This is a genomic window from Microvirga mediterraneensis (assembly GCF_013520865.1).
Taxonomy (GTDB): Bacteria; Pseudomonadota; Alphaproteobacteria; order Rhizobiales; family Beijerinckiaceae; genus Microvirga; species Microvirga mediterraneensis.
This window is the reverse complement of the sequence record NZ_JACDXJ010000003.1, coordinates 115,344-172,192: the sequence shown is the minus strand read 5'-3', so window position 1 is coordinate 172,192 and position 56,849 is coordinate 115,344. Positions and strand designations below refer to the sequence as shown.

General features: G+C 60.4%; 52 protein-coding genes and 1 pseudogene (2 of these 53 cut by a window edge). 23 read left to right on the top strand and 30 right to left on the bottom strand.

What is annotated here, in order from left to right:
* The 5 genes from H0S73_RS24555 to H0S73_RS24535 form a co-directional block, all read right to left on the bottom strand.
* On the bottom strand, positions 1-831 hold the 5' portion of the coding sequence (locus tag H0S73_RS24555; RefSeq protein WP_246389449.1) for an ABC transporter ATP-binding protein. Its footprint begins 231 nt before the window's first position; the window shows 831 of its 1,062 coding nt (coding positions 1-831); the start codon lies at positions 829-831; its stop codon lies beyond the left edge, outside the window.
* Entirely contained in the window at positions 828-1,838 is a 1,011-nt protein-coding gene (locus tag H0S73_RS24550) for a dipeptidase (protein WP_181054837.1), read from the bottom strand. Before H0S73_RS24550 ends, H0S73_RS24555 begins: the two co-directional genes overlap by 4 nt.
* Positions 1,839-1,911: 73 nt before the next feature.
* Positions 1,912-2,838, bottom strand: a complete 927-nt coding sequence (locus tag H0S73_RS24545) for an ABC transporter permease (protein WP_181054836.1) — start codon at positions 2,836-2,838, stop codon at positions 1,912-1,914.
* A gap of 6 nt (positions 2,839-2,844) precedes the next feature.
* The gene (locus H0S73_RS24540; protein ID WP_181054835.1) at positions 2,845-3,762 is read right to left on the bottom strand and encodes an ABC transporter permease; all 918 of its coding nucleotides are present in this window, start codon (positions 3,760-3,762) and stop codon (positions 2,845-2,847) included.
* Between the two features lie 140 nt (positions 3,763-3,902).
* Positions 3,903-5,450: an ABC transporter substrate-binding protein gene (locus H0S73_RS24535; protein WP_181054834.1), complete on the bottom strand. Its 1,548-nt coding sequence runs from the start codon at positions 5,448-5,450 to the stop codon at positions 3,903-3,905.
* Between the two features lie 146 nt (positions 5,451-5,596).
* Here H0S73_RS24535 and H0S73_RS24530 point away from each other — a divergent pair, with 146 nt between their 5' ends.
* Positions 5,597-6,211 (top strand): cupin domain-containing protein, encoded by a 615-nt coding sequence (locus tag H0S73_RS24530; protein ID WP_181054833.1) that lies wholly within the window; start codon positions 5,597-5,599, stop codon positions 6,209-6,211.
* A 62-nt stretch (positions 6,212-6,273) separates the two neighbouring features.
* Entirely contained in the window at positions 6,274-7,299 is a 1,026-nt protein-coding gene (locus H0S73_RS24525; RefSeq protein ID WP_181054832.1) for a dipeptidase, read from the top strand.
* 204 nt (positions 7,300-7,503) lie between these two features.
* Here the strand turns inward: H0S73_RS24525 and H0S73_RS24520 are convergent, their stop codons facing one another.
* From H0S73_RS24520 to istA (H0S73_RS24495), 6 genes are all read right to left on the bottom strand, one after another.
* Positions 7,504-8,280 (bottom strand): ABC transporter permease, encoded by a 777-nt coding sequence (locus H0S73_RS24520; RefSeq protein ID WP_181054831.1) that lies wholly within the window; start codon positions 8,278-8,280, stop codon positions 7,504-7,506.
* Between the two features lie 49 nt (positions 8,281-8,329).
* On the bottom strand, positions 8,330-9,331 hold the full coding sequence (locus tag H0S73_RS24515) for an ABC transporter substrate-binding protein (protein WP_181054830.1): 1,002 nt from the start codon (positions 9,329-9,331) through the stop codon (positions 8,330-8,332).
* A 24-nt stretch (positions 9,332-9,355) separates the two neighbouring features.
* Entirely contained in the window at positions 9,356-10,066 is a 711-nt protein-coding gene (locus H0S73_RS24510) for a nucleoside phosphorylase (protein WP_246389484.1), read from the bottom strand.
* A gap of 80 nt (positions 10,067-10,146) precedes the next feature.
* The gene (locus tag H0S73_RS24505) at positions 10,147-10,635 is read right to left on the bottom strand and encodes an ABC transporter permease (protein ID WP_246389447.1); all 489 of its coding nucleotides are present in this window, start codon (positions 10,633-10,635) and stop codon (positions 10,147-10,149) included.
* Positions 10,636-10,737: 102 nt separating this feature from the next.
* Complete coding sequence (istB, locus tag H0S73_RS24500) at positions 10,738-11,481, bottom strand: IS21-like element helper ATPase IstB (protein WP_181054828.1); 744 nt, start codon at positions 11,479-11,481, stop codon at positions 10,738-10,740.
* A 14-nt stretch (positions 11,482-11,495) separates the two neighbouring features.
* Positions 11,496-12,662, bottom strand: a complete 1,167-nt coding sequence (gene istA, locus H0S73_RS24495) for an IS21 family transposase (RefSeq protein ID WP_246389445.1) — start codon at positions 12,660-12,662, stop codon at positions 11,496-11,498.
* Between the two features lie 226 nt (positions 12,663-12,888).
* Between istA (H0S73_RS24495) and istA (H0S73_RS24490) the strand changes: the two genes are divergently transcribed.
* Positions 12,889-14,427 (top strand): IS21 family transposase, encoded by a 1,539-nt coding sequence (gene istA / locus H0S73_RS24490; RefSeq protein WP_425487143.1) that lies wholly within the window; start codon positions 12,889-12,891, stop codon positions 14,425-14,427.
* 13 nt (positions 14,428-14,440) lie between these two features.
* On the top strand, positions 14,441-15,166 hold the full coding sequence (gene istB / locus H0S73_RS24485) for an IS21-like element helper ATPase IstB (RefSeq protein WP_161726995.1): 726 nt from the start codon (positions 14,441-14,443) through the stop codon (positions 15,164-15,166).
* Between the two features lie 115 nt (positions 15,167-15,281).
* Here the strand turns inward: istB (H0S73_RS24485) and H0S73_RS24480 are convergent, their stop codons facing one another.
* The 4 genes from H0S73_RS24480 to H0S73_RS24465 form a co-directional block, all read right to left on the bottom strand.
* Positions 15,282-15,653: a transposase gene (locus H0S73_RS24480; RefSeq protein WP_181054827.1), complete on the bottom strand. Its 372-nt coding sequence runs from the start codon at positions 15,651-15,653 to the stop codon at positions 15,282-15,284.
* Positions 15,654-15,837: 184 nt separating this feature from the next.
* Positions 15,838-16,200 (bottom strand): ABC transporter permease, encoded by a 363-nt coding sequence (locus H0S73_RS24475; RefSeq protein ID WP_181054826.1) that lies wholly within the window; start codon positions 16,198-16,200, stop codon positions 15,838-15,840.
* A complete protein-coding gene (locus H0S73_RS24470) occupies positions 16,197-16,934 on the bottom strand; it encodes an ABC transporter ATP-binding protein (protein WP_181054825.1) in 738 nt (245 codons plus the stop codon). Before H0S73_RS24470 ends, H0S73_RS24475 begins: the two co-directional genes overlap by 4 nt.
* Positions 16,935-17,304: 370 nt before the next feature.
* Positions 17,305-18,440, bottom strand: a protein-coding gene (locus H0S73_RS24465; RefSeq protein WP_181054527.1) for an IS3 family transposase whose coding sequence is annotated in 2 segments (ribosomal slippage) — positions 17,305-18,176 and positions 18,176-18,440 — 1,137 coding nt in all. Because the reading frame shifts where the segments join, the coding sequence is not laid out codon by codon here.
* 1,761 nt (positions 18,441-20,201) lie between these two features.
* Between H0S73_RS24465 and H0S73_RS24460 the strand changes: the two genes are divergently transcribed.
* Entirely contained in the window at positions 20,202-21,032 is an 831-nt protein-coding gene (locus H0S73_RS24460) for an IS5 family transposase (protein ID WP_181054824.1), read from the top strand.
* Between the two features lie 278 nt (positions 21,033-21,310).
* The gene (locus tag H0S73_RS24455; protein WP_181054823.1) at positions 21,311-21,544 is read left to right on the top strand and encodes a hypothetical protein; all 234 of its coding nucleotides are present in this window, start codon (positions 21,311-21,313) and stop codon (positions 21,542-21,544) included.
* Positions 21,545-21,611: 67 nt separating this feature from the next.
* Here the strand turns inward: H0S73_RS24455 and H0S73_RS24450 are convergent, their stop codons facing one another.
* Positions 21,612-21,974 carry a hypothetical protein gene (locus H0S73_RS24450; protein WP_181054822.1) on the bottom strand — a complete coding sequence of 121 codons (363 nt, stop codon included), beginning with the start codon at positions 21,972-21,974 and terminating at the stop codon, positions 21,612-21,614.
* A 465-nt stretch (positions 21,975-22,439) separates the two neighbouring features.
* On the opposite strand from H0S73_RS24450, the gene H0S73_RS24445 reads away from it, so the two are divergent.
* Positions 22,440-23,054 (top strand): peptidoglycan-binding domain-containing protein, encoded by a 615-nt coding sequence (locus H0S73_RS24445; RefSeq protein WP_181054821.1) that lies wholly within the window; start codon positions 22,440-22,442, stop codon positions 23,052-23,054.
* Positions 23,055-23,286: 232 nt separating this feature from the next.
* On the opposite strand, the gene H0S73_RS24440 is transcribed toward H0S73_RS24445, so the two are convergent.
* Positions 23,287-23,652 (bottom strand): DUF3572 domain-containing protein, encoded by a 366-nt coding sequence (locus tag H0S73_RS24440; RefSeq protein WP_181054820.1) that lies wholly within the window; start codon positions 23,650-23,652, stop codon positions 23,287-23,289.
* Between the two features lie 250 nt (positions 23,653-23,902).
* Here H0S73_RS24440 and H0S73_RS24435 point away from each other — a divergent pair, with 250 nt between their 5' ends.
* Positions 23,903-25,054, top strand: a complete 1,152-nt coding sequence (locus tag H0S73_RS24435) for a hypothetical protein (protein ID WP_181054819.1) — start codon at positions 23,903-23,905, stop codon at positions 25,052-25,054.
* Positions 25,055-25,071: 17 nt separating this feature from the next.
* Here H0S73_RS24435 and H0S73_RS24430 read toward each other — a convergent pair whose 3' ends face one another.
* The gene (locus tag H0S73_RS24430) at positions 25,072-25,398 is read right to left on the bottom strand and encodes a hypothetical protein (RefSeq protein WP_181054818.1); all 327 of its coding nucleotides are present in this window, start codon (positions 25,396-25,398) and stop codon (positions 25,072-25,074) included.
* Positions 25,395-26,486: pseudogene (locus H0S73_RS24425) on the bottom strand (IS5 family transposase). The gene H0S73_RS24430 and the pseudogene H0S73_RS24425 overlap by 4 nt, the downstream one beginning before the upstream one ends.
* A 947-nt stretch (positions 26,487-27,433) precedes the next feature.
* Here H0S73_RS24425 and H0S73_RS24420 point away from each other — a divergent pair.
* Positions 27,434-28,009 (top strand): hypothetical protein, encoded by a 576-nt coding sequence (locus tag H0S73_RS24420; protein ID WP_181054817.1) that lies wholly within the window; start codon positions 27,434-27,436, stop codon positions 28,007-28,009.
* 83 nt (positions 28,010-28,092) lie between these two features.
* On the top strand, positions 28,093-29,658 hold the full coding sequence (locus tag H0S73_RS24415) for an AAA family ATPase (protein ID WP_181054816.1): 1,566 nt from the start codon (positions 28,093-28,095) through the stop codon (positions 29,656-29,658).
* Positions 29,659-29,929: 271 nt separating this feature from the next.
* Here H0S73_RS24415 and H0S73_RS24410 read toward each other — a convergent pair whose 3' ends face one another.
* Positions 29,930-30,748 carry an IS5 family transposase gene (locus H0S73_RS24410; protein ID WP_181053111.1) on the bottom strand — a complete coding sequence of 273 codons (819 nt, stop codon included), beginning with the start codon at positions 30,746-30,748 and terminating at the stop codon, positions 29,930-29,932.
* A 106-nt stretch (positions 30,749-30,854) separates the two neighbouring features.
* On the opposite strand from H0S73_RS24410, the gene H0S73_RS24405 reads away from it, so the two are divergent.
* On the top strand, positions 30,855-31,856 hold the full coding sequence (locus H0S73_RS24405; protein ID WP_181054815.1) for a 3'-5' exonuclease: 1,002 nt from the start codon (positions 30,855-30,857) through the stop codon (positions 31,854-31,856).
* A gap of 817 nt (positions 31,857-32,673) precedes the next feature.
* Here the strand turns inward: H0S73_RS24405 and H0S73_RS24400 are convergent.
* From H0S73_RS24400 to H0S73_RS24390, 3 genes are all read right to left on the bottom strand, one after another.
* Positions 32,674-33,462, bottom strand: coding sequence for a hypothetical protein (locus H0S73_RS24400; RefSeq protein ID WP_181054814.1), 789 nt, complete (start codon positions 33,460-33,462; stop codon positions 32,674-32,676).
* A gap of 1,084 nt (positions 33,463-34,546) precedes the next feature.
* Complete coding sequence (locus H0S73_RS24395) at positions 34,547-34,990, bottom strand: hypothetical protein (protein ID WP_181054813.1); 444 nt, start codon at positions 34,988-34,990, stop codon at positions 34,547-34,549.
* A 503-nt stretch (positions 34,991-35,493) separates the two neighbouring features.
* A complete protein-coding gene (locus H0S73_RS24390) occupies positions 35,494-35,775 on the bottom strand; it encodes a hypothetical protein (protein ID WP_181054812.1) in 282 nt (93 codons plus the stop codon).
* Positions 35,776-36,711: 936 nt separating this feature from the next.
* Between H0S73_RS24390 and H0S73_RS24385 the strand changes: the two genes are divergently transcribed.
* Positions 36,712-37,821 carry a site-specific integrase gene (locus H0S73_RS24385; RefSeq protein WP_181054811.1) on the top strand — a complete coding sequence of 370 codons (1,110 nt, stop codon included), beginning with the start codon at positions 36,712-36,714 and terminating at the stop codon, positions 37,819-37,821.
* 54 nt (positions 37,822-37,875) lie between these two features.
* On the opposite strand, the gene H0S73_RS24380 is transcribed toward H0S73_RS24385, so the two are convergent.
* Complete coding sequence (locus H0S73_RS24380; protein WP_246389443.1) at positions 37,876-38,361, bottom strand: CYTH domain-containing protein; 486 nt, start codon at positions 38,359-38,361, stop codon at positions 37,876-37,878.
* Between H0S73_RS24380 and H0S73_RS25985 the strand changes: the two genes are divergently transcribed.
* From H0S73_RS25985 to H0S73_RS26455, 6 genes are all read left to right on the top strand, one after another.
* Positions 38,347-38,574 carry a hypothetical protein gene (locus tag H0S73_RS25985; RefSeq protein ID WP_246389441.1) on the top strand — a complete coding sequence of 76 codons (228 nt, stop codon included), beginning with the start codon at positions 38,347-38,349 and terminating at the stop codon, positions 38,572-38,574. The two genes, H0S73_RS24380 and H0S73_RS25985, sit on opposite strands and share 15 nt — an antisense overlap.
* Positions 38,575-39,296: 722 nt before the next feature.
* Complete coding sequence (locus H0S73_RS24375; protein WP_181054809.1) at positions 39,297-40,013, top strand: damage-inducible mutagenesis protein; 717 nt, start codon at positions 39,297-39,299, stop codon at positions 40,011-40,013.
* The gene (locus H0S73_RS24370) at positions 40,003-41,019 is read left to right on the top strand and encodes an IS110 family RNA-guided transposase (RefSeq protein ID WP_181054808.1); all 1,017 of its coding nucleotides are present in this window, start codon (positions 40,003-40,005) and stop codon (positions 41,017-41,019) included. Before H0S73_RS24375 ends, H0S73_RS24370 begins: the two co-directional genes overlap by 11 nt.
* 201 nt (positions 41,020-41,220) lie before the next feature.
* A complete protein-coding gene (locus H0S73_RS24365) occupies positions 41,221-42,774 on the top strand; it encodes a Y-family DNA polymerase (RefSeq protein ID WP_343058495.1) in 1,554 nt (517 codons plus the stop codon).
* A 16-nt stretch (positions 42,775-42,790) separates the two neighbouring features.
* On the top strand, positions 42,791-46,051 hold the full coding sequence (locus H0S73_RS24360; protein ID WP_202050060.1) for an error-prone DNA polymerase: 3,261 nt from the start codon (positions 42,791-42,793) through the stop codon (positions 46,049-46,051).
* Entirely contained in the window at positions 45,987-46,286 is a 300-nt protein-coding gene (locus H0S73_RS26455; protein WP_425488247.1) for a GcrA family cell cycle regulator, read from the top strand. Before H0S73_RS24360 ends, H0S73_RS26455 begins: the two co-directional genes overlap by 65 nt.
* A 108-nt stretch (positions 46,287-46,394) precedes the next feature.
* Here the strand turns inward: H0S73_RS26455 and H0S73_RS24355 are convergent, their stop codons facing one another.
* The gene (locus tag H0S73_RS24355; protein WP_246389437.1) at positions 46,395-47,015 is read right to left on the bottom strand and encodes a hypothetical protein; all 621 of its coding nucleotides are present in this window, start codon (positions 47,013-47,015) and stop codon (positions 46,395-46,397) included.
* Positions 47,016-47,523: 508 nt separating this feature from the next.
* On the opposite strand from H0S73_RS24355, the gene H0S73_RS24350 reads away from it, so the two are divergent.
* A complete protein-coding gene (locus H0S73_RS24350) occupies positions 47,524-48,237 on the top strand; it encodes a TIGR02391 family protein (protein WP_181054807.1) in 714 nt (237 codons plus the stop codon).
* A 51-nt stretch (positions 48,238-48,288) separates the two neighbouring features.
* Here the strand turns inward: H0S73_RS24350 and H0S73_RS24345 are convergent, their stop codons facing one another.
* Genes H0S73_RS24345 through H0S73_RS24330 form a run of 4 tightly spaced genes read right to left on the bottom strand, consistent with a single transcriptional unit; the run spans position 48,289 to position 52,271 of the window.
* A complete protein-coding gene (locus H0S73_RS24345; protein WP_181054806.1) occupies positions 48,289-49,830 on the bottom strand; it encodes an SAVED domain-containing protein in 1,542 nt (513 codons plus the stop codon).
* Between the two features lie 9 nt (positions 49,831-49,839).
* Complete coding sequence (locus tag H0S73_RS24340) at positions 49,840-50,781, bottom strand: ATP-binding protein (protein WP_181054805.1); 942 nt, start codon at positions 50,779-50,781, stop codon at positions 49,840-49,842.
* Positions 50,781-51,296, bottom strand: a complete 516-nt coding sequence (locus H0S73_RS24335; RefSeq protein ID WP_181054804.1) for an HORMA-1 domain-containing protein — start codon at positions 51,294-51,296, stop codon at positions 50,781-50,783. Before H0S73_RS24335 ends, H0S73_RS24340 begins: the two co-directional genes overlap by 1 nt.
* A gap of 9 nt (positions 51,297-51,305) precedes the next feature.
* A complete protein-coding gene (locus H0S73_RS24330; RefSeq protein ID WP_181054803.1) occupies positions 51,306-52,271 on the bottom strand; it encodes a CBASS oligonucleotide cyclase in 966 nt (321 codons plus the stop codon).
* Between the two features lie 157 nt (positions 52,272-52,428).
* Here H0S73_RS24330 and H0S73_RS24325 point away from each other — a divergent pair, with 157 nt between their 5' ends.
* From H0S73_RS24325 to H0S73_RS24310, 4 genes are read left to right on the top strand one after another with little or no spacing between them, the layout of a single operon-like run.
* Positions 52,429-52,641 carry a ribbon-helix-helix protein, CopG family gene (locus tag H0S73_RS24325; protein WP_036350746.1) on the top strand — a complete coding sequence of 71 codons (213 nt, stop codon included), beginning with the start codon at positions 52,429-52,431 and terminating at the stop codon, positions 52,639-52,641.
* On the top strand, positions 52,638-53,261 hold the full coding sequence (locus tag H0S73_RS24320) for a GNAT family protein (RefSeq protein ID WP_181054802.1): 624 nt from the start codon (positions 52,638-52,640) through the stop codon (positions 53,259-53,261). Before H0S73_RS24325 ends, H0S73_RS24320 begins: the two co-directional genes overlap by 4 nt.
* A 35-nt stretch (positions 53,262-53,296) precedes the next feature.
* Positions 53,297-53,767: a helix-turn-helix domain-containing protein gene (locus H0S73_RS24315; RefSeq protein ID WP_181054801.1), complete on the top strand. Its 471-nt coding sequence runs from the start codon at positions 53,297-53,299 to the stop codon at positions 53,765-53,767.
* Entirely contained in the window at positions 53,764-54,711 is a 948-nt protein-coding gene (locus H0S73_RS24310) for an ImmA/IrrE family metallo-endopeptidase (protein ID WP_181054800.1), read from the top strand. Before H0S73_RS24315 ends, H0S73_RS24310 begins: the two co-directional genes overlap by 4 nt.
* 107 nt (positions 54,712-54,818) lie before the next feature.
* Here H0S73_RS24310 and H0S73_RS24305 read toward each other — a convergent pair whose 3' ends face one another.
* On the bottom strand, positions 54,819-56,849 hold the 3' portion of the coding sequence (locus H0S73_RS24305) for a YhaN family protein (protein ID WP_181054799.1). Its footprint extends 1,491 nt past the window's final position; only the last 2,031 of its 3,522 coding nucleotides appear in the window; the start codon falls outside the window, past its right edge; it ends in the stop codon at positions 54,819-54,821.

Below are 56,849 nucleotides of genomic sequence, written 5' to 3'. Positions count from 1 at the left end.
GTCGAGCAGTCCTCGCGTGTAAGGATGGAGCGGTGACGCAAAGATCGCCTCAACAGTTGCTTCTTCTACTATAACGCCTGCATACATCACGCAGACACGCGTCGCCATCCGTGCCACGACGCCGAGGTCATGCGTGATTAACAGAAGAGAGGCACCAGTTTCTGCCTTCAATCGATTCATCAGACGCAAGATTTGAGCTTGAATTGTCACATCCAAGGCTGTCGTAGGCTCGTCCGCCAGCATCAGCTTGGGGCGGCAAGCAAGAGCTATTGCGATCATAACCCGCTGTCGCATACCACCTGAAAGCTGATGCGGATAAGCGAAATAGCGCTCCTCCGGTGAAGGGATGCCGACAAGCTCGAGCATTGCCACGGCGCGCTTTCGAGCCTCTAGCCGGGTAATATTTTCATGAACCCGAATAGCTTCCTCTATCTGCCATCCCACTCGGAAAACCGGGTTCAGCGATGTCATCGGCTCTTGAAAGACCATTGATAACGCTTTGCCGCGGATCTCGCGAAACTGTCTGGACGACAGCTGTGCGAGATCCCCAACTCCTTGGAGTGTCACCTGCCCGTCGACGATACGTCCGGCTGGCTTCGGGAGCAGCCCCATGATCGCGAGCGCAGTCATGCTTTTTCCGCATCCTGACTCCCCGACTATACAAAGTGTCTCGCCCTCGCGGATCGTGAACGATACCCCGTCCACCGCCCGAACGACTGCTCCCCCGACATGAAGGTGAGCTTTTAAATCGTCGACCTTGAGAACAACGTCACCATTCTCAGCGGTATCGTTTCGCGCCGAACTGGAGGGTTCTCTTTTACCGAGAATCATTCCCCCCATACCTCGCGATATACCCGCAGAAGATTCTTACCCATAACCTTCTCGGCGGCATCTTCCGAGAAGCCCCGCGCTCGAAGTGCCTCAGTTAAGCGAGGAGTTTGAGCCAGACTTTCATATCCTTGTGTCAGCCTTGTCTCGAACTGAAACCAGGGACCGAGAACAGAAGTAACCTCGGGATATATTCCCTTCGGCCCAAAACTACTCTGCCATTCCGCCTCTGATTTATACTTGTTCTCAGAGAGATCACTTCCGAAAGCCACATGATCAATGCCGACCATATTGACCATATATGCGACCTGCTCTGCCCAATCATCTATAGTTGGGCGGGCCTCATGACGAACCATCGGAGGCCAAAGGGTTACGCCTACAGTCCCACCGGTCTTCGCGGCTGCACGTATCAGATCGTCCGGGATATTCCGTAGGCTGTCGCACAAGGCTCGAGCATTCGAATGACTAAAGATGACAGGTTGCTTGGACAGAGCAAGCACATCGGCTGCGGTCTTATAGCCAACATGAGACAGGTCAATGAGCATTCGAAGCTCGTTCATTAATTCGACCCAGCGGTGTCCTTTCTCAGTGAGCCCATCATCGCCCCCTTTTGCAAGAACGCCGCATCCGAAGCTGTTGCGCTCCATATAGGTGGGTTGGAGGATCCGAAACCCGATGCGCTGCAAGATTCTCAGTAGTTCAACATCCTCTTCGACAACCACCGAGTTCTGCGCGCCTAAGATAATTGCCAGCTTGCCTTCAGCTTGAGCTGCCTCGATGTCACTTGCTGACAGCGGGATGCATGCGATATCTGCATTAGCTTGGATGGTCGCCAGCGTCCGGGAGAGATCCATCATGGCTGTGTTGAAATCGTGAGGCGGCCGAATTGCCGTGAGGTTTATAGCCCTTACACCACCCTCAAGCGTGCGCTGCATTTGCTCACGCGTGACTGGAGCACAGTTTAGTCCGTCGATCACGATGGCGGTTTGTGTCGAAGTAGCAGTATCCATAACTCTGGGCTCCCATGTTATAGTGCGACTATGTCACCGCTTTATTCTCGCGGCAGGCTTGCGGCTTCCTGGTTCAGAGACGCTCGTCCAGTTGAGGATCAAGGGCGTCCCTGAGAGTGTCTCCAAGGATGTTGAAGGAGAGAATTACGAGGGCAATCGCAATCCCAGGTATGATGGATACAGACCATGATTGACTCACATACTTGCGGCCATCACTAATCATTCCTCCCCATGTCGGCGTAGGTGGCTGAACACCTAAGCCCAAGAAGCTCAAAGTCGCTTCAAGAAGGATCATTCTCGCGATTTCGAAGCTTGCATAGACAATGATCGCAGAAAGAATGTTCGGGAGTATGTGATGCGTCATAATCCGCAGCCGACTCGCACCGACCGATCGAGCCGCGTCGACGAACTCGAGATTCCGAACGGTAAGGACTGAACCCCGGACAACTCGAGCAAACCTTGGCCATCCTGATAGTCCCATAATGATAATCAGGTTGGTTAGGGACGGCCCCACCACCGCAACAACCGCAATAACCAAGAGAATGAGGGGAAACGCGAGTTGGATATCGATCAGTCGCAGGATAACTGCGTCAGTCTTTCCTCCATAGAATCCTGAAGCAAGCCCAGCCGCCACACCGACGATACCTGACACTGCGACGGCGAAGAGGCTTACGAGGACTGTGATGCGTGTCCCTTCGATGATACGTGAGAGCGTATCACGTCCTAATTGATCTGTTCCGAGCCAGTATCCCGGAACGCCGCGTTCGGACCAGGCAGGAGGCAAAAGCCGTAGTGAGAGGTCCTGTGTGAATGGATCACGTGGAGCAATCACCCACGGGATGAGGGCGCAGATCAATACTAAACCTAAAATAACGAGGCTAATTTGAGCGGACCAGGAGCTGGTTGCTCTTGCAGCCACTGATCTCAAACGACTCGTTGGAACCTCTGCCGAGGTCAATGTCGTAGCTGTATCCACCAGGAGGGCTTTCGTTTCCGTCATCTTTGATCACCGATAACTGATGCGCGGATCAAGAACCGCATAAAGCAGATCGACGATGAGGTTCACCAATACGAAGGTGACTGCGAAGACGAAGACCACCGCCTGAACTACGGGAAAGTCGCGCGCGTAGATTGCCTGGATAGCTAGGCGCCCTACCCCGGGCCATGAGAAAATTGTTTCAGTGACGACTACTCCGCCAAGCAGCAGGCCCACTTGTAAACCAATCACTGTTAGGACTGGGATAAAGGCATTGCGTAGGGCATGAAGCCAAATAATCTTACTTTCCCAAACGCCTTTCGCACGTGCTGTCCGCACATAGTCCTGTTTTAGAACGTCAAGCATACTGGACCGGGTGACGCGAGCGATAAGGGCAACGAGATTGAAAGCCAGTGTAGCTGCAGGAAGAATGAGCTGGCCGAAGCTGCCTCGCCCTCCGGTTGGGAGCCAACGCAACCAAACCGCAAAGACAATGATTCCGACTACCCCCAGAAAGAACGATGGCACCGCCTGACCAAGCAGCATGATGGTTCGTATTGAGACATCTGTGCTTGACCCTCGCCATACGGCGGCCATCACTCCTGCCGGAATTCCAATCAAAAGAGCAATAGCCATGGTAGCAGCTGCAAGTTCTGCAGTGGCTGGGAGGCGCTCCAGAACCAACAACATGGCTGGCTGACCAAACCTCAGTGAGGCGCCGAAGTCCCCCACGATGGCGTTGCTGGCAAAATGAAAAAACTGCGTCCACAACGGCTGATCGAGTCCGTGGACTGCTCGGAACGCTTCACGGGCTTCATCTGTCGCATTTGGTGGAAGCATCAGGTCAGTCGGATCACCACTCAGTCGTGTCAGAAGAAACGTAATCACGAGGATACCTGCGATTACGGGAATCGTTAGGAGGAGTCGTCGGGCGATATACGCTCCCATGAAAAATCAGTCCTTTGACTTCCAGTCCGTTGAGATCGCTAACGCCAGAGCAGAGCCCGCCGCTTTATTGGTGCGACACTCCAGAAAGGCTGCTCCGGCAGTCGCTGCCGGAGCCGCATTCCTTTATCACTCGTTCGCGATCATTGCTTGAGAGTGACGTTCTGCAGGAAGAAACGTTGGTCTCCTCGTGGCACGATTCCTTCAAGCTTGTTGCTGACTCCGTAGAAGTCGTATCCACCAAACAGGAAGACGACTGGCGCCTCATCATGCATGAGCTGCGCGGCTTTACGGTAGATCGCTGCACGTTTCTCGCGATCGACCTCTTTGGCACCCGCGTCGATGAGCTCGTCAAGGGCCGAGTTCCGGATATAGGAGTAGCGCCACGTCGAGCGATACTGAGCGAGCTGGAAATCAGGGTCGTCAAGCGGGGCGAGCCCAAGATAAGCAAGTGGCCAAAGCTCTCGAGCGCGCAGCTGGCGCAGAAACTCACCAGGCTCAAGAGAGTTCATTTTGGTGCGCACACCTACTTTCGCGAGCATCCCGGCGATGGCCTCTGAAACCTCTCGGTCTTGTGCGTAACGCCCGGAGGGGAACTTGAACGTGATCTCGAAGCCATTTGGGTGACCTGCTTCTCGCAGCAGCGCCTTCGCTTTCTCGGGATCATATGGATAGTCCTTCAACGAAGGATCGAACCCAAGCTGCTCTTTACGAAGCAGTTGCCCGTTGAGCGCGAACGCACGTCCGGCAAAAAGGTTATCAATGATGGCTTTCTTGTCTACTGCGTAGTTAAGTGCCTGGCGCACCCGCTTATCCGAAAGAGGACTCGCATGCTCTTCCAGCGATGACTGTATAAGCTGGAAGATTCGGTAGCTTGGCGTCTCTATGACTTTTCGATCAGGCTGACTATTGATTTCATCAATGGCAGAGATGGGAATGTTTGTTGCAAAGTCATATTCGCCAGTGACGAAGCCGGCTACGCGAGAAGTATCATCCGGAACGGGACGCCATATAACTCGGTCGATCCCCGTCGGTCCCTTACCCCAATAGGCAGTATTCCTCTCCATCACCAAGCGGTTGTCTTTTACCCACTCGGAAAGTTTGAAGGGACCGGTGCCGACAGGTTTCTGGCCGAATCCTTCGAGGCCAACGGAGGTCCAGTAAGCGGGCGGTGTGATGTAGACTTGCGTCAGCATCAACTCAAAGGGAGGATATGGGTGCTTAGTGTGCACCACGACATTCATGTCATCTAATTTTTCAACTCGATCAAGAGCAGAAGCATAGTTTGCATAGGCAGGTGCCTGTTTTGGATCCATGAAGATCTTGAAACTATTAACAACTGCATCAGCATTCAGCGGCTCACCATTGCTGAACTTTACATTGCTGCGCAAGGTCAACTTCATCGAAGTTGGGGAAGTCTGCTCCCACTTCTCTGCGAGCATGCCCTCATTCTTGCCCGTCGCTGGATTTGTCCAGAGCAGCGACTCAACGATTGCACCACCTGCGTTCAGATTGTCTGATGCAGTAGTTCCATTGGGCCAAAGCGTCTGCGGGTCGAATCCTTGAGCAATGGTCAGAGTCTTCCCTGTCTGAGCCCAGGCTGAGGGAGTGCCGATCGTGTCTCCCGGAACAAAGCTAGAGACAGCTAACAAGGCAGCGGCAGTCAAGATCGAGCGTCGGGCTCTCTGCATCGATATTCTCCCTCAGATGATTGAATTTATCTACGACCCTCAGAGCGGAACTTTATAATTTTTTCGATGATACGCACTCATTGTGAATTTACAAACAAAATTTTCACTCTACTCTTTGGGTGCCCGGCCATGGTGGGGAGTGGGATTTGTCTGGAGCAGCAAATACAGGGTTAGCAGCCGCCATTAGCGAGCCGGCAGACCTCGCGCTCGGCGGACGTATCCGCCATCTGCGGAAGGCACGAGGTAAGTCGCTGAAAGAACTGTCTGCCGAGACGGGATTATCAGTCAGTTTCGTTAGCCAAATCGAAAGAGGCTTGTCGTCTGCATCGGTGCGCACGCTTGCACGTCTGGCGGATGCGCTCGAGGTTGGCATCGGCGAGCTGTTCGGCCCTGCCGATGATGAATCTGATAGTCATCACAGGATCGTCGCGCGTCCTTCAGAGCACAAAAGCTTAGATATGCGTAGCACCGGGGCAGAAAAGCGTTGGATCACCCCCTTCGACCAAACGCCTCGCCTAGACCTCTATCTCATTTCGCTGGAACCAGGCGGAAGCTCTGGTGATGTCGCCTACGTTCACGAAGGCGAAGAAGCTGGCTTAGTTCTGGAAGGTGGAATGGAGCTTATCGTTGACGGGCGGCGCCACGTTCTTGGAGAGGGAGACACATTTCGCTTTGCAAGTAGCAGGCCACATCGCTTTGTGAATGCTGGCTCACGGCCGGCTCGAATTCTTTGGGTCAATTACCGAGACCTGCCAAGCTAACTGATTCCGTTTAGGAGCGATTGATTCGGCTTATCCAATACTGCTTCATGAAGGAGGAAACGATGTCTTCACAGGTCGCCACCTTGCCTGCACAGGAAACCCGTCCCTTAGTAATAGATGGCTTAAACTGCGCAGCGGTAACTCGAGATCAGTTCGAACGCACTTTGCAGGGTGGCATTTCAGCGATCAACTTAACAGCCGTTGAGCCATGGTCTGACCTGCCTAAGAGTCTTAAGGAGCTCGAGGCAAATCTCTGCGCGATCGAGGCTATGGACGACATTGCGCTGATTGTTCGAACAGTCGATGACATTGAGCTCGCACATCAGCAAGGAAAGCTCGGTGTTATCATTGGCGCCCAGAACTCATTGATGGTTGAAAGTGATGTGTCCCTCCTCGCGACGTTTAAACGTCTCGGAATGCGGATCCTGCAACCAACTTATAATGAACCCTGCTCCTTTGGCCATGGTGCGCCTGACATGGGCGATGCAGATAAAGGGATCACAGAGGCCGGTCGTGCCTGGGTGGCTGAGATGCATAAGAACCGCCTTCTTATAGACCTCTCACACTGTGGGCACCGGACGAGTGCTGACTACCTCGCGGAGGCAAAAGAGCCTGTGGTCTTCAGCCATGCGAACGCTTTCGCAGTGTGCCCAAGTCCTCGTAACAAGCCCGACGAACTTCTCCGTGGGATTGCTAACAACGGTGGACTTATTGGCGCTGTTCTATGGTCGCCAGCGGTCAAGCACGAGACTCGCCCAACTCTGGATGACTACCTTGACCATGTAGACTACATGGTGGGGATCGCTGGCATCGAGCATGTGGGGTTTGCAAGTGATATTGCCGAAGGCTTCCCGCCAAATCGCGACAAGTGGGAGAAGTCATTTGGCCCGCGTGGTCTGTATCCAAACATCACAGGTATCCTCGGCCCTTGGTATGAGTGGGACACTCGCCTGAACGTTGACTTCTCCTCCATTGCCCACACGCCACGCGTTATAGACGGGCTACGTCGACGCGGTTACTCAGCGGGAGACGTGGACAAGCTCTTATCTGGGAATTGGCTCCGCGTCCTACGTGACGTTTGGAGTTGAGGAATCTCGAGACGATCCTCTCCTAAAGAGCCTTGATAACAGGTTCGTGCATGGCGCTCTTTCATCCCATTCTCACACGATTGAGGGTGAGAGGGCGCAGCTCACTTGCACAGAGATCGGCTTTTCATGTTTGTGATGTGGTATCATCTGAGCGCTGCGGGTTATTACCGGCGAACTCAGTGCTAAGCCTCTACCGTCAATACCTTACACTGATGCGTCTAGAGATAATTGACTGGCGTGCCAGCTTAGCATGTGCCTTTCGCAAAGCCGGATCAATTCATGGAAACCCCAGCCGATTGCAGACAGGATGAGAACTGCGACAATGACCACGCTAGCATCGCCGTTCTCTTGTCCTAAGCTGAGGAGGTAACCGAGGCCGTAAGTCGCTCCCATAAGTTCACCAATGACGGCCGCAGTGACCGCCTGGGTTGAAGCAATCCTTAAGCCAGCGAGGATAGGCGGCAATGAAAAGGGGAGCTCAAGCCGTCGGAAGCGCTGCCAAGCGCTTAAATGAAGAAGCGTGCCAAGATCTTGGAAAGGCTTTTCGACAGCCGCAAATCCCGCAGCGGCACCAGCCATCACGGGGAAGAATGTCACAATCGCGATAAGGGTTATTTTTGGCCCCATATCCAGTCCGAGCCACAGAAGAAGCAAGGGCGCAATCGCGATCTTGGGCGCTGTCTGCAGGAGTAGAATTAAGGGAGACAAGAGGCGGCCGAGAAGTGGTAGCCGCACAAACAACCATCCAAAAACAACGCCAAGAAGGCCTCCGAGAACAAATCCAGCGCCAATCTCAACTAGAGTCACCCGGATGTGCTTCGTAAGCTCCGCAGTTTGCGCAAGGAAAACGAAGCGTGACGCAATAGCATCTGGCGCGGGGAGCAAATAGGCCGGCACATTCGCCACAAGGACGAAGGCCCACCAAATTACTATAGCTATAGTCAGAGTGCGTGAGGCGATCAGTATGTTGGTTATGGTCATTGCTGCCCGTCGGTGAGATAGCCTCCGCCGGCAGGCGGAGGCCAAAACATTAGGCTTTAATATCGCTGGGTTGGATCACGAGATCTTCGGCCTTGAAGCCTTTCTCGATGACCTTGTATTCGGCCAGGATATCGATGTTCTTCTGCCAGGCTGTGAGATCAGCCGCGCCAAGGCCCTTCTGCTTCGTCAATGAGCTCTGCCAGATCGACGGGATGAATGACTCTGTGAATGCTCTCTTCAGAAGAGCTTCCTGCCCCTTCCATGTCTGGGCATGCTTATCGATTGCGATAGCGAGCGCTTCATCGACATGACCATCAATCACCCACTGGATTGCTTCGCTGAAGGCGGTGTTGAAACCGCTCACCGCCTTTGGATTACTTTGAAGATACCGATCGCCGGTCACAACGACGTTGCCGAACGATGGCAGGAAGTCGTTTGACGAAATCATGCCAACCTGCACACCTTCCGCTTCAAGGTTGTAGCGGCGCAGTTCTGAGAAAACTATGGCGTCTACCTTGTCGGCTTGCAGAGCTTGGACAATCGCCCCGGTGGCGATCACCTCAACATTAACATCGTCCAGCTTCAGGCCTGCTTGTTTCAGCCCTACTTGAAGTTGAAGGTAGTTTGGGCTTCCGAGACTTGTGACCGCGACCGTCTTCCCTTTCAGATCAGCGAAAGTCTTGATGCTCTTGGAGGTTTTGAAAAGGGTTGCTCCAATACCGCGCTGATAAGTGGTATGAACCACCTTGGCGGGAAGTCCATTTGCCTTCGCAGCAATGACAGAATCGCCATTTGGGAAGCCAAATTGAACATTCCCAGCTGCCACATTGCGCATAATATCGGCGGCGGCAGCGTAGACGATGCGGACCTCGAGGCCGTTCTTCGCGAATAGGCCCTTTTCCTGGGCTACATAGATTGGCGCATAAAATGGAACGGCGGCTCCATCGATTTGCAGGGTCACCGCCTCAGTGCTTTGAGCACCTGCGATACGTGGAAAGAAGCCAGCAGCCGCCGCAACCGCGCCGCTTGCGATAAATGTTCTACGCTTCATCGGAGACCTCCCAAATTAGACGCCCTACTTCGCGTCGAGAATTGAAACTGCTGTTGCCGCAAGACGAATGAGATTGTGCTGAGTTTCTTCGTAGTCTTCTAGCCATTGATCTGTTGCGCGGTTGCCATGCACCGCCAAGACGGCACCAACTTGGCTTCCAAGAGCCCGGCCGACTGCGAAGAGCGCTTCACATTCCATGTCCATACCGACAGCGCCTTTTTCGGTAAGTTGTCGCATCAATCCAGCGGTTGGAAGCCCCCGTGGGTCGGCGCCCGGTTGGGCCAGACGTTCTTGCCCCCAATAGTAAGAATCCGTGGTGTAAACCGCGCCCCGGCGGAACGGCAGCTTGAGTGTCTTCGCTGCATACTCGAGCGCCTCTACAACCTCTGGTGACGCGGGAATAGGCTCCCCCGAAGGATCATAGACGCGCGCTGTTCCTGTATTGCGAAGGGCCGTGTCCACAATCAAAAACGAGCCGAGAGGCATGGTTGAATCAATCGCTCCCATGCCGCCGACCCGGATCGCTCTCTTCATGCCCAGGTTAACAAGTTCCACGACTGCGATCTCGGTTGAGGGCCCGCCAATTCCGGTTGAGCAAACCGTGATCGGTGTGGCGTTCCACTTGCCGCGGGCCATTTGGAACTCCCGCCGGCGTCCAATCTCCGTCACTTGGTCCAGAACACTTGCCGCCTTCGAGACACGGTCCGGATCTCCTGGAAGGAGAACTGATGGCATCACGTCAGCTGCCTCACAAGGCAGATGAGTGGGGCGTCCTCCAAGCCAGGGGAAGGCAGCTGAACGTGATGCTGTGTTGATCATGACTGATCTCGCCAAGATAGGAGGCGACGTTCAAGGAGTTCAATGAGTTGGTAGACGGCAATACCCAAGAGAGCCGTTATGATGACTGCTCCGAACAGCAGTGGCGTCTTGTAGGTGGCCGTTGCAAACGTCATCAGGTAGCCTAGCCCCTGCTTACCAGCCATCCATTCAGCAAGAATAGCACCGACTACAGCTTGGACGGCACCTACGCGAAGACCAATAAAGATCTCCGGAAGAGCTGACGGAAACTCAATCCGGCGAAAGCGCTGCCATAGACTGAGATGGAGCACCTGTGCGAGGTCATGGAGTCGTTTATCGACTGAGCGGACGCCGACGAGCGTCGCAATTAGAACTGGGAAGAAGACGAGCGATACAATAAGGATGAGTTTGGATGTGATGCCCAAACCAAACCAAATGACGAAGAGAGGTGCGAGGGTGCGGATTCCGACGAAGTCGGCCAGTTGTTCCGACGTGATGTCGGCCATGCATTCCGATTTCAAGCCGGCCATGTTTCCGATCTGAAGTCGGCCACCTGAAGATGGTCCCTGGGTCCTTGTGTTGCAGCGTGAGTGACACTCCCGCGAAGGTCAAGCCGTCCCGTCGAGCGTGCGGGTCTTGCGCAGGCTCTCGCCCGTCAAACTCAGGCGATAGGCGTTGTGGACAACCCGGTCGAGAATGGCATCCGCCAGCGTCGGAATGCCGATCATCTCGTACCACGTCTCCACCGGCACCTGGCTGGTGATCAGCAGCGAGCCGGAATCGTACCGGTCCTCCACGATCTCCATCAGATCCCGCTGCTGTTCAGGGGTGAGCGGCTCCGGGCCCCAGTCGTCCAGAACCAGCAGCTTCGCCCGCGCCAGCGTCCGCAGCAGACGGGCATAGCGGCCTTCCGTGCGCGCCAGGGCGAGAGCCGCAAACAGCCGCGGCACCCGATGGTAGAGCACCGACAGATCCTCGCGGCACGCCTTGTGCCCAAGTGCGCAGGCGAGCCAGCTCTTGCCCACGCCGCACGGGCCGGTGATCAGCAGGTTGCGCCGCTCGCGGATCCAGTCGCACGACGACAGCTTGAGGAACAACGCCCGGTCGAGCGAGCGCGGGGCCCGGAAGTCGACATCCTCCACGCTGGCGGGATGGCGCAGCCGGGCGGCGCGGGCGCGGGTCTCGAAGCGCTTCTGCTGCCGCAGCGTCACTTCGTGATCCAGGATCAGGCCGAGCCATTCGGCATGGCTCAGCGCCGGTGCCTCAGGATTGTCGCCAAGGGCCTTGAAGCCCTTGGCCATGCCATGCAGGCCGAGCTCGTGCAGCAACTCGAGAGTGGGATGGGTCAACATGCTCGTCGTCTCCTTTAGTGGAAGTAGCCCGGTCCGCGGATGTTGCGGTGGGTGATGGCAGGACGCTCGGGGGAAGCAGGCTCGGGGCTCGCACGGGCATCGAGCAGAGAGACGACGCCCTTGTAGGAGAAGGCCCTGATCGCCAGGGCTTTGGCCGATGCCGCCTCGACCCGCTCCTTGGAAAGACCGCGCATGTGGCGCAGCACGCCGATGCAGGTGCGATATCCCTGCTCGGGATGGCGGCGGGAGGCCAGGATGGCACCAATCAGCATCTCGGTGTTGGGGCCGAACGAAGCGGCCCAGGAGCGGAAGCGCTCCGGCGACCAGGAGGCATAATGCCGATGCGAGGCCGGCATGTGCTCGGGCTTGGTGCCATGCGCCTGTCCACCATAGCGGCGGCTGTGGGCGGCCACCCGCTCGCCCTTGTGGAAGGCCTCGAGGGTCCGCTGCGTCAGGCGCACGTCAACCTGCTCGCCGATGAGGCCGAAAGGCACGGAATAGAAGAAGCCTTCCACCTCGATGTGATAGTCGAGCCCAACGCGGGCGAACTGCCATTGCGCGAACACGTAGTCTTCTGCCGGCAGGGCCGCGAGGGTTGGTCTCTCCACTGTCTCGAAGAGTTCGCGGCGGCTGATGCCGAGGCGGCGCAGGGGCGCAGCGTTCATGCGCTCGACCACTCCCGCGATGGCAGCATTGGCCTCGGCGAGCGAGAAGAAGGTGCGGTTGCGCAGACGCCCGAGAATGTAGAACTGGGCAAAGCGCACGCCCACCTCCACCTTGCTCTTGTCCCGAGGCTTGCGGCTGCGGGTGGGCAGGATGCCAACGTCGTAATGGGCCGCGAGCTTGCCGTAGCTGCGATTAAGCTCGGGATCGTAGAAGGCAGCCTTGTGCACACCACTCTTGAGGTTGTCCGGCACGACGAGCCTTGGCACGCCGCCAAAGAAGCGGAACATCCGCACATGCGCCTCGATCCAATCCGGCAGGGTTTGGGTCCAGGTGGCTTCGGCATAGGTCAGGTTGGAGGCGCCGAGCACCGCGACGAAGATCTCGGCATGGCGCACCTCGCCGGTGGCAGGATCGACGATGGGAAGCTTCTTGCCCGAGTAGTCGACGAAGACCTTGTCGCCGGCCACGTGGTTCTGGCGCATGGTCGGCGACAGGCGGCGCTCAAACTCGCGCATCAGGTCGCAGAAGCGCGAGTAGCCTGCGCGTTCCAGACGATCGTGATCACGGATTCCAGATGATCGTGATCATCCGTTCCAGGGCATCGTGATCATGGTTTCCAGAGGGCCGTGATCACTCGTTCCAGCGATCGTGATCAGTCTCCGAGACCGGGAAGAGGTGCTGTCCGCGGGCAGTCCGCAACCTACGGTAATCTTGGCTTTTGCTTTCCAGCCGAGGACCAAGATGCCCACCGAGAGACTGTCGATGCGCCACATCCGTGAAGTCTTACGCCTGCACCACGCTGTCGGGCTTTCCCAGCGCGCCACCGCAACCAGCCTGGGCCTGGCCCAGGGCACCGTCAGCAAATACATCAATCGTGCCCGGCGCGCCGGCCTGACCTGGCCCCTGCCGCCCGAGCTTGATGATGATGTCCTGCTGGAGAGCCGGCTCTATCCACCGCCCTCCGATCTGCCCACCGAGCAACGCAGCCAGCCCGATTGGACGCTGGTCCATCGCGAACTGCGCCGGCCGGGCGTGACTCTGATGCTCCTGTGGGAGGAATACTGCGACAGCACGCCCGAGGCCTTCAGCTATTCCTGGTTCTGCGAGCACTACAAGGACTGGGCGGGCCGGCTCAAGCCCACGCTGCGCCAGGTCCATGTTGCCGGCGAGAGGCTCTTCGTCGACTATTCCGGCCACACCATGGAGGTGATCGACGGGCTCACCGGCGAGGTCCGCCCGGTCCAGATCTTCGTCGCCGTGCTCGGGGCCTCGAACTACACCTATGCCGAGGCCACCTTCACCCAGAGTCTGCCGGATTGGATTGGATCGCATGTGCGCACCTTCGCCTTCCTGGGCGGCGCCACCCGCCAGACGGTCAGCGACAATCTCAAGGCCGGGATCACCAAGGCCTGCTTCCACGAGCCGATGGTTAACCGCACCTATGCCGACGCGGCGCGTCACTACGGCACCGCCATCGTGCCGGCCCGGCCCTACAAGCCGCGCGACAAGGCGAAGGTCGAGGTGGGCGTTCAGGTGGTCGGGCGCTGGATCCTGGCCCGCCTGCGCAACCGCCGTTTCTTCTCGCTGTCGGCGCTCAACGCGGCCATCCAGGATCTGCTGCATGACTTGAATGACCGGCCCCTGCGTGGCTGGGGCCGCAGCCGGCGCGAGCTGTTCGAGGCGCTCGACCGCCCGGCGCTCCTGCCGCTGCCGGCCGAACCGTACGAGTATGCCGAGTGGAAGCGCTGCCGGGTCGGTCTCGATTACCACATCGAGATCGCCAAGCATTACTACAGCGTGCCGCACAGCCTGGTGCGTCAGGAGGTCGAGGCGCGGATCACGGCCGCAACCGTCGAAGTCTTCTGGCGCGGCAAGCGCGTGGCCTCGCATATGCGGTCCCATCGTCCGCATCGGCCAACCACGGTGTCCGAGCACATGCCGAGTTCGCATCGGCGCTACCGCGACTGGACGCATGAGCGCATCCGCCGCGAGGCGGGCAAGGTCGGACCAGACGCCGCCACCTTGATCGACGTCATCCTGCGCTCCCGGCCGCATCCTGAGCAGGGCTTCCGCTCGGCAATCGGCATTCTCGGACTGGTCAAGCGCTATGGGGCGGAGGGGGTCGATGCCGCCTGCGCGCAGGCTCTGGCGATCAACACCCGGTCCTACACCTCGGTTGCCGCCATTCTGAAGAGCGGCATGCCCAAGGCCTCCCAGCCGGCGCAGGACGCGCCGGTGCTCGTCCATGCCAACATCCGTGGCCCCGGCTACTACCACTGAACAGGAGATCCTCATGCTGCTTCACCCCACTGTCGAACGCCTGCGGGCTCTTGGCTTGAGCGCCATGGCCGACACGCTGATCGAGTTGCAGACCAACCCCGATGCCGCGGCGATGCCCCATGCCGACTGGCTTGGTCTTCTGGTCGATCGGGAAGTGACGTTCCGCGACAACCGTCGTCTGGCGCGCCGCCTCAGCGCGGCCAAACTGCGCCAGAGCGCCACCATAGAGAATGTTGACTACCGCAGCTCGCGCGGTCTCGACCGGGCCTTGTTCCAGTCGCTGGCCACCAGCCAGTGGGTGCGCGATCACAATCACCTGGCGATTGTCGGCCCGACCGGGACGGGGAAGAGCTGGCTGGCCTGTGCGCTCGGCCACAAGGCCTGTCGCGACGGCTTCTCGGTTCTGTATCGCCGGGCGCCGCGCCTGTTTGCCGATCTGGTCCAGGCTCGCGGCGAAGGCCGTCTGGCGCGTCTGATGAGTGCCCTGGAGCGCACGGATTTGATCATCATCGACGACTGGGGCCCGGAGCCGCTCACCGCCGAGCAGCGCCGGGATCTTCTGGAGATCGTTGACGACCGCTACGACAAGGGCTCGCTGCTGATCACCAGCCAGGTTCCCGTATCACACTGGCACGATGTGATTGCCGATCCCACTCTCGGCGATGCGATCCTGGATCGCGTCATTCACAATGCACATCGGATTGAACTCAAGGGCGACAGCCTGCGGCGGCGGGCTTGACCTGAAGGCTGTTTCCAGACCACCTTACAACTGCCAGCGGTACTGGCCGCTTCATCCCCGCTCAGCGAACCACCAAGTGAACGCTGACGGTGATCACGATCACCAGAACGAGTGATCATGATCGTGTGGAACCACCGATCACCATCCCTGGAATACGCAAGTAGCCGTAGCCCTCAGGGCAGGCTGCCCTGTACTCCTCGTGCAGGATGGTCATCGTGACGCCGGGGCGCTTCATCTCCCTGGCGAGAGCAGCCCAGTCCGGCTCGGGGCGCCGGCGCAGGCCGGTCTTGACGCCGCTCCTGGCGAACAGGCGCTCCTCGAGGAGGGTGTCGGTGAGATCTGCGGGCAAGGGCCAGGTCAGCCCGGCAGCCTTGGCCCGCTTGAGGGTGTCTTGCACGGTAGAGCGGGCGGCTCCGACGGATCGTCCGATCGACCGGTCGCTCGCGCCGCTGGCGTGCAGGCGCAGGATGTGACGTATGGCTCTCATGGTCAGCCTTCTCTTTGCCGGCATGGCCGCTCCTTGTTCGCAACAAAGGAGCCTTCATGCCTGATCGGCGGACCCTGGGAACACTCCTCGATGCTGTCTCAGCCCCTGGCCGGACAATAATCGGAATGGTGGCCGGATTGATCTCGGAACGCTGGCCGGAGATTGATCGGAATCGCGGCCGGCTTCATCTCGGAATCCCTGGCCGAATAAAATCGGAATCTGCAGCGAGGGCGATCTTCGGGGCGGTTTGCAAAAACAGGATTGGGCCAGATAGCCAGCGTTCAACCCTTGCACTTTTTGCGAGCAGGAGCCCGCTTGCAATACCTAGGAGCACTCCAACAGCATAGCCCGACACTAGAATGGTAACTGTATAGAGTAGATGGTCAAAAAGTTGTCCCTTGGCAGCCTCGACGAGCGCGTTCCAAACGGACACCGGAGATGGCAGTAGGAAGTTGGGGACATCATAAAAGCGCGTATAGAGATCCCACGCGACGACGATAGCTGCGATGGCGAAGGTGGTCTCAAGGACTCTCCAGAAGCCCTTCATCGCAAGTCTCGCCGAAGGTCAGCCATCAGCTGGTGGAACGACGGATCCAATTTCGTGCCTTCCCCTCGAGGACGTGGCAGGTTCACATTGTAGACGGTCTTGATACGGCCGGGACGTGGGGACATTACAACCACCCGGTCTGAAAGGTAAGCTGCCTCTTCAACACTATGCGTTACGAACAGAACAGTCTTCTTCGTTTGCGCCCAGATCGACAGGAGCTCATCATTCAGCCTGTCGCGAGTGATGAGATCCAAGGCGCCAAACGGTTCATCCATAAGGAGCAGCGACGGATCATAGGAAAGAGCACGCGCGATCGAGACGCGCTGGCGCATTCCTCCAGACAAGGCCCGGGGTAAGGCAGCTTCGAAACCAGTCAACCCGGCTAGCTTTAGCAAGTCCTTAGCACGACTGTCCGCCTCAGCCCGCACGACCCCGGCTGTGTCTAGAGGGAAGCGAACATTCTCGAGAGCAGAGAGCCATGGGAGAAGAACTGGTTCTTGAAAGACAAAGCCGACCCGCTGCCGGGCTCTGCCCTCATCGTCGACTTCGATGGATCCGCCGCTTGCCGTCTCTAAGCCAGCGAGGATGCGCAAGAGGGTCGACTTCCCACAACCGGATGGTCCGATGATGCTAACAAACTCGCCTCGGTTCACATCAAGATCAGTTGGACTTAGTGCCGTTACCTTCGCACCATCGATCGAAAAGTCCTTGTGAACACCGCGGATCGTAATCATTCGTCTATCTGCCTTGAAGGCTCTTGGTCATACCTCAGAAAACTACTGCTGCACTGACACACCTCCCTCTTGCAGACAAGCTTCGGTAGGAATGCACGTTACACTTCGTTTGCAGTGCCTGCGCAAATTCTATGCGTCCATCAAGAAATATCGGTATTAAGTATCATATCTCTGCCGCAGACCGTATAAGTGACGTTCTGTAGATGATCATAACCGGACGAGGATCCACCGCGTTAGGTTCTGCTTGTGAGGCTGGTTAGCCAGACTAACGCGCCGCTCCCTACACGGCACCTAATGAAGCGAGTTGATTCAGGCCAGCGGTTGTCGTGCCCTCGCTGGCCTGCCCCATGTAGGTGATCCGTGTGTGATGTTAATTCAGCGTTGGTCTGGACGCCAGCTTGGAAGCCAGGACCAGGACCTCTGGTGCGGGCGGTCGGTAGCCCAAGGATGAGTGCGGGCGCACCGTGTTGTAATGGCGGCGCCAATTTTCGATCACCACCTTTGCCTCCTGCAGGGTGTAGAAGATCTCTCCTTTCAGCAGTTCATCGCGAAGCTTCGAGTTGAAGCTCTCGCAATAGCCGTTCTCCCAGGGACTACCCGGCTCAATGTAAGCCGTCTTCGCCCCAACCGCACCGATCCAGGCCCGAACCGCTTGGGCCACGAATTCGCTGCCGTTGTCGGAACGAATATGGCCCGGAATACCGCGCAGGATGAACAGGTCCGAGAGCACGTCGATGACATCGACGGCTTTCAGCTTCCGGTTCACTCGGATGGCCAGGCATTCACGCGTGAACTCGTCAATGATGTTGAGCATGCGGAACTTGCGCCCGTCATGGGTGCGATCCTCGACAAAGTCGTAGCTCCAGACGTGGTTGGGATACTCCGGCCTCAGCCGGATGCAGGATCCGTCGTTGAGCCAGAGCCGCCCCTTCTTCGGTTGCTTTTGCGGCACTTTGAGCCCCTCCCGTCGCCAGATCCGCTCGACCCGCTTCTTGTTCACCAGCCAGCCGGCGTCCCGCAGCAGGGCCGTGATGCGCCGGTAGCCATAGCGGCCGTACTGGGTGGCCAAGGCAATGATGTCGGCGGTCAGGGCCGCCTCATCTTCCGGCTGCTTGGGGATCTTGCGCTGGGTGGAACGGTGCTGGCCCAGGACCCGGCAGGCCAGCCGTTCTGAGACGCCGTACCTGGCGATCACATGCTCCACACAGGCGCGACGGCGGGCGGGGCTCAGTAGTTTCCCGAGGCGGCCTCCTTGAGGATGAGCTTCTCCAGGGTGAGATCCGAGACCGCTCGACGCAACCGGGCGTTCTCCATCTCGAGTTCCTTGAGCCGCTTGACCTGGTCGGATTTGAGGCCGCCGTACTCGGAGCGCCACCTGTAGTACGTGACCTCCGTCACACCAATCTGCCGGATCGCCTCCGCGACTGTCCGGCCTTGTGCCGTCAGCACGTCAACCTGCCGCAACTTGGAAACGATCTCTTCGGCTGTATGCCGCTTCTTGCCCATCTTCAGTCCTCCTTCGGCTTAAAAGCCATACTTCAGGGAGGATCACTTTGCAGGGGGCAGACCATCGCGCAGGCGGGCAAACAGGATCCTTGTGGCGCTTGTGTGCCGCTAATCTAAGCCGGAGCACACCACTACTACTGTGATGCACTTAAGTTCTTGATGATAAATGAAATCTTTCAGGGATTGCGCCCATATCCTCCGCCTTCGGAGGGCAACGCTCTATCCAGCTGAGCTACGGGTGCTTGAGGCGGCAGACCGCTAAACTGTTCAGATTACCTACTTCCCCTATGGGAAGGCTGGATTATTGATCTGCAGCTCAGAAACGAGCCTGAGCATTCCTTCGCAGTTCCCTATGGTAGGACCCAAGGTAGCTACAACCTGAACGTCGTGCGCCGAAACTGTTTTCCGTGCTTACTATGTGATTACTGAAACCCGAGTCTGTGGCCTGCCGGATGGCCACAAAAGGGCTAAGTCACTGGGATTCATGGTGAGCGCACTGGGACTCGAACCCAGGACCCTCTGATTAAAAGTCGGATGCTCCAGTTGAGGTTGATGCATCCACAGGCCACTCTACCGTGAACCCAGAGCCAATGAGATAGCGAATTCACAATCCGGTGGGTTTAACACGCTGAGGTTATGCTACGTTAATTTTCAACTATTGAATATCGGTCTGAGTATCCCTTCGCGCTGATATCGCCTCGATCCGTGCATAAACAAATATCAATATGCGGTGCCGGCCGATCACACCTGCCTCACCACGAAACTCGCTCTCAGGGCCTGCCGCGGACTTATACTTTTGGCATATATAGAAGCCGCAGAAATGAGGTTGCCTAATCAAGGCTGCGTGAATAGTCTCCTCCAGCAAAGAAAAAGGGCCGCACGAATGCGGCCCGAAGTTTAGGGAGGAAACGCCCAAGAAGGGCGGGCAGGACGGCAACGCCAATTGCCGTGCTGCATTGCAATAAGGTACTTCTTGCTCTCAAAAGCGGCAAGCACAGACAGGCAGCATGGCTGCCTCTTTTTTTGACCTGTGACCTATTCGCCTCAGTCCTGCCGATGCTTCAACAGGTGAACGGGTACCAGCCCCATGCGGAGGGCCGAACGTCCTGGACATCCACCTCTCCTGATCCAGGATTTGCTTCAAGGTCATCCAGATCAGGGGCTTGGGCATCGGGTTCGCATAGAAAGTGCCATACCTTTTCGGGGCTTGCTCAGATTTGCCGAAGATCTGGATGCTCCGGAGCTCGAGCTGCAAGCCTGCAACGCAAAGAGGGTCGCTTGGGCAACAGCGACCCTCTCTGAGCTCCTGATACCAGAGGGAGGGGTAGAGCCAACCTTCGGCACCCGGCCGAGCGGCGCTATCCCACCCTGCTCAACGATTGATTAGCGCCAACAAGCCTGCTCATGACGAAGACAGCTGTTCAGCAGCGCTGGGCCCGGCGCTCAAGCGCAGCAAGGCTCCTGGGCGTTGGTGATCTCCCAGCCCCCTTTGGCAAGATCAACATATGCCCGACCGGCAGCAAAATCGAAGCTGCGAGCGAAGCTACAACAAGCAAAAGCAAAAGCAGCGTCATTGGAACACTCATACGCAATACAGCGACCACAAGTGGCCGCGTCCTCAGTATGGTGAATGAGTGTAGTTACTGGAGTGTTAGAGGCTGGTGAGCAATTTTATTGCTCGATCCAAGTGTTTGATTCACCATAGGTTTGTGCTGGCCGCTGCTGCGGATATGGGCTGTTTGACGATCCGGGAGCCCTGCCATGGATGCCTGTTCCTACGCCAGCGATCTCACTGATGCCGAATGGGCGTTGCTCGCGCCCCTTGTCCCTCGCAGCCATCCAGCGGGACGGCGACAGACCTATCCGCTCCGGCGCATCGTCGATGCCATCTTCTATCTGCTGCGCACCGGAGCGCAGTGGCGGCTGCTGCCGCATGAGTATCCGCCGCGGTGCACCGTTTTCTATCACTATGCGCAGTGGCGCGAGGATGGCACCTGGGAGCACGTGACCCAGGTTCTGCGCGAGAGCTATCGCTGTAGAATCGGCCGCAATCCTCAGCCAACAGCGGCGATCATCGACAGCCAATCGATCAAGACCTCTGAGATGGGCGGACCCCGTGGGTACGATGGCGGCAAGAAGATCAAGGGCCGCAAGCGTCATCTGCTCGTTGATACGCAAGGCAATCTGTTGAAGAACAAGGTGCAGCCCGCCGACATCCATGACCGTGCAGGGGCCGAACTCCTGCTGGAGGGCCTGCAGCATCTCTTCCCGGCCATCAAGCTGATGTGGGCCGACACCGCCTATCGTGGGCTGAAGGATTGGCTGTGCAAAGTACTGGGCTGGAAGCTGTCGATCCCACAACACTGGTGGTCCGGCGGCGTCTGGATGCGGGCTGACGCGGAGCCGCCGACGCGCCCGAGCGGCTTTCAAGTACTCGCACGCCGATGGGTGGTAGAGCGAACGATCAGTTGGCTCACCACCAATCGGCGCCTCGCCAAGGATTATGAGCGGCTCGTCGAGACCGGCGAGATGCTGCTCTATCTCGCCATGAGCCGCATCCTTCTGCGGCGTCTCACGCGAAAGGAAAGATAATTGCTCACCAGCCTCTTAGAGTCCGAAATGCTACCCGCTTCAGGCAAGAAGCCGCCACATCAAGGTAGTGCTGACAGAAACGAGATCTTTACCCAAATGGGCCAGGATAGCCTAGCGGTGTTGCAACCGGCACTGCGCACGCCTCGGCTGAGAACCCCGCCTGGTTCCTTCAGCCGAGGCGTTTCCGGGCTTCCCGATGCCGGCTCTTCATGACGATTGGCGTCCTCGGAACCGAACCGGCGTGCCAGTGACGGGCTGTGCACGAAAGGGGGACACCGATGCCTGATCCCAAGATGCTCTCCGGCGAATTGAGCCTGTGGTCAGCGGTGTTGCTGGGCCAGGGTGAGAAGGATTCGGCTGAGCTGCTGGATCAAGCAGCGGCCAAGCTCGCCCGAGGCGAGCAGGATGAAGCAACAGCCGCCAGCCTCCGACTATATGCTGCTGTGGTTGGGCATAAGAACCAGCCTTCATTTCAGGCTCTGCTCGAAAAAGCGGCCGATTCCCTGGTTTGATCTTCGCAATCCTCTGCGCACTGGACAAGCCTGGAGAAGACAATTTCGGGTGGCAGAGTCTGTCTCGTTATGCCGCTTGGCGGATCGGGTAGTCCGGGACCATCAGGTACTTGTAAGGTCCAACACGATCCGCAGCCGCTTCGAGCCGATTGCAAAAGCGCACATGAGCCTCCTTGAGGAGGCGCCGCCCTCTTGCCGCAGGATACGAAGGTTTCGTGTTCTCCCCTACCAGCGCCGCCGCTGCCGCATACAGGTCGTCGGCCGCAGCCTCGATGCCGGGATTGCGCTCGAACAGGCGTAGAGCACGGACGAGTTGATTGGCAAGATCGCGTAGGTCAGCACTCTGACCACCCTGCTCTATTTCTCTTACGAGAGGTGTAATCAACGCGAGCTTCTCATCGACTGCATCCGTGAGGATCCTGAACATCATCTGTTTGCCTTGTGAGAAATAGCTCTGTGACCGCTTCGGAGTACGGGAGAAGCATGTGCGAGTATGGTTAACGAGCTATTACCGACCCCAAGCATCGGGGCTTCAAATTTCTCCAATCGGACGTAGCCGACCGAGCTTGTTGGGTCGGAGGGTAGCCTTCTGGTCAACAGCAGGTAGGATGACAGGGCTCAACCTCCCAAACATCGCTACAAACAGGTGCAGCTGAGTTGCTTGATCGAGCGCAGTCAATTTGAGGGCGCGTCCGGCGGCCACATTGGGAGTCTCCCCACGTCCGAAGGCAGCAGTTTGGTGTCGGTCCCCAGCTGCGGACGAACACGTTTGGTTAACCATGCGTCGCCAAACGCTTCGCGCAGTCCCAATTGCGTCACAAGCTCGACCCAATGCGGAGCTGATGTGAGCACACAACGCTCTCAGACATTCAGCTAACGATCCGCGAGAAAGATCATGAGCTATGTGAAAACCCAAGTCAGGCTGCAGCTCGGCGCAACAGGCAAAGGCCTCCTGGCAGCTGCGGCGATAGGCTGGAGCCTGTTCGTGTACTCCGTCCTATCTACAGGATTTGAGGAGCACACGCTCCAACGTGAAAATCGGCAGCTTCGGCAGCAGGTTGAGACTATCACCGCAGAGCGCAATCAGCTGGCGAAAGCCAATGATCAAAAGATCCTGACCGGCCAAGATCTGAATACTATTCTGGCGCGGATCGAGGCAGCAGCCGAAGAACTCCAGCAGCTGGACTCTCTGCGGGCGAGCGTCAGTCAGGCAGTTGAGCAAACCCGCCTTCAGCTCACCAAACCGTCAGATCAGCCTGCAGCGATGACGGAAAGTCCCACAGTCAGCACGACGTCAGCGGTTCGCCTTTCTAAGCAGGAGATCCGCACAGCGCAGGAAGCGCTTGTCGACTTCGGGTATGGCAAACTCAAAGCTGATGGGTCACTTGGCCCCTCGACTCGTAAGGCCGTTGAGGCCTTTGAGCGAGCCAAGGGTCTTCCGGTCACGGGCAAGCTTGGAACTGCGACCCTTCAAGCTTTGAGAACTCACACGGCCTCAGTGGCACAATAGCGGTGGCGCCACGCGGACCGCTCCAGGAAGCCTCTCCTTTGATATCCTGACCTTCGAGCGTTTCTACGACGGAGAGCCTCGGCCGCGAGCCGAGGCTTTTTCTTGACGTACCCCGAAACTGTCATCGGGTCTGAGCATTGCTCCGAGCGGAACCTGGCACTCCAATCCTGGCTTTCCGGAACGGGAGGCCTTCTCATCAACCTGGCAATGGCGGGTGAGGAGGCCTTTCCCTTCAGTGGAACAGGTTACGCCTCGGCAGTCGAGGAGGTGCGTCGACCGTCTTATCCTTGTCGAGTGGCTTCATCTCAGGCTCCGGCGACAGATGCACGATGGCTGCCAGGATGGCGGCTGGCCGGATTTTCAGCTCCTCATCGATTGCCTTCAGGAGTTCATCGTCCTTCGCTACATACTCGAGAACACCGAGAAGGAAATGCGATGATGTCGCCGACGCGCGGATCGTCTCGGGCTGAAGGCCGGTGACGTTCAGAAACTGGATGATCCGATCGACATCTGAGACAATGAAATTCAGGACCTGGATGGCAATACTCTCGGCGTCGCCGCGGCCGGCGATGGCCCTCCCTTGGAATGTCTCGGTCATCTCAGCCTCCACTGACACCTGGATATAGGAGAACCCATCCCGTGATGATAGCAGTGTTACCTCCGCTTGAAAGCAGACCCGTTTTGTTTCGCTTCGCGACGGATGAAGAAGACCCGCACCGACGGGTTGGAATTTGGCGAGACCGGTGTTAATCCCCTGCCCTTCCCTACACCTCTTTTCCGGGCCGAGAGATCAGGACACTGCATCGTCCTCGGCCTGAAAACCTTTTTCAACGATCAGGATTAGAAAGATGCCGGGCATCGCACGTCAGTTCGAGCCGCAGATCACCCGTACCGGAGGGGCCCCCTCCAAGTACCGTTTCACCACCCGATGCTCCGGGTGCACCAAGACAGACAGCTACGAGGCCAGCAAGCCTGCCAGTGATGAGTTCGTCAAAGGTTACTTCAAGGACCGCGGCTGGCTTCTCGGACGTGACCGGGCCTACGATCTGTGTCCGGCCTGCCTGGCAAAACCCTGGGCGGCTCAGCAGCCTCGCTCGGTCGACGAGGCTAGACACCAAAGGTCACCAGAGGCTGCCAACCCTTCAAGTCGTCTAGCAGCCCCGGCGGACAAACGCTCCCAGGATACGGCTGACATCCTGGCGCGCCACTTGGGCAAGCCAGAGGCGCTCGCTGCTGAGGTCTTCCGCCCCAAGCAGATGCAGTCCCCTCGCCCGTCTGCTCCGCATGCTCCTCAGCAGACCGGATCAACTCCTGCCCCGTCACCAGAGGTGGAACAGGCCCTGACGGGAATGGCCGCGGATCTCAAAAGCCTCCGGGCCACCATGGAGCACATGGCCGAGCAGGTGAGCAGGCTGGTGGCGCTTGGCGGCCAGCAGATCGAGGCGATTGCACGACTGGCACCGTTGATGGTCCATTCGGCTGAGGGAATTTCCGGCAGTGTCAGAGAGGTTGTGACCGTCGTTCGGACACTCTCCCAACCGGCCGCCATGCCGCCCGCCCAAGAACCCGTTTCAACCGGTGGGGTTCACAACGAGCCACAGCAGGACGCCAGCTCAGAACCGGAACCTGTTCAGGCCCCTGAAACGCCGGCGAAACGAAGCCGGCGCTCAGCAAAGCCCGAAGGTCCGGCGCGTAAAGCTTTCTCCGCTCATGTCGTTGTGAAGTCCATTCCCGACGCCAAGCGGCCCGACCGGTTCTACACCTCCATCCGGCTGCCCCGGGAGCTGTGGGACAGAGCAGGCTTTGGCCCTGAGGATCGCATTCAGATCGACTGGAAGAAGAAGGCTTTGTCCATCATTCGTGTCTTGGATGGCGGCGTGAAGCCCAAAGCCATCGGCGATGCCGTTGTGGTTCTTCAATCTTGGCGCTTGGGCGACATCAACTTCGATTCAGTGAAGGTTGCGTCTGGACACGGCATCTTGCGCTTGACGTCGCCGTAACAGACCTGCTCAAGGCGCTAGCAGGCTGTTGAAGAAGTCCATCGGTGGGCGATAAAGTTTGCTTCATCGCCGCCGTGAAAGCAGATTGCGCCCTTGAGAGAGCCGTCAGGCTGGAGCTCAGCCCAGCCGTCACCGCTTGCCTCATCCATCTCGTCGTTACCTTCCCATGAGAACGCGACGGCATCTGCATGACCGCCGCCGACGATCTGGCCGGCAACACATCCGAAAGCGAACTCGCCCGCGCCGCCCTCCTCGAAGAGGATGTAGGCGAGCTCAACCATGTCGGGATAATCCTCGACATAGTCCGGCATCTTCGTGATGCGCCATTTGCCGAGGACGCTCATGCCAACCCCGCCAGGAGCTTGGGCAGGCGCACCAGATTGTAGGCAGCGGCTGCGAACGTAAAGGCCAACTCCACCCGCTCAACACCCCGGAACCGCGTCTTGGCCTGGCCGGCGACAGTTTTGATCCAGCCGAACGCCTCCTCGATGCGCTTGCGGATGCGCTGACTGACCGCGTAGCCGGCATGCCGGGTGGTGCGCCCATCAATAGCTGAACGCCGGCCGTTCGCGTTCTGCGCCACATGCGGTGTGACTTTCATGGTCCGCAACTCACGGACGAAGTCCTGCGTGTCATAGGCTTTGTTGGCGCCGAGCGTGATCGTGCGCCGCCGATCGGCATACGGTTCCATCAAAGCCAGGGCCGCCGTGCGCTCGGCATAACCATCAGCGCGCGTCAGACAGGCGTCCACCACCAGGCCGGAGCGGTTCTCCATGAGCGCATGTCCGAGGAAGCACAGCTTCGCCTCCTTGCCAGCTCCCTTGCGGTAGAGCCGCGCATCCGGATCGGTGGTCGAGGCATGGGTGTCGTTCGAGCGTTTCTCACCTCGGAAGTTGGCCTCCGCGTTGCGCCCGCCATCGGCCGGCGGATTTCCTGCGCCGACCTTGGGCTTGAAGCTCTTCATGGAAGCCCAAGCTTCGATCAGGGTACCATCGACCGAGAAGTGGTCCGTGGAGAGAAGCTTCTTCACCCTGGGCTGTGCCAGCACGGCGGCCAGGAACTGGGCCGCGATGTCGCCGTCGAGAAGCCGGTCGCGGTTCTTGGAGAAGGTGGAGTGATCCCACACGGCATCATCGATGCCGAGCCCAACAAACTAGCGAAAGAGCAAATCGTATTCGAGCCGCTCCATCAGCTGGCGCTCGGAACGGATGGAATAGAAGGCCTGCAGCAGCATGGCACGCAGCAGCTTCTCGGGTGCAATGGACGGCCGCCCCATGTATGGCGCGTACAGAGCCGCCAACACAGGCTGGAGCAAGACCAGCGCCTGATTGGCAATCTCCCGGATCGCCCGCAACGGATGATCCGCGCGCACCCGGGCCTCCAGATCGACATAGGAGAACAAGTCCCCGGTCCGCTCATCCCGTCCGCGCATTCATCCCCTCCGGCTGCCCGTCTCGAATGAATCACAGCCGAGCCTGCGCCGCCACGGACTTTTTCAACAACCTGCTAGCAGTATTCGGGCAACTGATCGGGTGCAGGTCAAGGTTGGCAGCGGCCAATCAGCTCCAGTTCCGTTCCTATTCCATGTTTATGCAGAAGAGCTGGAGAACTCAGAACATTGAGGCGTCTCGCCAGATAGGCGAAGGGCGCGCCGAGCTCCCGAAAGAAGGCGGCCTTGTTGCCCTCGATAAGGCCGCCCTCACCTCACTCGTCGAGCACTTCCCGATCCGCAAACCTGGGATTTTACAGCCAGAGCGGACCGAGTCCCGTGATCGTTCGCACAGAACAACAGAAAGTCTGCATGGATCGTGGTGAGATAGGGTCTGGCTCAGTTTGCTGGCCCAGCATCGCTGCGGTTCCGCCTTCAACTAGGGATCAGATAGCACCTGCTTTCGCCTTGCCGCCTGGAGCCGCCGCGACAGAGACTGCGTGTGCAGCCCGTGCTCAGTTAAGCAAATTTTTACCAAGAGAAAGCGTTTCTGTTGCGCTCCCTTCGGATCGCTTGCAGGATGATGTTCCTCATCGGGTGATCCGATGGGCGACCGCCGGGGGGTGCTACCAACACGCCCCCGGGGTCTGACCACAACTGAACTGTAAGGAGTTCTGCCATGGCTGACGCCACCTCTACCCTGATCCGGCCCGCGCCGGAAGTCCCCTTGAACGATGTCTTCGTGGCCCGGGCGAATGCCGCTCCGGCAGCCCTGCGCGCCTGATCGCCCGCACCTCACCGACATCCTTCACCACGACGATCTCCCCGACTGAGGCCTGACCCGAGCAGCCATGCATGCACCCGCATGCGGCTCCCAGTCTGTCCCCTGATTCAGCATGCAGCCCGAGCGGCGCATGCACGGGCGAGCTCGTCTCCACAGGAGACTTCCCATGAGCCAGACCAACACCCGCCACCACCCGATCGTCCACATCGAGCGCCCAGACCCGGACCTGTCGGTCCGCATCGTCTCGTGCCCGACCTCGCCGCTCGAGGTCATCGCCAGCGCCTGGTCCGAGCTGACGGCCCTGCGCCGCCTGCAGTTGCTCGACGCTTCGTGCAACTACATCATGGTCGGCAAGGACACCATGCAGCGCCTCCTTGCCCGGGTCGGTGAAGCATCAAAACCATGGCCGCGCCTTGGCGACCACCGCTATGACCCCTCCCTCACATGGGCGGATCAGCTCTACATCATCGTCAACCGCACGAGACACTGGGAAAAGTCCGACGTCGTCGCCTTCCAGGAGGTGCTCAGCGATGAGGTTGAGCGGGTCGAAAGCGCCAAGCTGCACGCTGGCGTCGGGCCGCTGCGGCTCCCGGCATCGTCGAGCAAGACCACTGTGACAGAGATCCTGTTGGCCGATGCCCGCTCGTTGCTGGCGGATGCCGGCTGCCCGGTGCTGACGCCGCGCCGCCGCTCGCTCCAGTGCATGCTTGCTACTTCAGCCGAGCTGACGCTGGCGCACTGATCCGCCCCGTCTTCCCTGCCAACGCCTGTGGCGCACCGGCCTCGTCCTGAGGTCGGCTGCCCCGGGCTGTCCGGAGCATATCCATGTCCAAACGCGAGACTTCGAAAAGCCGCACGGCATCCGTCTACCGGGGAATGCAATCCCGTATCGCCGCCCTGAAGGCCCGGCCTTCATCCGACGACGTCAGCCTGGACGAGCTCCAGGCTACTCAAGAGGTGTCCCCCTCTCCCTACCCGCGGCTCGTCGAGCTAGCCCTCGACCCGACTCTGCGGCCTTATGAGGCCCGCCGGGCTGTGGCGGGTGAGATCGCGCGCGGCGTGCCGGCCTTGGCACAGGCCGCCGAGGATTGGGCGCGCGGCCAGGAGGACGGCGAGACGCTCGCGCAGCTTCTTGACGAGCGCTCGATCGAGCGGAATGCGCCGGGCCTTGCCCGCCTGGCGGAGGACGTCAGCTTCCTGACGCTGGCCACGTCCACTGATCGCACGCCCTATGCCGGCAGCATCGTCGGACGGCTCGCGCGCCTCGTGGATGCGCTCGACGGGGATGCCGTCACGCCGGAGCTGTTTCAGCGCGCCCGGCTCCTCGTGCTGTGCTGGCGCGCCTGGCTTGGCGGCGAGGGACAGACCTCAAGTTTCTTTCCTGCCCATCAGATCGTGCACGACCTGCTCGTCCGCTTCGACACGAGGAGCCAGGCTGACGATACCGGCGTCCATGGAACACAAGAGACAGACTTGAGCGTCGGCTCGCCGGAGGCTGCAGGAGAGACGCTTCTTGAGCACGCCGGTCCTGGACTGGTGATCCTGCCCCGCTTGCCTCTTGCAACCAGCCGCGAGGCGAGGAATGCACTCACACCATTTGAGGCCATCGCCGGAAAATCGCTCGCGCTGCTGCCCACGCCCGATCTTGCGGCCGTACGGCAGCGTCTCGTGCCAAGGTTCCCACATCTCACAGGAGTGATCGACCAGATTCTAACCAATATCGTGCCGGGAGACACGTTGCGCTTCCAATCTCCGATGCTTCTCCTGGGCTCTCCTGGCATCGCAAAAACCACCCTGGCAATGGCGCTCTGCCGGGAGCTCGGGCTGCCGCACCGCGTCATTGACGGCGCGTCGACGTTCGATGGCATGCTGCTCGGAGCCTCCCGGCAGTGGTCGGCGGCTTCTCCGGGATGTCATTGGGACTTAATCCTTGAGCATCGGGTTGCCAACCCAGCACTCATCATCGACGAGGTTGAGAAGGTCGGTGGAAGCAAGCGCAATGGAGACTTGAAGTCCACGCTCCTGGCACTTCTGGAGCCGCAGCGCGCCGCGAGCTTTCTTGATCCTTACTTGGAGATGCCGATCGACCTTTCCGCCTTGAATGTGATCCTTACCGCGAATGATCTTTCGCCCTTGAGCCGACCGCTGCTCGACCGCCTCACCATCATCTGGATCCCTTCTCCGGGACCCAACCATCTTGATGCATTGGCATCATCTCTGGCACGGGATCTATGCCAAGCCCGTGGCTTGGACGAGCGGTGGTATGTGCCGTTGACAGGGGCGGAGATGGACCTGTTGCGGGCCCACTGGACGGGCGGTTCTATCCGCGTTCTGCGCCGTCTCGTGCAGGTCGTCCTCAATGCACGCGATACGAGCGCCTTTAGACATTGAGGCGTTATTGCTCCAGATCCCCATGGAGATAATTAGATACTGTGGGCTGCCGGTGCTACGAGCCCACAGTATAAGACATGCATTCATATGTGAGAAGCGCATCATCCTCTTTCTAGTTTTAAGCTAAATGGCATCGAGCAAACAAAGTCAGCAAGAGATCAACCTAGTTCGCGAGGTGCAGTCCACTGTAGAAACCAATACACTGGATGCTTCAAGGCTCTGATAACTGCCCCTCTGCTGCGCGGATTAACCATCTGGCGACTCGCACCCTCTAGAGGCTGTTATGGACCGCGATGTAGTTTGCGGCCTGTCGTAGCATAATACAGACCAGAGCAATGACATGCAGGTCTGCGAGAGTTTCAGGTAAGCGCTCGTAGTCGCGCACCAGACGCCGAAAGCGTGTGGTCCAACCGAAGGTCCGTTCGACCACCCATCTCCGCGGCAACAGCACGAAGCCGCGCTTGGCCTCAGGTAGTTTGACCACCTCCAGTTCGATCCCATGCTCGCGGGCGGCAGCCGCGGCCCTCTCGCCGGTATAGCCCTGATCGACATAGGCCAGATCGACGCTCTCACCGGTGGCGACCTGCACGGCCTGAGCCAGTTGTCCCACCTCAGCCCGATCATCCGCGGTGGCGGGTGTGACGTGAGCGGCCAGGAGATGCCCGAGGGTGTCCACCGCCAGGTGCAGCTTGGAGCCCTTCTTGCGCTTGGCCCCATCATAGCCGGCGCGGGCGCCACTCTCCGGCGTGGAGCGCAGCGTGCGGCTGTCGAGCACCGCGGCCGAGGGCTCCTCATTGCGTCCGGCGGCTAGGCGCAGCACGGCGCGAAGGTCGTGCGCCAGCTCCTCGAAGCAGCCGGCGTTCAGCCAGCGCTGCGCCTGCTGGTAGACGGCGGCCCAGGGCGGCAGGTCGTTGGGCATCCAGCGCCAGGGCGCTCCCGTTTTGATGATGTAGCGCAGCCCGTTGAACACCTCGCGCAGGGAGTGCTCCCGCTGGCCCGCCTCTTCGGGCAGGAGCGTCAGGTAGGGCGCCACCAGCGCCCATTCCTCATCGGAGACATCGGAGGGGTAAGGTTTGCGAGCAGAGGTCATCCTGCCAGAACGGCGATGACCTCAGCCAAGGTCCATAACAGCCTCTAGTCTGCCCCGCTGGGCCCGACGCGTGGGCCTGTCCTGTTGGCGGGCAGAAGGTGTGGGAATGCGAGGCCAAGCTGACCTTTTCTTGGACTACGATGCACCGCCGGGTCCGATCGAGACGAGTCCCGTCGATGGGATTGTCATCAAGGCCAGGCAAAGCAGCGAGTCCTTCAAGGCTCCTGACCATGAGACCGCCGCCCGGATGCTGGAGGCCACAGGCGACTATCGCATTCTGCGCCGATTGACACCACGCCCCATCGTCGTGTCCCGCACCGCTTTACATGGTGAGAAGATCGCCGTCATCCTCGATACCGAAACCACAGGTCTGGATCACACGCGAGACGAGGTCATCGAACTCGGCATGGTTGCCTTCACCTATGATGAGGAAGGCCGGATCGGTGATGTGATTGGGACGTTCAATGGCTTACGTGAGCCGAGCGTACCGATCAGTCCTGAAATCACTCGCCTGACCGGGATCACGCCTGACATGGTCGCCGGCCAAGTGCTCGATCTTGAGGCAGTGGAGAGGTTCATCGCGCCGGCGGAGTTGGTCATCGCGCATAACGCTCGCTTTGATCGGCCCTTCTGTGAGCGCCTGTCCAAGGACTTCCAGCTCAAGGCGTGGGCCTGCTCCCATTCCGAGATCGCCTGGAGCGGGTTCGGCTTTGAAGGATCGAAGCTCGGGTACCTCCTGACGCAGTGCGGCTGGTTCCACCAGGGCCACCGGGCGGTCGAGGATTGCCATGCCCTGCTCGAGGTGCTGGCCTCCCCCCTCCCCTCCGGGGCCGGGTTCGCCTTCGGGCATCTGCTGACCTCGGCGCAAAAAGCGCTCGTGCGCATCTGGGCTGAGGGCAGTCCGTTCGACATGAAGGATGTGCTGAAGGCGCGCGGGTACCGCTGGAACGATGGCACCGACGGCCGACCGAAGGCTTGGTGGGTGGAGGTCGACGAGGAGGCCTTTGAGGCCGAACTCGCGTTTCTCCGACGGGAGGTTTACCGGCGCGAGGTCGAGCCCTTCAGCCAGAGGATCACCGCCTTCGAGCGGTTCCGCTCGGCACGCTAGCTGGCGGCCGATGCCCGCGAGAAGCTGCGCGAAGAGGCAATCGCCAATCCTGCCCTACTCGGTTATCCTGAGAACGGATTACGCCGATGATGAATGCATACAACCGTAGTCTGATGGAATTGCCCTGTATGCGAGGATCTGATCCTGCTTACCCAAACCGATCAGCCTTCTCGTTCGAACGAAGCCTACGGCCATACAAACCTGACTCGCGAGCTGCAGGACGAGGGACTGGAGGGTGCTTAACGCCAGACTGTCCGGCTAATGCGCGATAATGATCTGAGGGCTTGGCAGAAGCGCTGCGTTACGCGAGTCCCTGACAACATCATGTTCTTCCAGTTGTGCCACTCTGCTTGAGTAGAACCTCCCGACTTCCAGACGGGGCTTACCTCGAGCGCCTGCGGTCATTGGCTATACATCATACATTGATGCAGACGGTTGCTATCGCCAAGACGTGAGCCATTGTACGATCCGTCTGGCGGATCTCGCTAAATGTTGCTTCACATGGCCCCACTTTTTCGGCATCAGCCGGAGGCTAGAAGCCAGCCCAGATGACCACTCCAGAAAATCGTATATATCCGTCCATACGTCATCTCGTACTCTCTCCAATTGCTCATGCAGTGCGAGGAGATACTGGGCTTTTATGAATTTGCGCTCACGCTGACTAAGCGCTCTTTCCAGAACGTCATCTGGAAACCAACATCGCTTCAGCTCCTGCCGGCCCTCACGGGTTTGTGCCGCTGAGAGCCTGCAATATTTCTCGATCGCTGCCCGTCTATAGGCGTCGCGGATATCTCGGATACCTTTCCACGTACGCCCGTCACGCCTCGCTTTGGGGAAACCCAAATTGCCGCACGACCTCCTGACGTGCTTTCTCGAGAGTGACGGATAGTTCGGCTTGACGCACCTTCGCCACAGCGTGGGAAACGCTCCAGTGTCTGGCGGCATCCCTCGAATTCATCCCAGCGAGGATGTGCCAAGGAACCTCGCTGTCACGCAGGGCGAGGGCAAGATTGACCGGAATGGCGGGCACGACCATGCTCCCACCCTGCCTAATGATGGGACCTAGGATCTCCGCTGCAGCTCTCGCCACGGGAGTATTCACGTCGAGCGTTGACCAAGCTCTATGGGCATCGTTGAGCCCGATGGCAACCGTTGCCCCTGGCACGGCGCGAGCAAAGACGGCTGCGGTCTCACCTGCAAGTCGTATCATCTCGAGGTCGCAGCGTGTCATAATAAGAACGACAGCTGGCCGGTCTACCGGCACCTCATCGATGATCCCAACGCCACCTAAGAAGTCCGCAAGGCGCTCATCAAGATTGGCACCGGTATCCCAGATCACTGTCTCGCCTTCTGCAAAACTCTCGAGGGTCCGGTCAAAAGCCTCGCTCAGCGCGCGCACATCCGCCTCCGGATTGGCTTGCAACTCCCTTGAGATTGGGAGCGACACGGGCGTGACCAGATCAGCCGACAGGCGTCGGCCATGCCGTCTTTGATCATCAAATTCCACAATCCGAGCATTGGTCCCGGAAAGATCGATTGAGGTCTGGAGAAGGGTCGTCGTAGTGGTTTTTCCGGCATTTCCGGCACGGCCGACCACAACGACCAAGCTTGGCGGCGTGGTAGAGATAGGCTCTTTTCGGCGCAAAGTCGGTAACAACGTTCATCCTCCGTGAAGTATCGGGAGCCGTGATGGCCGGCTTGATCGGCAATTTGCCGGTCAAAGTTCGTTCTGTCAAGGTGGCTCTCCCCGGAAGTCGGATTTGCCGCTAATGCTGAGTTTGACGAAGGAGAAGAATGGACGTGGCTCAACAGCGATCTTGGCAAGACCTCGCACGAACGGCCGCCTTGAGGCTGCAGGGTGCCTCACACGGTGAGAGGCGCCGGATCCTTGAGCAGCTCGCGTCAGAAAGCGGGCATGAACCATCGACGCTTCGCAGCATGGTTAAAACGTTACGCTTTGTGGAAGAATTGCGTAGCAGCGATCCATCTCTTGCAGAGTTGGTCCAAAGCTGGAGTCATGCGTTTCTCTCTGTTTTTGAAAGATGGTCGCGCTATGATCCATCGGGTGCCCGGGAGGCTCTTCTGGACCACTCTGAAAATCCGATGCAGTTGCGCTCGCTGGTTGCGCGAGAAAAGGCCTCACGCCATACAGCGACCTCTCAGCTGACCCAGAATGATTCCGGTACCCTTCCAATCTCGCCGCACGATGACCTTCCTAGCCTGTTGAACCAGGCGTTTCAGGGGGGTTGGGAGCGGGAACCGCTTAGGGATATTCTGCAACAGCAACCGCTGCATTGGCGAACGCAACCATCACTCCGGAACGCTTCGGATGTATATCGTCGGTCCAGCGGTTATTCTGGGAAATCAAGACGGCCGCGTCTGGAATGGGTCAAAGCTAACGAGCTATGGCGGCGAAGGCGAGTAACGGCTGTAGCGCTGGATGACACCTTGACTCCCGTTGCAGTCGCCTTCGAAGTTAAGGCTTACGCGAGTTGGAAGTTGCTACGGGATCGTGCACCAGAATTCATCCTACGGGCTCATGGTCTGCGTAGAGTTGTCGAATTGGTATTAATCATCCTGCCAGACTTACGCGCTGCGGAAGTCTTCGACCGTACTGACCTGGGACCAGATTATGCCAACGGCAGCCACGACGTCTGGCGATTTTATCGCAGCTCATGACGAATTGCTAATTAATCATGATCGGGCATCTGGGGACGGGCCATTTGCGCACGGCGTTGAATCTTCTTTTGGAGTTCAGTCGAGTTAAAACCCAGGTGAGTTTTGGAAGACCTGTCAGCTGCGACGCCATCTGAACTCTCGGCTTTCGAAAGTGCAGATGAATGTTTTTCTGCTGCCTGCCCTGACGACGCCGCTGACTTGCTTTGCTTCAGGCTTTTCCTAGCGCGTGTGATTGACTGGCGCAGCGCGCTCTTCGTTACACTGGGAGCAGTAGAACGTGTCAGCTTCAGAATTTCATCGATGATCGTTTCACCCGCATAGCCCCCGGCCACAAGAGCATCAATTGCTTCAGCGTGATTGCGGATTACGCGTGCGACGAGCTTCCGTGTCCCCAGTTCTGCCTGCAGATCCGACGCAATGGTTTTCACGAGCTTCGCGAGATCGTTAGCAGACATCAAGCTTACCAAATTCTCTAAGACATCATACGACAAAAATTGTCGGTGGCAAATTGGATGCATCCCAAGAACTGTATGTCATTATCATGCTGCCCGAGCATGAAGGCCTCTATAGCCGGATAATCAGCCGACCATTGGGAAGATCCCTGCTATATCCGAGGATCGCTTAATCTCGCCACCGGGCCGGTTGGCCTGGGGATAACCGCTGAACTGTGCTCACGCGGGAACCTCATGCATTTCAGCACCTCGCACGAACGGTCTATCGAGTTATTAATTCAGAACCAAGTGAGCCGAGGAGATTACATGGACGACAAGAAGCTGCCGGCTTTCCGCAGGACTCCATAACAGGACTTGGTGGCTGCTCTCGGCAAGGGTACTTTCGACCTGGTGATCCCGAACCCGCTGCGCGAGCGTTTCTCGGATCCGGAGAGTTTCGAGCTGTTCCAGGAGGGCGGGGATGGACCAATGCGGGCGGTCTCGGACGCGCAAGGCCTACCATCGCCTCAATCGTCTAGGAGGGCCTGTCCGGCAATGCCCAGGGTCGAATCCAGGCAAAGCGGCTTCTCAGGCTCCTGGCTCAGATCGATGATGACCGGATCATCATCCTGGCGAGCTATCTCAGGAAGAACTCGCACGACGTTGGATTCTTCGAGCGCGGCATAAGGCCATCCTTCATCCGCTGAGCGCCCATATGGGAAGGTGATCAGGACGAGATCAACGCGGCTGCGATGTACGAGCTTGCCCGCAGAGTTGGTGCAGCTCGCACGCTTGAGAAGTAACTTCAAGGGGGGTTCAGGAAAGCGGAGATCTCTGAGTTCGACAGCCGCACCGGGATGGTGAAGGCGTCCGGCTGGCAGATTACGGCCCTCAGGTAGCTGCCTCTCCGGCAAAGTCGGCGTAACTGGGCCGGACGATCACTAGGCCAGTCTCGGAACTAGATTAAGCGCGCCAGTGACTTGGCGCATCAGGCCCATTGTTACCACAATGAGGATCGAAGTGGTGCCTACAGCACAGGACCTCCTGGAGCCGCCTTAACGGTGGGCGGCACCGAAAAGTGCCTGGGACCCTGAAAAACCTAATCGAGCCCTTGTGGACGATCCTGTGCTTGGTGCCGTTAGCAGGCTGGAGCTTTGATATCTGGGACGAGATTGATGAGGCTAGCCACTGCTCCAGAGTCCACAGCATGCAGACCGCCGCCCTTTGTCTATGTCGAGCGGCGCCCGCAACGGCCGTGCCGCTCCTCTAACCTTGCCTTTCTACCCAGGCCCAAATGGCGTCTCACCATGCTTCGCCGCGTGACGGCTGAGATACCTCAGCTTTAGAGTTATACGACTTTTAGCGACGTCGTACGACAAAGTTATACATTCTGAGATGCTGCACGACTTAATACTACGTTCTTCTGTAGGATCTTCCCCTCACCTGAACAGACGAGGTCCATCCAGCCTTCTCAGCCGGAGTTTCTTACCAGAATCCGGACCTTTCCTCCTCCCCAGCCGCACTTCCTTGTTGTGGCTTACCAGCTTGGCCCAAACAATAGCCGTTCACCAACGCGGAGAACGGGCGTGAACGTAACAAAGCCTTTTCCAGCCCCCACTCGCAGCCGGAAGACGCAGGACGCCTACGACAAGGAAGGCGACCGGCACCGGCGGCGGGCACAGCGACTGTTCCCACATATTGCCTGCCCAGCCGAGGCGTTGGTGGCAGTCCGTGAGAGCCAGCCGGTGCTCAAGGCGCGGACGGCCCGCCGCTACTGGCAAGAGCACCTCGCGATCCTTGGGAAGCTCCGGCAGGCGGGCGAGATCTCGCAGGATGTGTACACCACCGCACAAGCGGCGATCGCAGCCGCCTTGTTCGATAGCAGGCAGCGCCCGTCCGCACCGAGGACCGGAGCCAAGAAGGTGCGCAATCTGACCAAAACGGAGGCTGCCGTCCTGATTGAGGCGCTGGCGCAGAAAGTTCAGGGACCGAAAGCCGACAACATTGACCGATACCTCCTGCTGTATGCGCGGCTTGCTCCACGGCTGGGGTTTCGTCCCTGTGAGGGTGTGGGAATTCAGATTGCTGGCGCCACCCTCCTCGTGCCCTGCGCCAAGAACAGCAATGGCCGCGCCGGACGTGCCACGCGGGGGATCGATCTCAGGGATGCCGAGGCCGGATTTCTGCACCTCGTGGCCGAATTCATCAGCGTTCAGAGGTCCCTGATCGAGGCCAAAGGTGGATTCGACACATTCTACCATGTGGCTCGCCAGCGCCTTGCGCGGCTGAGCATCCGTGTCATCGAGCGGAGGGTCTGCCCTTACTCTTTCCGGCATGTCGCCATGGCTACCTGGAAAGCGGCCGGATACGACGCGGCCACGATCGCGCTCCTCGCAGGCCACAGCAGCAAGGTCACGGCTGGAAAGCATTATGCAGGGCGGAGCAAGGGGTGGACTGCGGATTGCGCGTTTGTCGCTCCGGCCGAAGTCCCTGCCATCGTGGCCGACGAGGCTGCGATGCCGACGAATACCGAATCTCCCGTGGAAGCCACACCCACCAACGAAGTTCATGCGCCCATGCCTAGTCTCGGCTCAACTTCCGAACCCAACAATCCGACCGCAGAGGAGGCCGAGAGATCCACGGCGTGGGATATTTTCTTTGAGGCCTTCTTGCTGCCCACACCTCCTCAGACACCGAAAGGAAACGCTCTACGGGGTCTGCGGCACGGTCCGGCGCATCCCATGTCCTCATCCCTCGATTTCGACCTGATGGGCATCCCGGCCCACGCGGATCTTAGAGAGCCGGATGCGGCCGACATATTAGAGGAGGATGCTGGTCTCGGAATGAGCTTCTGATGAAAGACCGCACACATCAGTGACGCTGCGGGCAAGGCCGGTAAGCAGCGCCTCTTACTCGGGCCTACCGTTCTGGAGCGTCTTTTCCATCTCGCGCATCATCGCCTGCTCGATTTCATCAAGGTTGACCTTGACGGTTTCACCACTGGTCTGAGCCTTGGCCCGCGCCACTGGGACCTGCTTGGCTCTCGGCCGGCTGGTGGACATCCGCGCCTGGGCAGGAAAGCGGCCTTCCAGAGTATCAATCAGACTGTTGAGCGCCGCATCGGACAGCGGGATCTCTGGAGCCTCAGCAAGTTCTCGCAGCGCGATGAACTGATGGGTGTAGCGAGGGTCGCCCGTCACCTCAGGGCCGAACCACTCCGGTGGATGAAAGCTCCTCGCCTCCACCTCGGTGCTAAACTCCATGGTGACGAGGTGCAGGATACGGGGCCGGAGGATCTCGTCGATCAAGGCTTGACCCTCGCCGAACGGCAGCACTGTCCGGGTATAGTCGACCTCGCCGGCACAGACATCGAGCAGCGCATGGGCATGGGTCATCGGGATTTCAGTCTGCTCCTCGACCTCGCCGTGAGGGCCTGTCGTCTTGAGGATCAGCAGACCCCTGTTCTCCTCAAGGCGGACCCAGGAGGAGCGGTCCCGTTGCTCGGGAAAGAAGCCCTCGACGTGACGCAGGCCGCCCCTCTCGCGCTGGATCAGGCGAGCGAAGGATGGGGCGAGGAGAAAGCGGTGCCGAGCAGTCATGAAGCCTAGGGAATGTAAGGGATTGCGGAGGCCCGCCTTTGGTACATGGCGGAGGAAGGAATAAGCAACCCTGAACCCCGCAATATGGTTTCCGCTCAGCTGCTGGCCTCAAACCCGAGGCTTCTTCTCGCTAATCTGCCATGGGGCGCTCTCGGCTGTCGAAAAGCGTGAGGTCAGCGGCAGGCCTGCCGGGCTACGTTCAATGCCCAACCATGAAGTGAGATGTGGTAGATCGATTATAGCCTGGGCGAAATATACAATGAGGTCCCGGCTGAGGCGCTGTCTTCAGACCTCGTGACGCATCGGTGAGCCAAGGGAGAGAAACCATGCTCCACGTACAGGCTCCCACGCCAGAGACAGCAGTTTTCATGAATCCGGCCGGGTCATCCGCCGCTACCACTATCAATGGGAGCGGCAAGCCCGAGCAGGCGAGAAGATCCTAAGGCACAAGCGCTTGCAGGCGCGGCCAGCGGCGCCCGCGAGCAGCGGCTTCGGCCAGAACAATCACGCGACAGCCCTGAGCAGATTCGGGCATCCCTCCCCGATATCCACAGGGCCGCCTGAGCAACCCACGTTGACCATGCAGCGTTGTTCATGTTCTTGATTTGTTCACTTTGTCGCACCGGAACCCGATGTCGCCTCAACCTCGCCCAGCCCTCCCCGCCGTCCCGTCTGTCACTTCTGCGACAGTCGCGGAGTTACGTCGGAAGATCGAGCGCCTAGAGGGCAGCGTGCAGGCGCGCGCGGCACTACCCTTCGGCATCGCCGCTGTCGACAGTCACCTGCCGGGTGGCGGCCTCGCACGCGGGGCGTTCCACGAGGTCATCGAAGCAGGGCCCGCCGCCGAGTTCGCCGGCTCCGCGACCCTTTTTACCGCCGGGATCGCCGCACGCCTTAAAGGACCCGTCCTCTGGTGCCTGACGAGGCGCGATCTGTTCGCGCCGGGTCTCGCCAGCGCCGGCCTGCTCCCAAGCCGCGTCATCTATGCGGAGGCGGGCCGGGACCGGGACGTGCTGCCCCTCGTCGAAGAGGGCCTGCGCGAACGCGGCCTCGCCGCCGTCGTTGGCGAGGTGACCCGCTTGACGCTAACAGCATCGCGCCGCTTGCAGCTGGCGGCGGAAGGGTCCGGCGTCACCGCGCTCATCCTGCGGCGCTGGTGGACTGTCAGCGAGAAGGATCTGGCTGCCCTTCCCTCAGCCGCAGTTACCCGATGGCGCATCGCGCCCGCTCCGTCCGAGCCCGAACCTGCCCCGGGCCTCGGCCGCGCGAAGTGGCAGGTCGACCTCGTGCGCTGCCGCGGCGGTGCTCCCCGTTCCTGGATCCTGGAGGCCTGTTGGGGTGGACAGCCCCTTATGTCCCTCGTCCCTGATTCTTGCCCAGAACAAGGATCAGGGGCCACTAATGACGAGGAGCTCGTCAAAGGAAGGAACATCCACCATGCAATTTAAGCGGGTTGCGGTTGATACGTCGAAATCAGTCTTTACAATTCACGCTGTTGACAATGACGAGCATCCGGTCGTCCGGCGAGATCTAAGCCGAAGCCAGTTCCAGACATTCTTCTCTAAGCTGCCACCGACGGTTGTCGTGTTGGAAGCGACCGGCGGCTCGCACCATTGGGGCCGCCTGCTCAGCAGCATGGGCCATGAGGTAAAGCTCATCCCTCCGCAATATGTGAAGCCGTTCGTGAAGCGTTCCAAGAACGATCGGAACGACGCCGAGGCCATCAGCGAGGCTGCATCACGGCCGAACATGCGCTTTGTCCCTCTCAAGTCAGCAGAGATGCAGGCAGATGGGATCGAACTCAATAGCCGGCAGATCTTGGTCGAGCAGCGCACCGCTCTGGTCAACTCGCTTCGCGGTCATGCGGCCGAGTTCGGGGTCGTGGCCGCGAAGGGCCTCCACCGCGTTGAGAAACTCCTTGAAGTGATCGAGGCCAGCCTGGACGTCCCGCCGACCGCGAAAACGGCGCTGGCTCAACTCGGCAAACAGATCGCTTATCTTGATAGTCAGCTTGAAGAGATTGATCGCCGGCTGGTTACACAACAGAAGAGCCATCCGGTGGCTCAACTGCTCTCGGCGGTCCCGGGAATCGGCGCGATTTCTTCGCCCACATTGGCACTCCAAGTCGATCCCCAGCAATTCAAGTCCGGTCGTCACTTCTCGGCCTGGCTCGGGCTGACACCAAAGCAGCATTCAAGCGGCGGCAAGCACAGGCTGGGTGGTATTTCACGCGCCGGCCATGAGCGCATCCGTCAACTACTGGTGGTTGGCGCAATGGCGGTTGTGAGGCATGCCGTAAACGGCAGTAAGGCCGCAACGTCATGGCTGTTGTCATTGCTGGAGCGACGGCCGCGCAAGCTCGCGGCCGTCGCCCTGGCGAACAAGATGGCCCGCATCGCATGGGCCATGATGATGAATGGAGAGGAGTACCGGCACCCTGCTCGTACTGCCTGACCGTTCGTCATCCTCATAGGAGCGCAAAGGGCACTTCCAGGAGATGGCATTCGGTCGAGCCGACGAAAAGGCACCCCTTGCATCGCACAGGCGCATTGCGACGCCGTAGGCTTGTTTGGGGAGTTTTCGGCGGAACCCATCTGGGCCAGCGGTCATGCAGATCGCGCGAACAGGCCGGACACATGAACGCACTCGTTCCGGATGCTGATTATGGAAAAACCACTTGCGCCCCGAGGGCTGTCCACACATGCGATGCGAAGGGTCGTCTCGCTCTGGCTGCCGCACTGGCCGGTCGACCGGATCCGGCGGCGGTACGGCGAGCCATCGCGCGATGAGCCGCTCGTGACTGTGCAGACTGCAGGATCGCGCCGCATGGTTGCCGCCGCCTGCCCGGCCGCGCAGCGGCTCGACCTTCAGGCCGGTATGGCCGTTGCGCAAGCCCAGGCGATGGTCCCGGGGCTCCACGTCTGGGACGCCACGCCCGAGGAGGACGACGCAGCACTGCGCGAGTTGGCGCGCTGGGCGATCGGCTACTCGCCAGTGGTCGCGCCCGATCCGCCCGACGGCGTGTGGATCGACATCGCCGGTTGCGCCCACCTCTTTGGCAGCGAGGAGGCTCTCCTCGAGCACCTACTGGGTCGATTGAACAGCCAGGGCGTGACCGCTCGAGCGGCGGTTGCCGACGCGCCCGGGGCGGCGTGGGCCGTCGCCCGCTTCCGCGGTGGTGGAGTCATCCCGGTCGGTCGATCCATCGAGGCTGTAGCGACGCTCCCCGTCGCCGCGCTGCGGATCCCGCCCCAGTCGATCAGCAGCATGCAGCGACTCGGGGTGGAGCGGATCGGACAGCTCGCGGCCATGCCGCGCGCGCCGATGGTGCGCCGCTTCGGCAAGGACGTAGCGCTGCGGCTGGACCAGGCGATGGGCCATGCCTTCGAGCCGATCAACCCGCTGATTCCGGAGGAGACCCCCCTCTCGACGCTCGCCTTTGCCGAACCAATCGGCAGGCTCGAGGTGCTGAAGGACGTAGTGCGGCGCCTTGCCGAGGACCTCTGTGCGCAACTCGTCAGGAGAGGCCTGGGCGTGCGCCGGCTCGACCTGATCCTGCGCCGCATCGACCAGAAAGGCGCCAACCTCCGCGTCGGCACCGCGAAGGCATCACGCGACCACGCGCACCTGGCGAAGCTCTTCGACGAGCGGCTTGAGACCGTCGATCCAGGCTTCGGCATAGAGGAGATGGTGCTCATCGCCAGCAAGACCGAGCTGCTGTCCGAGACTCAAGTTGAGGTGCGCGGCATCGCCGGCGTGTCCGCGCCGGATGTGGACATGAGCCGCCTCGTCGACCGGCTCGGCGCGAAGGTCGGTGCCCATCGCGTGTACCGGCTGGAGCCGGTGCAGACGCTCGTGCCGGAGAGGATGGTACGGAAGGTGCCCGCGCTCGCACCGTTGACAGACGCCACCTGGCCGGAGAACCTGCCCCGGCCAACGCGGCTCCTCGACCCGCCTGAGCCCGTGGTCGCGACGGCGCTGCTGCCGGACCACCCGCCGGCGCTGATCGTGTGGCGCAAGGTCCGGCACAAAGTCACGCACGCGGATGGGCCGGAGCGCATCGCCCCCGAGTGGTGGGCGGGCGACACGGACGGCCCATCGCGGGACTACTACCGCCTCGAGACCGACCGCGGCGGCCGCTTCTGGGTCTTCCGTGACGCGCCGGCCGCCGAGGGCGGGCGCTGGTGGCTGCACGGCTTCTTCGCATGACCGAAAGCCTTTCCGCATGATGTACGCCGAGCTCCAGGTCACGACGCATTTCAGCTTCCTACGCGGTGCGTCGAGCCCCGCCGAGCTGTTCGAGCAAGCGAAGCTCCTCGGCATCCGGGCGCTCGGGATTGTCGACCGCAACTCGCTCGCCGGCATCGTGCGCGCCTATGAGGCGTCGAAGGAAACCGGTGTGCGGCTGATCGTCGGCTGCCGCCTCGATCTCACCGACGGCACATCCCTGCTCGTCTATCCGACCGACCGCGCCGCCTACTCGCGCCTGTGTCGGCTGCTCAGCATCGGCAAGACCCGCGGCGGCAAGGGCAAGTGTCTGTTGCAGTGGGAGGACGTGGTTGCGTGGAACAAAGGCCTTATCGCCATCCTTCTCGGCGACGAGGCCGACGACGAGCTGCGGACCAACCTCGCGCGTCTCAAGGCCACCTTCGGAGACCGCGCCTACATGGCCCTGATCCGCCGCTTCGCGCCCAACGAGCACCTCCGGCTTTACTATGTCGAGCAGGCCGCACAGGCGGCGAAGGTGCCGACGGTCGCCATGGGCGACGTGCTCTACCACCACCCCTCGCGCCGCCGCCTTCAGGACGTGGTCTCGTGCATCCGCCAGCGCTGCACCATCGACCAAGCCGGGTTCCGGCTCGACCGCCATGCCGACCGATATCTGAAAGACCCAGTCGAGATGCAGCGGCTGTTCGAGCGCCATCCGGAGGCGTTCGGACGTATCCGCGAGGTGCTCGACCGTTGCACGTTCAGCCTTGACGAGCTGCGTTACCAGTACCCGAGCGAGACGGAGCCGGGCGAAACTGCGCAGGAGAAGCTCGAGCGGTTGACCTGGGAGGGCGTGGCGAAGCGCTACCCGGACGGCGTGCCCGATGTCGTCGCGATGACCTGCCGCCACGAGCTCCACCTGATCGAGGAGCTCGGCTACGCGCCTTACTTCCTCACGGTGCATGCCATCGTGTCGTTCGCCAAAGGCCGGGGCATCCTGTGCCAGGGACGCGGCTCAGCGGCGAACTCCGCCGTGTGCTACGTGCTCGGCATCACCTCGATCAATCCGACCGAGCACGACCTCCTCTTCGAACGCTTCGTCAGCCAGGAGCGGCGCGAGCCGCCGGACATCGATGTCGACTTCGAGCATGAACGTCGCGAAGAGGTGATTCAGTGGATCTACGACACCTATGGCCGCCACCGCGCAGCACTTACGGCCGTCGTGACCTGCTACCGCGCCCGCGGAGCCGTGCGTGAGGTCGGCAAGGTCCTTGGTGTCCCGGAGGATGTGACAGCAGGCCTGTCCGGTCTCGTCTGGGGCTGGGGCAACGGCGGCGTGACGGAGGCCGAGGCGAAGGAGCTCAACCTCAATCTCGCCGATCCCCGCCTGCGCATGACACTGGAGCTCGCCTCGGAACTCATTGGCGCGCCGCGCCATCTCTCACAGCACCCGGGCGGGTTCGTGCTCAGCCAGGAACGTCTCGACGATCTGGTGCCGATCGAGCCGGCGGCGATGGAGAACCGTCAGGTCATCGAGTGGGACAAGAACGATATCGACACCCTGAAGTTCATGAAGGTCGATGTGCTGGGCCTCGGCATGCTGGGTTGCATGCGCCGCGCCTTCGACCTGCTGCGCGAGCACAAGGGAGAGGACCGCGCCCTCGCCTCGATCCCATTGGATGACGCGAAGACCTACGCGATGATCCAGAAGGCTGACACGATCGGTGTCTTCCAGATCGAGAGCCGGGCCCAGATGGCCATGCTGCCGAGGATCAAGCCTGAGAACTTCTACGACATCGTCATCCAGGTCGCGATCGTCCGGCCTGGGCCAATCCAGGGCGACATGGTGCACCCGTACCTGCGTCGACGGGAAGGACATGAGAAGCCGGAATACCCGCGTCCTGAGCTGCAACGCGTTCTCGAGAAGACTCTCGGCGTGCCGCTGTTCCAGGAGCAGGCGATGCGGGTTGCGATCGAGTGCGCCGGCTTCACACCCTCTGAGGCCGACCAGCTCCGGCGCGCCATGGCGACCTTCAAGCTGACCGCCGGCGTCACCAAGTTCCGCGACAAGCTCGTGCAGGGAATGACGGCCAGGGGCTACGACCAGGAGTTCGCCGAGCGCGCCTTCAAGCAGCTCGAGGGCTTCGGCTCCTACGGCTTCCCGGAGAGCCATGCGGCCTCGTTCGCCAAGATCGCCTACGCCTCGTCGTGGATGAAGAGGCACCATCCCGACGTGTTCTGCTGTGCCATCCTGAACGCACAACCGATGGGCTTCTACGCCCCGGCGCAGCTTGTGCGGGATGCCAGGGCGCATGGGGTCGAGATCCGGCCCGTCGACGTCAACCATTCCCGCTGGGACTCCACCCTGGAGCCGACGCGCAACCGCTACCGCTTCGCCGTGCGCCTCGGCCTACGCCTGGTGCGGGGCCTTGCCAACGCCGACGGCGGCATGATCCCGATCGCGCGGGGCGATACGCCTTACACGTCGATTGAGAACGTCTGGCAGCGGGCCGGGATTCCCGTACTGGCCCTCGAGCGCTTGGCTGACGGAGATGCCTTTGGCTCTCTGGGCGTCAACCGGCGCGACGCGCTCTGGACGATCAAAGGCCTGTCGGACGAGGTGATGCCGCTGTTCGCGGCGGCCGACGAGCGCGACCGCGTGATCCGCTCCGAGGCGGCCGAGCCGACCGTTGCACTGACGCCCATGACGGAGGGGCGGGAGGTCGTCGAGGACTACCGCTCGAAGGGCCTGACCCTGCGCCAGCACCCCCTCGCCTTCCTGCGCGCTGAGCTGCGCGAGCGCCGGATCCGGAGCTGCGCCGACCTCCACCGCGCCCGAGACGGACAGCGGGTGACGGTCGCCGGCCTGGTGCTCGTGCGCCAGAAGCCGGGCTCCGCCAAGGGAGTCATGTTCATGACGATCGAGGACGAGACCGACGTAGCGAACGTCATCGTGTGGCCCTCGCTCTACGAGAAGCAGCGCCGCCTGATTCTCTCGTCGGGCATGATGGCGGTCCGCGGACACTACCAGCGCGAGGGCGGCGTGACCCATCTCATCGCCGAGCACCTCATCGACCTGTCGGACCTTCTACGCAGTGTCGGTGACAGGGACGATCCTCTCAGCATGCGCTACGGGCGCGGTGATGAGGCCAAGATCGGCACGCGCGACCGCCTACGCGAGGGGCCGAAGGAGATCGTCGACGCGCCGTCTATTGGGATCCCCGAGCAGCGGGCCGAGGTGCCGGCCATCCGGGTCGCGACACGTGACTTCCGCTGATCCAGCCGAACGTGCAAAGGTGCCCATCATGCAAGAGCCCGACCCCAGACAACGAACTAAACTTCTCAAGATCGGAACGCGGCAGTGCCGCTACATCGTCTCCGACGATCCCCGTCGCGCCGTCTGCTGTGGAGCTCCGACACCCGAGGGATCGAGCTGGTGCGACTGGCACCGGAGGCTGGTGTATGTCCCGACGCAACCCGTCAAGATCCGGCGTGACGCACTGGCGTCGTAGGCACGCAAGATCCCCATTATGCGCACGCCCAAGAACGACCTTCGCATGCCGCAACTCCCTAGGGCGACGGAGTGCCCCTCTATCGTGCGCTACCGAATCCTGTGCCCACTACAGGTCGAGCCCCGAGACCGCACCGTCACGGGCCACGAGGGCGATCCGGATGCCGGCCCGCCTGACGAGCGGACGGCTTCGCCAGCTCTCCGCGAGCTTGCGGAAGACAGGCGTGTCCGGCACTGCGGCGACCACGATGTCGTCGGCAGAGACGTCGAACAGGAGCGCCTGGCCGAACGCCGTGGTGAGGAGCGGGTACTCAGGACTTCCAGGCTTACGAACGAGCGGACCCTTCTTGCATTCAGCGACGATGCGGCGGCCGTCAACCGTGGCGACCACGTCGCCTTTGCCGGGCCGCGAGTGTACGCGAATGGTCTTGTCGCCGCGCCGGTAAGCGCCGGTCCAGGCGTTCCGGCCAACCTGCGGCTCCTTGGTCTGCTCCCATCCAGTGCCGGCCATGAAGCGTCCGATGTCGAATATGACCGCGTCACCGACCTTGATGCTGGCCCCGTCGATCGCGACGCTGGCCATCGTTCCCGATCCGGGGAGCGACAGGATGAACTCGGCGAGCCGCAGGGCCACTTCGGCCTCCGGCATTCGGTCGTCGGGCAGTCCGAGCTCTGGCAGCACTTGGTTGTTCATGAACTCGGAAATCGCGGTGGTCGGCTTGTCCATCATCCCTCGGCTATGCCAGCCTCTGCATGATTTGAAAACTACCGCGACTGTATGAGAGGCGGCGCCTCGCCGAAAGCGGGCAATCCCCAGTCACCAACGTCCCACTCCATGGCGTTGCCACTGGACTGTACGTACCGGCTTAGCCGAATACGCCGACCGCTGGCCGCTCGTCTGGTCAATCAATTCGGAGTTCACGGGCTCAAGTCTCTCGAACGGTCGACGTCATCTTCATCGTCTCAGGCGCGCTTCCCCGCGTCATCAAAGGCGATTAGGAGCAGCACTTCAACGCAGCCGCGGCAGAACGGCTTATCGTTTTATCCAGTCCAAGGCCAGCAGGAGATGACTTGACCGTCCACTGCCGACTGTGGAGCCCTAGATCCTGCCCAGCCGAAAGTTGCATAATCTTCCCATGGCTTAAAGCTGCTTGGCCTTTCGTCGAAGTGCCATGGGACCGCAGTCACCATATACCCCATGGTACCTCTGATAACAGCCGAATCTACTGGATGGGACTATGGCCTTTCGCGAGCGCTTTCCAACCTTGGACGACCTGCTGAGTGCATCGCCCGAGGATCTCGGTTCCGAGATCGTCTTTTACCTTCAGACTTACGAGGAAACGCACCCTCAAGATGCGACTGTGCCACAAGCAATCATTCATGAGTACCGCACGGAGTGGGCGAGTTCCCGGCGTACGGAGTTGTATCTGGTGGTCTCGGAGGCACTCGCTTGGGCGAGGCGGATGCTCCTCATAGTTCCGGATATCGAGCAGTCGCGCAGCTTCTTTCAGCTTTCGCGAGCAGGGCGCTCCTTCACTCGCGAGACACTCAACATCATGCGGCTTCGGGAGATCTTACCTGATTTCATGTTGCACCCGAGCATACGGAGAACATGCCTGGACATTTTCAACACCGGTCACTATGAGGCGGCTGTCTTCGAAGCCTTCAAAACTGTTGAGATCGCCATTCGAGAGGCTGCCGAGGCCGGAGAGAGCGAACACGGCAGGCCACTTGTGATGAAAGCCTTCGATAAGCGAAGTGGTCCGCTCGCCGACATGGAAGAGCCGGAAGGAGAACGCGAAGCTCTGCAGTTTTTTGCAGCGGGCGCAGTCGGTTACTTCAAGAATCCCCGAAGCCATCGCAGGACTGACCTCAGAGATCCTCAAGAAGCAGCCGAGATGCTGATTGTCGCCAGTCATCTGCTCCGCATCGTCGAAGCAAAGGTAAGCTAGCGACAATCGAGTCGTAGGTCCCAACATGTCCTCCATGGCGCACCAGCGCGCTTACACAGGATCACCGGTCCGGGTCGAAATCGGCAGAGTTAGGCTCGGTGTGTAGGATCTGTCCCTCCCTCCCTCGAAATCGAACTCGTAGAGTCGGACGGGGCCGAGTACCGGCTGACGCTGACCGAGGAAGAAGGTGAAGCCATTGGGCGCCGCGACGAACAGGTGCACTGCCGCCACTGGGCTCGAGCCACGTGCTTCCCTGACCATCCGGGTGGCGGCCTCCGCGAGTTCGAAGGCATGTCGCCCGCATGCGACGGACTGGGCGCCAGGCCCCGTGCTGGGCGTCAGCATGAGCAATCGCCCGACCGTGGGAACGGTAGCGCTGAGATAACGCCGCACATCTGGCGCGATGTCGTGGGTGAGGCTCACCGCGATGGCCAGATCAGGACGTTGAGGGTCGAGTTCGACGACTTCTGCCTCTAAGCTGGCCCAATTGACATCAGGAGGGAAATCGTCGGCCGCCCAGATTCGTTCTCCCGTGGTGCGTTGCTCCAACTCCACATGCCGGCCAGACTTGATGTTCAGCACCGAACCTGCGGCGAAGGCCAAGGTGGCGTGTGCGTCCAATGCGAGTCGCAACTTAGACTGATCCCGCGCAGCGGAGAGCAAAAATGCTCGCAGTGCCGGGTAGAGTGCATCCCCCCAATCCGCCTCGCTGCGGATGTAGCGTTCGTCGAAAGCGGGGATCAGGTCGAGGACTTGGTGGCAGCGCTCCTCCAGCCGGTCGATCGGATGCTCGAACGACTTCACTCCATAGACGTGGCGGCGGCCTTCGCCTTGTCCCAGGAGGCCGTCGCGGTCACAGATCGCCGGGAAGCTTTTGCGGTCGAACTCAAGCCGGTCTTGCGCCATCCACTGGAACACCACGTCATCATAGGGGAACGCGCTCTCGTTCCTTGGAATGCGGCGCAATCCGACATAGGCGAACAAGACGTCGAGGTTGTCTCGAAGGCCGTCGAGTGTGTCCGTGGCCTCGCCGAACGCCAGGGTGCGCGCAAGGACCCTCAGTTCCTCCTCATCCAGTCCGAGATGGTCACGCCATGCCTTTCGGACAGCTCCCGCCTTGCTGTTGTCCGTAGCGGAACCGTAGAGCCGCTCCAGCCGTATGGCACCCGAGCGTGTCCCGATCATCTGGCGTAGGGGATCAGCTCGATCGAGCCGCCAGTTGGTGAGGAGCTTAAAGCGGACACCAATGCCGTCAGGCGCGTACGCGAGCTGGGCGTCGCGAGCTCGCTGCAAGAGCGAGCGCGTGTTCGCATTGATGAATTCAGGGTCGATCAGGTGGCTGTAGCCATAGGTGTCCGGAGAAACATGCCACTTGCATTGAACGTGCTCGCGCCGGAGGGGCGCGCCGTATTGGTCCTGCGCGCTCCGCTTCGGGTCGTACTCGACCCAGATGTCATCGAAGCTCTTGGGCCCGTTCTCGAACCCGACCCGGATGATGGGGCTCCCGGGGTCGAGCAGCCGTGCGGCATGCCACCAGAACAGGCGGGCTTGGAAGGTGTCGCCATCACGGCGCACGGTCACGGCCTGGGTCATGGACGGGCTTCAGTTGCTGGCATCGCGGAACGGAGGTGTCGGCACTATCTCGAGTGCGATGTCGACGGCACGCGACCCGTCAACGGCGCGTGAAGGATAGGCATCGAGCACAATCGCCGGCAGGAGGCGCTGCGTCAGGTCGGAAAACGTAAATCCGTGCTCGCGGATCCCGCGTTGAGGCCCGGTAGCGGACACAAGCGCGTCGACATGATGACGACCGATTCCGAAGGCCTCAAGACGGCTCGAAAGCACGAAACGGCGCTGCTCGTCGTCCGGCCGTGCGAAGCTCAGTACCTCAGCGGCGCGGCGGCGAACCGCAGGATCAAGCGCGCTCAAGCGGTTCGTGCACATAATGACCGCGGCGGGGAGCTTTGCATTAGCGATGCGATCAATGCCGCGGATAAAGGCATTCACCCCGGCACGATCCTCATGATGCATTTGCGCGGCCTCGCGGGACTGGGCGAGCGCATCGGCCTCGTCGACGAGCAGGATAACCGCGCCGCGCGACCGCCCACTGGCTGACTTCAGCCGTGTCGCCTCGGCAATGGTGTAGTCAAAGGCTGCCGTCAGCAGCTGGGTCATTTCGCCGACCCGGCCCTGACCGCGCGTCGAGAGACTCAACGGGAAGAGCGTGATGTCGATGTCTTCCTGGCGCGCGACCGCATCACCAATGGTTTCAGCGAGTTCGGTCTTGCCGGACCCGACGTCACCGGCTAGGACCACCAAGGGTGGGCGGCGCAGGACCGTGTCGAGAACCTGTTGCGACTCGGGATGATAACGCTTGGCCCAGGCCTCAAGGCCGCCGGGGTTGACGAGAAGGCCAAGGATCTTGGTGAGCCGGCTCTTTTGCTCATCGAGCCCTACAAGGCGCGCAAGCCGGCCTTGCGGCTCGAAATCCGGATAGGTGACCCGACGCTCAAAGAGCTCGTCGAGGGAGGGCTTCGTGTTCATCAGTAACTCCGTACGCTCGAACGGTTGAGGGCGCGACCGCCTGAAGAGTACGTGCGGTCGTCCGTGAGATAGCCCGTGATTCCAGGCTCAGGCGCACCGGTGCGATAGAAGGGCATGCGCTTCTTGAAGGCGTCCTTTTCCTCCGAGGGCAGCAGATCCCAGGCGGCGCTGTATGTCAGATAGTTGTAAAAGACGGCACCGGCGACATCCGCGCCCGGGCGGATCTTGCCTGGATCGTCGTCGTTGGCCGACCCGCCTGCGAGATCGTGCGCCGTATAGCGTAGAGTCGGTTCGATCCAGTTGCCGTCGCGCCGGAACCCGTAGGTGACTGTGCCGAGATAGCCGGCTTTCAGGAGTTCTATGACTTCTGCCTCATAGTCGGCAATTTCTCTGTCAGACGGGTGCCCGTAAAGGCGCTGCATGCGCTTCAGGTCTGTCGCAACCTTCGCCGCCATGTGGCGCGCATGCGTAATGGTGAACGTCGAGCTTTCGGTGTAGCTGTAGCTATAAGACACTGCCGGTCCTCACGCGTGGAACGATGAGCCGAGGACCTTCTGCCAGTAGGCAACGGTCAGCTGCTTGGTTGGGGCGGCGAGGGCTGCGTCGATCGCGTCGCCTGCGTCCAGAGCAGCGTCAACGATCGCGTCCGCATTGGCCGCCGTGTATAGGCGGGCGACATTGTTTTGGGCGTTCACCGGATCGATGATCTGCACCGTATCCGTCAACGCTCCTACCGACGAGGGCCGGTAATAGTCGGGAAAAACGATCCGCTCGCGGAAATCGCTCCGTGCGATGTAGGTGAAAAAGTGTTGGAGCGCCTCGGGATAGTCGGAGAAGTCGAGCCCGTCGTCACACAACTTCGCCAGCACCATCTCGATCATGAACGACTTGAAGCGGAAGCCGTCACGCTCCTGCTTCATGCGGCGCGCCCAGAACTTGGCGAGCCGGACGACCTGCGCGAAGTGTTTTTCCTGGCAGCGCTTCCTCTTCCCCGCGAACTCGAGGTGGAGCGGAATGCTCGTTTTCAGGAACGAGCCATCATCCTGGCTGACGAGATTGCCGTACCACTGCGAGTTGCCGTCATAGAGGATCGGCACGACATCGACGTCGAGACCGGTGCCCCGGAACGAGACCGTGACGGAGTAGGTCTGCGGCTTGACCTGATCCGCGCTGAAGTTCGGGAAGGCCTTGCGCAGGCGCTCGGCGAGATAGTCGAGCAACGCCCGGATGTCGTGGGGGGCCTCGGCGCCGCTGATGTAGCAGGCGACATCGATGTCGTTGAGCGACCGGAGCGCCGTTCCTTTAGCGAGGCTCCCTGAAAGCATCATCTTCTTGAGCGTGAAGTCCGGGTGCTCATTGAGGTAGCCCTCCAGCTTCTCACGCAGACGGCGCGCTTGCGCCCGGTATTCATCAGCCTTCTCCTTCGGCAGGTTCACCTTGTCCTGCGCGAAGGCGGCGATCTCATCGTGGCCTATATGCTGCCGCCCCATAGCCTCAACTCCTGTCAGCCGGCGATCCGGTGTCGGCGGCTCTTGCCACCATCATATAATGGCTATTTTTTAGCTATTCAATATGCTTATTCCAGCTATGGAACGTTGACATTAACCTTTGAATTTCGTATATGAGGGCAGAAGGACGGAGGATGAGATGACGGCAAAGCGCACCATGACGCTCAACCTCACCGACGCTGAGATGCGGGCCCTCGACGACCTGTCGGCCCGCAAGGACATCTCTAAGACCGCCGTGCTCCGGCAGGCGCTGCGCCTGTACCAGACGGTCGAGGCGCGGGTTGAAAAGGGCGAGAAACTCCTTTTTGAGAACGAGGCGACCAAGGAGAAGGCGGAGCTGATGCTCCTATGACGGTCCAGGTCTTGACCATCTATCTTCAAGACGTCGCGACGGGGGATAGCGTCGAAGCCGAGCTGCGCGACGCGATCGAGCAGGCGCAGCTCGACGACTGGCAGACCAAGTGGCAGCCTGAGCTGTTCGCGGTCTTGCAGGAACTCGCCCGCAAAGGGGTGCCCATGGGTCAGTGGCCGCAGAGCTGGCACTGGAACTGGGCGCAGAAGACGGCCCAGGTCCAGGGCCTGCTGGCCTTCCGCGGGTTCAGCGTCGTCGCGCAAGGCGAGACGCAGGGCTTGGCGCAGATCGACCTGACGAAGTCCTGCCGGGGGCCAAGTCAGGCAGGTAAGCCGCTCGTGTACATAGATTACCTTGAGGTGGCCCCCTGGAACCGACCGGAGCTTGGGTCCATGCCGCGCCTGCGCGGCGTCGGCACCGCGCTCGTTACGGCAGCGGTTGCTTTGAGCGAGGACGAGGGGTTCAAGGGCCGGATCGGGCTCCACTCGCTGCCGCAGGCAGAGGATTTCTACCGGCGGAGATGCGGGATGACTGATCTAGGAGCAGACCAAGCCTACCAGAATCTAACATACTTCGAGATGACTGCCGAGCAGGCTCGCGCGTTCCTCGAGGAGGAGTGAGGACGATGAGATTGGAGCGGAGCAAAGATTGGTGGATGGCTCGGGCGCGCCGTGAAGGCGACGCAGCCGTCGGCGCCGGTCAACTCGCGTTCGATCCGGCGCCGGAAGGGCGTCCGTCGATCGCACCGACCGCCGCTATCGAAGAGACCCGTATCGCTTTCGGAAAGTTCGTGAACCTGATGCGCCGGCGCCACGGCTACTCGATGGAGCAGCTGGCGGAGGCGGCGGATATCGACCCAAGCGAGTTGCTCGTGATCGAGGATGATGTTCATCACGTTCCTGAGCCACGGACTGTATTCAAGCTTGCACAGACCTTTGAGGTGCCGCAACGGCGCCTCATGCAACTGGCCGGGCTAGCCGCGGCCAATGATGCTGGCTTGCGTCAGGAAGCCGTTCGATTTGCAGCGCGATCCGAATCCGTGCAAAAGCTGACGCCGGAGGAGAGCTCGGCTTTGGAGGCGTTCGTGGCCGTCCTGAGCGAACAGGAGCCGAAACGGGTGAAGTGAGAAACGTCAGGCTTGGGGCACGCACGATCGCTGACATCGACGGACAGGTCGCCAAGGTCCTCAAGGGATTGGGCAATCCTGAGCCGCCGATCGATCTGCGCGTCGTCCGGGAACTCCTCAAGCTTGATCGGGACTACTACAGCACGACGGACGATGGGATTTTGCGGGAGACCTTGTCCCGCCTGAAGGTCGCCGGGCAGCAGGTTCTCCTGCGGCCGACCATCCTCCTGGATGCCGTCCGCTCCTTGAACCTCAAGGCGCTCTATCTCCCAGACCAGAAGCGGATCCTGCTCGACAAGGACCTTCCCCAGCTCAAGCACCGTTGGAACGAGGCCCACGAAATCGGCCACGACCTTATTCCCTGGCATGCTGGCATGATGTTCGGCGACACCGAGCAGACTCTTTCCCCAGCCTGCCACGAGATCATGGAGGCCGAAGCCAACTACGCCGCTGGTCAGCTCCTCTTTCTAGCCGATCGCTTCCGGGCCGAGGCAGCCGCGTCGGCTCCGGGACTCGAGTTGGTCAAGGCCTTGAGCAAGGGATTCGGCAACACGCTAACGTCTACCCTTTGGCGGTTTGCGGAGCAGGCCCACGGCAATCGCCCCATGGTCGCACTCGTCACCGGCCACCCGCACCCCTCCCGACGCAAACCCGACTTCGACGCCGCGAACCCCTGTCGTTATTGCGTCGAGTCGCCCCCGTTCCGGGAACAGTTCGGCGGAATTTCGGAACGTCAGCTCTTCGAGGTCATCGCTGGCTACTCCGGGGCTCAACAGGGCGGCAGCCTCGGTCAGGAGGAAGTGGTTCTCCAAGACCGGAATGGGGATGGACACATCTTTTACTTTGAAACCTTCTTCAACCGCCATGAGGCGTTGACTTTAGGCTATTGGAAACGCCCGCAGGCCACCATGGCCGCTACATCGGTGGGACGCAAGATGTCGTAGTACTTTATGACTCATTTCACCAGCAAGGGAGGAGCGTCTGCCGACTGCCGCAGCATATCGCCAATCCAGTCATCGTAGCAATGCTGGACTGTTTTCCCCGCCGCTCCTTAGCCAGCTAGGGCGACCCGTGCTGGAGCGGCTAGCTGAACGTCGCTGAGGTCCACTACGTCAACCTTTGACCCAAGCCGCCTCCGTGCGATCTCAACGATGTGGGAATGGTGCGTGAACAGGATCGGCTGTACGGCGAGACCGAAACTCGCCAAGGTCTCCAGACCATGACCTGCCCGCTCATCATCGAACGTCGCGAACAGATCATCGCCGATGAAGGGGACAGCCTCGGCCCTCGATGCGTAGTCCTGTAGGTAGGCAAGACGCAGTGCAAGATAGAGTTGGTCGACAGTTCCCTCGCTCATCTCGCCTGTGGTGAGCGTTGTCCCGGAAGCGCGCCGGGCAATGAGGCGGGGAACGTCATCATCCCCGATTGCTTGCTCCAGGCCAGTGAATGCTCCGGCGGTCAGCGCATTGAACAGAATACCCGCTCTCGTCATCAAGGGGCTCTGGTTCTTCGCATGATGCCGGGCAAGGGCGGCACCGATCAGGAGAGAGCCCAGCTTGTGGACTAGGTATTCCCTCGCGGTCTCCGCAATCTCGGCCTCGGCAACGTGGCGCATCTGGTGGGCCTCCTCGGCGCCAACGCCGCCTTCGATTTCGGCCAAGCGTGTTTGGTGCCGATCTCTGACGGCGTAGACCTCCTTGCCTTCCTGGTCGAGTTGGGTGTTCGCTTCGGTAAGCCGAATGAGCTCAGCCTCGGCACGATCAGCATCGAAATCGGTGAGCGCTGCCCGCAACTCTGCTTCGCTATGCTGCTCCGTAGCTGCGCCTAGCTGCTGGCGAAGTCCTCGGAGCAAAGCCTCGATCTCCGAACGGGCCTTGATATCACCAATCAGCGATCTCAGGTCCGCTTCGGCCGGCTGATCCACCGCAGACGCTGCTTCCGCCAGTGCTTTCTGCACGCGCTCGCGGACTTCACCCGTGGTGCGAACTTTGGCGCGTGCACGGGTGAGCCGCATGCCTAGGTCCTCACGGAGAACTCTGGCCTTCTTCGCCTCGCCGACGCGAGCTTGGAGCTCCTTCACCGCGCTGTCGAGAGGAAGCGAGGTCAGGTCCGGAGCCAGGGCGGTAATGACCGCCCGCGCCTCGCTCTCAAACGGCCCGATCGTATCCCGCTCCATTCCGCGGACGCGCTTGCGGAGGCTGTCGAGTTCCTTCTGAAGGCTGGGCAGCCGCTGCCATGCGGCGCTGGCGGCCGCAGCTTCGGCCAGCGACGCACCCGGCTTCAGGCCGATTGCCGCCACCGCTCTATCGAAGCACACCCGCCATTCCGCGCAAGCCTGCTCGCCCTGCTCCTGAGCCTGTTGGAGGTCCCCTATTCGTCTTCGGGTCTCTGCAAGGAGTGCTTCGTCCTCCCGGGCCTCCGCCCAGTTCCTGGCCAGAGCCTCGATCGCCTCCTCCACGTACCGGGCCATGATCAGGACATCCGCCCCCTCATAGGGTGCGAGCCTGAGCTCGCTCGCGAGTCCGTTCAATGGCACCAGCAGCGCGCGGCCGTGCTCCTCAATGGCAGCCTGTTCGTCATGTCTCTCACGGAGGGTATCTCGGCGCTCCAGAAGCGAGGTCACCGCGCTGCGCCAGGATTTCATGTCCCTCGGCTCAAGCGGAACGACGCCGGTGGGAGACCAAAGCTCCTCCCACCCGGCCAACCCGGACGCACGTGCGCGCTCGATCTCTTCCAAACCGCGGGCAAGCTCGGCTCCCTTTGTGGTTTCCTGTTCCAGCCTGCGATTGAGATCCGCTATCGCAAAGTCCCGCTCGGCATCGGCGGCGATGTCGTCCGCCAGTCGATCGGCGTCGGATACGAGTTGCTCGAACCGGGAGACACGTTCGGCAACTTTCTCTGCCTGAAGTGCCCGCTCGCCGAACAACGCGGAGCGAATCAGACTCCATGCCTCCCAGCGCTCCGTCCTCGCGGCATCCAGTCGCTCCCGCGTGGGCACGTCCCCCTCCCGACGAAGCGTGGTGAGCTGAGCCCGGAGTTGTTCGACTCCTGCCTCACACGACCTGACCCGATCGGTTTTCTG

What these genes read in the sequence shown, in the direction of transcription:
- H0S73_RS24420 (WP_181054817.1), top strand. Translation starts at nt 27,434, where the DNA reads ATGAGCCAGACCAACACCCGCCACCACCCGATCGTCCACATCGAGCGC.
- H0S73_RS24440 (WP_181054820.1), bottom strand. Translation starts at nt 23,652, where the DNA reads ATGACCGAGACATTCCAAGGGAGGGCCATCGCCGGCCGCGGCGACGCC.
- H0S73_RS24430 (WP_181054818.1), bottom strand. Translation starts at nt 25,398, where the DNA reads ATGAGCGTCCTCGGCAAATGGCGCATCACGAAGATGCCGGACTATGTC.
- H0S73_RS24535 (WP_181054834.1), bottom strand. Translation starts at nt 5,450, where the DNA reads ATGCAGAGAGCCCGACGCTCGATCTTGACTGCCGCTGCCTTGTTAGCT.
- istA (WP_425487143.1), top strand. Translation starts at nt 12,889, where the DNA reads ATGCCCACCGAGAGACTGTCGATGCGCCACATCCGTGAAGTCTTACGC.
- H0S73_RS24445 (WP_181054821.1), top strand. Translation starts at nt 22,440, where the DNA reads ATGAGCTATGTGAAAACCCAAGTCAGGCTGCAGCTCGGCGCAACAGGC.
- H0S73_RS24320 (WP_181054802.1), top strand. Translation starts at nt 52,638, where the DNA reads ATGACGGTCCAGGTCTTGACCATCTATCTTCAAGACGTCGCGACGGGG.
- H0S73_RS24360 (WP_202050060.1), top strand. Translation starts at nt 42,791, where the DNA reads ATGATGTACGCCGAGCTCCAGGTCACGACGCATTTCAGCTTCCTACGC.
- H0S73_RS24315 (WP_181054801.1), top strand. Translation starts at nt 53,297, where the DNA reads ATGGCTCGGGCGCGCCGTGAAGGCGACGCAGCCGTCGGCGCCGGTCAA.
- H0S73_RS24475 (WP_181054826.1), bottom strand. Translation starts at nt 16,200, where the DNA reads ATGAAGGGCTTCTGGAGAGTCCTTGAGACCACCTTCGCCATCGCAGCT.
- H0S73_RS24550 (WP_181054837.1), bottom strand. Translation starts at nt 1,838, where the DNA reads ATGGATACTGCTACTTCGACACAAACCGCCATCGTGATCGACGGACTA.
- H0S73_RS24460 (WP_181054824.1), top strand. Translation starts at nt 20,202, where the DNA reads ATGGATGCCTGTTCCTACGCCAGCGATCTCACTGATGCCGAATGGGCG.
- H0S73_RS24370 (WP_181054808.1), top strand. Translation starts at nt 40,003, where the DNA reads ATGCAATTTAAGCGGGTTGCGGTTGATACGTCGAAATCAGTCTTTACA.
- H0S73_RS24480 (WP_181054827.1), bottom strand. Translation starts at nt 15,653, where the DNA reads ATGAGAGCCATACGTCACATCCTGCGCCTGCACGCCAGCGGCGCGAGC.
- H0S73_RS24395 (WP_181054813.1), bottom strand. Translation starts at nt 34,990, where the DNA reads ATGTCTGCTAACGATCTCGCGAAGCTCGTGAAAACCATTGCGTCGGAT.
- H0S73_RS24325 (WP_036350746.1), top strand. Translation starts at nt 52,429, where the DNA reads ATGACGGCAAAGCGCACCATGACGCTCAACCTCACCGACGCTGAGATG.
- H0S73_RS25985 (WP_246389441.1), top strand. Translation starts at nt 38,347, where the DNA reads ATGGGCATGGGTCATCGGGATTTCAGTCTGCTCCTCGACCTCGCCGTG.
- H0S73_RS24520 (WP_181054831.1), bottom strand. Translation starts at nt 8,280, where the DNA reads ATGACCATAACCAACATACTGATCGCCTCACGCACTCTGACTATAGCT.
- H0S73_RS24330 (WP_181054803.1), bottom strand. Translation starts at nt 52,271, where the DNA reads ATGGGGCGGCAGCATATAGGCCACGATGAGATCGCCGCCTTCGCGCAG.
- H0S73_RS24515 (WP_181054830.1), bottom strand. Translation starts at nt 9,331, where the DNA reads ATGAAGCGTAGAACATTTATCGCAAGCGGCGCGGTTGCGGCGGCTGCT.
- H0S73_RS24435 (WP_181054819.1), top strand. Translation starts at nt 23,903, where the DNA reads ATGCCGGGCATCGCACGTCAGTTCGAGCCGCAGATCACCCGTACCGGA.
- H0S73_RS24405 (WP_181054815.1), top strand. Translation starts at nt 30,855, where the DNA reads ATGCGAGGCCAAGCTGACCTTTTCTTGGACTACGATGCACCGCCGGGT.
- H0S73_RS24340 (WP_181054805.1), bottom strand. Translation starts at nt 50,781, where the DNA reads ATGAACACGAAGCCCTCCCTCGACGAGCTCTTTGAGCGTCGGGTCACC.
- H0S73_RS24510 (WP_246389484.1), bottom strand. Translation starts at nt 10,066, where the DNA reads ATGCCATCAGTTCTCCTTCCAGGAGATCCGGACCGTGTCTCGAAGGCG.
- H0S73_RS24345 (WP_181054806.1), bottom strand. Translation starts at nt 49,830, where the DNA reads ATGACCCAGGCCGTGACCGTGCGCCGTGATGGCGACACCTTCCAAGCC.
- H0S73_RS24380 (WP_246389443.1), bottom strand. Translation starts at nt 38,361, where the DNA reads ATGACCCATGCCCATGCGCTGCTCGATGTCTGTGCCGGCGAGGTCGAC.
- H0S73_RS24350 (WP_181054807.1), top strand. Translation starts at nt 47,524, where the DNA reads ATGGCCTTTCGCGAGCGCTTTCCAACCTTGGACGACCTGCTGAGTGCA.
- H0S73_RS24415 (WP_181054816.1), top strand. Translation starts at nt 28,093, where the DNA reads ATGTCCAAACGCGAGACTTCGAAAAGCCGCACGGCATCCGTCTACCGG.
- H0S73_RS24545 (WP_181054836.1), bottom strand. Translation starts at nt 2,838, where the DNA reads ATGACGGAAACGAAAGCCCTCCTGGTGGATACAGCTACGACATTGACC.
- H0S73_RS24455 (WP_181054823.1), top strand. Translation starts at nt 21,311, where the DNA reads ATGCCTGATCCCAAGATGCTCTCCGGCGAATTGAGCCTGTGGTCAGCG.
- H0S73_RS24450 (WP_181054822.1), bottom strand. Translation starts at nt 21,974, where the DNA reads ATGATGTTCAGGATCCTCACGGATGCAGTCGATGAGAAGCTCGCGTTG.
- istB (WP_181054828.1), bottom strand. Translation starts at nt 11,481, where the DNA reads ATGTTGACCCATCCCACTCTCGAGTTGCTGCACGAGCTCGGCCTGCAT.
- H0S73_RS24365 (WP_343058495.1), top strand. Translation starts at nt 41,221, where the DNA reads ATGCTGATTATGGAAAAACCACTTGCGCCCCGAGGGCTGTCCACACAT.
- H0S73_RS24540 (WP_181054835.1), bottom strand. Translation starts at nt 3,762, where the DNA reads ATGGGAGCGTATATCGCCCGACGACTCCTCCTAACGATTCCCGTAATC.
- istB (WP_161726995.1), top strand. Translation starts at nt 14,441, where the DNA reads ATGCTGCTTCACCCCACTGTCGAACGCCTGCGGGCTCTTGGCTTGAGC.
- H0S73_RS24505 (WP_246389447.1), bottom strand. Translation starts at nt 10,635, where the DNA reads ATGGCCGACATCACGTCGGAACAACTGGCCGACTTCGTCGGAATCCGC.
- H0S73_RS24525 (WP_181054832.1), top strand. Translation starts at nt 6,274, where the DNA reads ATGTCTTCACAGGTCGCCACCTTGCCTGCACAGGAAACCCGTCCCTTA.
- istA (WP_246389445.1), bottom strand. Translation starts at nt 12,662, where the DNA reads ATGCGCGAGTTTGAGCGCCGCCTGTCGCCGACCATGCGCCAGAACCAC.
- H0S73_RS24355 (WP_246389437.1), bottom strand. Translation starts at nt 47,015, where the DNA reads ATGATGGACAAGCCGACCACCGCGATTTCCGAGTTCATGAACAACCAA.
- H0S73_RS24410 (WP_181053111.1), bottom strand. Translation starts at nt 30,748, where the DNA reads ATGACCTCTGCTCGCAAACCTTACCCCTCCGATGTCTCCGATGAGGAA.
- H0S73_RS24470 (WP_181054825.1), bottom strand. Translation starts at nt 16,934, where the DNA reads ATGATTACGATCCGCGGTGTTCACAAGGACTTTTCGATCGATGGTGCG.